This window comes from Bradyrhizobium sp. Arg816 (assembly GCF_029989365.1).
Lineage (GTDB): Bacteria > Pseudomonadota > Alphaproteobacteria > Rhizobiales > Xanthobacteraceae > Bradyrhizobium.
Genome location: NZ_JAPRAQ010000001.1, coordinates 280,509 through 338,179, shown reverse-complemented (window position 1 = coordinate 338,179; position 57,671 = coordinate 280,509). Strand labels below are relative to the sequence as shown.

Annotated in this window: 50 protein-coding genes and 2 pseudogenes (2 of these 52 cut by a window edge); 36 read left to right on the top strand and 16 right to left on the bottom strand. The window is 62.3% G+C overall.

Annotated elements, in window-relative coordinates:
- The 8 genes in view from OWC48_RS01595 to OWC48_RS01560 are tightly spaced (at most 31 nt apart) and all read right to left on the bottom strand, a layout consistent with a single transcriptional unit that may run on beyond the window.
- Window positions 1-1,016, bottom strand: partial view of a low specificity L-threonine aldolase gene (locus OWC48_RS01595; protein WP_282518347.1) — the 5' portion only. It extends 40 nt beyond the left edge of the window; 1,016 of the gene's 1,056 nt are visible here — the first part of the coding sequence; its start codon is at window positions 1,014-1,016; the stop codon falls past the left edge of the window.
- Between the two features lie 17 nt (window positions 1,017-1,033).
- Window positions 1,034-2,671 carry an iron ABC transporter permease gene (locus tag OWC48_RS01590; RefSeq protein WP_282518346.1) on the bottom strand — a complete coding sequence of 546 codons (1,638 nt, stop codon included), beginning with the start codon at window positions 2,669-2,671 and terminating at the stop codon, window positions 1,034-1,036.
- Window positions 2,668-3,729, bottom strand: a complete 1,062-nt coding sequence (locus tag OWC48_RS01585) for an ABC transporter ATP-binding protein (RefSeq protein WP_282518345.1) — start codon at window positions 3,727-3,729, stop codon at window positions 2,668-2,670. The genes OWC48_RS01590 and OWC48_RS01585 overlap by 4 nt, the downstream gene beginning before the upstream one ends.
- 4 nt (window positions 3,730-3,733) lie before the next feature.
- The gene (locus OWC48_RS01580) at window positions 3,734-4,741 is read right to left on the bottom strand and encodes an extracellular solute-binding protein (protein WP_282518344.1); all 1,008 of its coding nucleotides are present in this window, start codon (window positions 4,739-4,741) and stop codon (window positions 3,734-3,736) included.
- A gap of 31 nt (window positions 4,742-4,772) precedes the next feature.
- Window positions 4,773-5,951 (bottom strand): alanine--glyoxylate aminotransferase family protein, encoded by a 1,179-nt coding sequence (locus tag OWC48_RS01575; protein WP_282518343.1) that lies wholly within the window; start codon window positions 5,949-5,951, stop codon window positions 4,773-4,775.
- The gene (locus OWC48_RS01570) at window positions 5,948-6,445 is read right to left on the bottom strand and encodes an alpha-IPM isomerase (protein ID WP_282518342.1); all 498 of its coding nucleotides are present in this window, start codon (window positions 6,443-6,445) and stop codon (window positions 5,948-5,950) included. The genes OWC48_RS01575 and OWC48_RS01570 overlap by 4 nt, the downstream gene beginning before the upstream one ends.
- A complete protein-coding gene (locus tag OWC48_RS01565; protein WP_282518341.1) occupies window positions 6,442-7,704 on the bottom strand; it encodes an aconitase/3-isopropylmalate dehydratase large subunit family protein in 1,263 nt (420 codons plus the stop codon). Before OWC48_RS01565 ends, OWC48_RS01570 begins: the two co-directional genes overlap by 4 nt.
- A gap of 2 nt (window positions 7,705-7,706) precedes the next feature.
- The gene (locus OWC48_RS01560) at window positions 7,707-8,387 is read right to left on the bottom strand and encodes an RraA family protein (protein WP_282518340.1); all 681 of its coding nucleotides are present in this window, start codon (window positions 8,385-8,387) and stop codon (window positions 7,707-7,709) included.
- Between the two features lie 90 nt (window positions 8,388-8,477).
- Here OWC48_RS01560 and OWC48_RS01555 point away from each other — a divergent pair, with 90 nt between their 5' ends.
- On the top strand, window positions 8,478-9,212 hold the full coding sequence (locus OWC48_RS01555) for an IclR family transcriptional regulator (protein WP_282518339.1): 735 nt from the start codon (window positions 8,478-8,480) through the stop codon (window positions 9,210-9,212).
- A 59-nt stretch (window positions 9,213-9,271) separates the two neighbouring features.
- On the opposite strand, the gene OWC48_RS01550 is transcribed toward OWC48_RS01555, so the two are convergent.
- Window positions 9,272-9,445: a hypothetical protein gene (locus OWC48_RS01550; protein WP_282518338.1), complete on the bottom strand. Its 174-nt coding sequence runs from the start codon at window positions 9,443-9,445 to the stop codon at window positions 9,272-9,274.
- 334 nt (window positions 9,446-9,779) lie between these two features.
- Here OWC48_RS01550 and otnK point away from each other — a divergent pair, with 334 nt between their 5' ends.
- From otnK to OWC48_RS01500, 10 genes are all read left to right on the top strand, one after another.
- Entirely contained in the window at window positions 9,780-11,063 is a 1,284-nt protein-coding gene (otnK, locus tag OWC48_RS01545) for a 3-oxo-tetronate kinase (protein ID WP_282518337.1), read from the top strand.
- Window positions 11,060-11,707, top strand: a complete 648-nt coding sequence (locus OWC48_RS01540; RefSeq protein ID WP_282518336.1) for a class II aldolase/adducin family protein — start codon at window positions 11,060-11,062, stop codon at window positions 11,705-11,707. The genes otnK and OWC48_RS01540 overlap by 4 nt, the downstream gene beginning before the upstream one ends.
- Window positions 11,708-11,721: 14 nt before the next feature.
- The gene (locus tag OWC48_RS01535; protein ID WP_282518335.1) at window positions 11,722-12,510 is read left to right on the top strand and encodes a shikimate dehydrogenase; all 789 of its coding nucleotides are present in this window, start codon (window positions 11,722-11,724) and stop codon (window positions 12,508-12,510) included.
- Between the two features lie 98 nt (window positions 12,511-12,608).
- On the top strand, window positions 12,609-13,739 hold the full coding sequence (locus OWC48_RS01530; protein WP_282518334.1) for an ABC transporter ATP-binding protein: 1,131 nt from the start codon (window positions 12,609-12,611) through the stop codon (window positions 13,737-13,739).
- Window positions 13,739-14,617 (top strand): ABC transporter permease, encoded by an 879-nt coding sequence (locus OWC48_RS01525; protein ID WP_282518333.1) that lies wholly within the window; start codon window positions 13,739-13,741, stop codon window positions 14,615-14,617. Before OWC48_RS01530 ends, OWC48_RS01525 begins: the two co-directional genes overlap by 1 nt.
- Window positions 14,614-15,420 (top strand): ABC transporter permease, encoded by an 807-nt coding sequence (locus OWC48_RS01520; RefSeq protein ID WP_282518332.1) that lies wholly within the window; start codon window positions 14,614-14,616, stop codon window positions 15,418-15,420. The genes OWC48_RS01525 and OWC48_RS01520 overlap by 4 nt, the downstream gene beginning before the upstream one ends.
- A 22-nt stretch (window positions 15,421-15,442) precedes the next feature.
- Window positions 15,443-16,510 carry an extracellular solute-binding protein gene (locus tag OWC48_RS01515; RefSeq protein ID WP_282518331.1) on the top strand — a complete coding sequence of 356 codons (1,068 nt, stop codon included), beginning with the start codon at window positions 15,443-15,445 and terminating at the stop codon, window positions 16,508-16,510.
- 50 nt (window positions 16,511-16,560) lie between these two features.
- Window positions 16,561-16,911, top strand: coding sequence for a hypothetical protein (locus OWC48_RS01510; protein WP_282518330.1), 351 nt, complete (start codon window positions 16,561-16,563; stop codon window positions 16,909-16,911).
- Window positions 16,901-19,162, top strand: coding sequence for a N,N-dimethylformamidase beta subunit family domain-containing protein (locus OWC48_RS01505; protein ID WP_282518329.1), 2,262 nt, complete (start codon window positions 16,901-16,903; stop codon window positions 19,160-19,162). Before OWC48_RS01510 ends, OWC48_RS01505 begins: the two co-directional genes overlap by 11 nt.
- A gap of 34 nt (window positions 19,163-19,196) precedes the next feature.
- Window positions 19,197-20,894 (top strand): N,N-dimethylformamidase beta subunit family domain-containing protein, encoded by a 1,698-nt coding sequence (locus OWC48_RS01500; protein WP_282518328.1) that lies wholly within the window; start codon window positions 19,197-19,199, stop codon window positions 20,892-20,894.
- Between the two features lie 117 nt (window positions 20,895-21,011).
- On the opposite strand, the gene OWC48_RS01495 is transcribed toward OWC48_RS01500, so the two are convergent.
- On the bottom strand, window positions 21,012-21,734 hold the full coding sequence (locus tag OWC48_RS01495; RefSeq protein WP_282518327.1) for a GntR family transcriptional regulator: 723 nt from the start codon (window positions 21,732-21,734) through the stop codon (window positions 21,012-21,014).
- A gap of 232 nt (window positions 21,735-21,966) precedes the next feature.
- Here OWC48_RS01495 and OWC48_RS01490 point away from each other — a divergent pair, with 232 nt between their 5' ends.
- Window positions 21,967-23,193, top strand: coding sequence for an aminotransferase class III-fold pyridoxal phosphate-dependent enzyme (locus tag OWC48_RS01490; protein ID WP_282518326.1), 1,227 nt, complete (start codon window positions 21,967-21,969; stop codon window positions 23,191-23,193).
- A gap of 184 nt (window positions 23,194-23,377) precedes the next feature.
- Here OWC48_RS01490 and OWC48_RS01485 read toward each other — a convergent pair whose 3' ends face one another.
- Window positions 23,378-25,018, bottom strand: coding sequence for a XylR N-terminal domain-containing protein (locus OWC48_RS01485; protein WP_282518325.1), 1,641 nt, complete (start codon window positions 25,016-25,018; stop codon window positions 23,378-23,380).
- A 277-nt stretch (window positions 25,019-25,295) separates the two neighbouring features.
- Between OWC48_RS01485 and OWC48_RS01480 the strand changes: the two genes are divergently transcribed.
- The 8 genes and pseudogenes from OWC48_RS01480 to OWC48_RS01445 all read left to right on the top strand — a co-directional run bounded on the left by OWC48_RS01480 (window position 25,296) and on the right by OWC48_RS01445 (window position 32,419).
- On the top strand, window positions 25,296-25,811 hold the full coding sequence (locus tag OWC48_RS01480; RefSeq protein WP_282518324.1) for a 2,4'-dihydroxyacetophenone dioxygenase family protein: 516 nt from the start codon (window positions 25,296-25,298) through the stop codon (window positions 25,809-25,811).
- Window positions 25,812-25,841: 30 nt separating this feature from the next.
- Window positions 25,842-26,627: pseudogene (locus OWC48_RS01475) on the top strand (SDR family NAD(P)-dependent oxidoreductase); the annotation flags it as partial.
- A 103-nt stretch (window positions 26,628-26,730) separates the two neighbouring features.
- Window positions 26,731-28,026, top strand: a complete 1,296-nt coding sequence (locus OWC48_RS01470; protein ID WP_368860652.1) for an ABC transporter substrate-binding protein — start codon at window positions 26,731-26,733, stop codon at window positions 28,024-28,026.
- Window positions 28,027-28,049: 23 nt separating this feature from the next.
- Entirely contained in the window at window positions 28,050-28,778 is a 729-nt protein-coding gene (locus OWC48_RS01465; protein ID WP_282518946.1) for an ABC transporter ATP-binding protein, read from the top strand.
- Entirely contained in the window at window positions 28,775-29,521 is a 747-nt protein-coding gene (locus OWC48_RS01460) for an ABC transporter ATP-binding protein (protein WP_282518321.1), read from the top strand. The genes OWC48_RS01465 and OWC48_RS01460 overlap by 4 nt, the downstream gene beginning before the upstream one ends.
- Window positions 29,508-30,365: a branched-chain amino acid ABC transporter permease gene (locus OWC48_RS01455; RefSeq protein WP_282518320.1), complete on the top strand. Its 858-nt coding sequence runs from the start codon at window positions 29,508-29,510 to the stop codon at window positions 30,363-30,365. The genes OWC48_RS01460 and OWC48_RS01455 overlap by 14 nt, the downstream gene beginning before the upstream one ends.
- 75 nt (window positions 30,366-30,440) lie before the next feature.
- Complete coding sequence (locus OWC48_RS01450; RefSeq protein ID WP_282518945.1) at window positions 30,441-31,406, top strand: branched-chain amino acid ABC transporter permease; 966 nt, start codon at window positions 30,441-30,443, stop codon at window positions 31,404-31,406.
- Complete coding sequence (locus tag OWC48_RS01445) at window positions 31,403-32,419, top strand: zinc-binding dehydrogenase (RefSeq protein WP_282518319.1); 1,017 nt, start codon at window positions 31,403-31,405, stop codon at window positions 32,417-32,419. The genes OWC48_RS01450 and OWC48_RS01445 overlap by 4 nt, the downstream gene beginning before the upstream one ends.
- Window positions 32,420-32,457: 38 nt before the next feature.
- Here OWC48_RS01445 and OWC48_RS01440 read toward each other — a convergent pair whose 3' ends face one another.
- Entirely contained in the window at window positions 32,458-33,045 is a 588-nt protein-coding gene (locus tag OWC48_RS01440; RefSeq protein WP_282518318.1) for an ANTAR domain-containing response regulator, read from the bottom strand.
- Complete coding sequence (locus tag OWC48_RS01435; protein WP_282518317.1) at window positions 33,042-34,217, bottom strand: transporter substrate-binding domain-containing protein; 1,176 nt, start codon at window positions 34,215-34,217, stop codon at window positions 33,042-33,044. The genes OWC48_RS01440 and OWC48_RS01435 overlap by 4 nt, the downstream gene beginning before the upstream one ends.
- A gap of 413 nt (window positions 34,218-34,630) precedes the next feature.
- On the opposite strand from OWC48_RS01435, the gene OWC48_RS01430 reads away from it, so the two are divergent.
- The 9 genes from OWC48_RS01430 to OWC48_RS01390 all read left to right on the top strand — a co-directional run bounded on the left by OWC48_RS01430 (window position 34,631) and on the right by OWC48_RS01390 (window position 44,110).
- Entirely contained in the window at window positions 34,631-36,031 is a 1,401-nt protein-coding gene (locus OWC48_RS01430; protein ID WP_282518316.1) for an amidase, read from the top strand.
- A gap of 17 nt (window positions 36,032-36,048) precedes the next feature.
- The gene (locus tag OWC48_RS01425) at window positions 36,049-37,047 is read left to right on the top strand and encodes an acetamidase/formamidase family protein (RefSeq protein WP_282518315.1); all 999 of its coding nucleotides are present in this window, start codon (window positions 36,049-36,051) and stop codon (window positions 37,045-37,047) included.
- Between the two features lie 34 nt (window positions 37,048-37,081).
- Complete coding sequence (locus tag OWC48_RS01420) at window positions 37,082-38,323, top strand: urea ABC transporter substrate-binding protein (protein WP_071912298.1); 1,242 nt, start codon at window positions 37,082-37,084, stop codon at window positions 38,321-38,323.
- 98 nt (window positions 38,324-38,421) lie between these two features.
- Window positions 38,422-39,288: an ABC transporter permease subunit gene (locus OWC48_RS01415; RefSeq protein ID WP_135214630.1), complete on the top strand. Its 867-nt coding sequence runs from the start codon at window positions 38,422-38,424 to the stop codon at window positions 39,286-39,288.
- A gap of 12 nt (window positions 39,289-39,300) precedes the next feature.
- Entirely contained in the window at window positions 39,301-40,374 is a 1,074-nt protein-coding gene (locus OWC48_RS01410) for a branched-chain amino acid ABC transporter permease (protein ID WP_282518314.1), read from the top strand.
- Between the two features lie 2 nt (window positions 40,375-40,376).
- Complete coding sequence (locus tag OWC48_RS01405) at window positions 40,377-41,096, top strand: ABC transporter ATP-binding protein (protein WP_282518313.1); 720 nt, start codon at window positions 40,377-40,379, stop codon at window positions 41,094-41,096.
- The gene (locus tag OWC48_RS01400) at window positions 41,086-41,811 is read left to right on the top strand and encodes an ABC transporter ATP-binding protein (protein ID WP_282518312.1); all 726 of its coding nucleotides are present in this window, start codon (window positions 41,086-41,088) and stop codon (window positions 41,809-41,811) included. Before OWC48_RS01405 ends, OWC48_RS01400 begins: the two co-directional genes overlap by 11 nt.
- A 47-nt stretch (window positions 41,812-41,858) precedes the next feature.
- A complete protein-coding gene (locus tag OWC48_RS01395) occupies window positions 41,859-42,620 on the top strand; it encodes an SDR family NAD(P)-dependent oxidoreductase (protein WP_028158375.1) in 762 nt (253 codons plus the stop codon).
- An 86-nt stretch (window positions 42,621-42,706) separates the two neighbouring features.
- Window positions 42,707-44,110 (top strand): amidase, encoded by a 1,404-nt coding sequence (locus OWC48_RS01390; RefSeq protein ID WP_282518311.1) that lies wholly within the window; start codon window positions 42,707-42,709, stop codon window positions 44,108-44,110.
- Window positions 44,111-44,260: 150 nt separating this feature from the next.
- On the opposite strand, the gene OWC48_RS01385 is transcribed toward OWC48_RS01390, so the two are convergent.
- Both OWC48_RS01385 and OWC48_RS01380 read right to left on the bottom strand, forming a co-directional pair.
- A complete protein-coding gene (locus tag OWC48_RS01385; RefSeq protein WP_282518944.1) occupies window positions 44,261-44,635 on the bottom strand; it encodes an IclR family transcriptional regulator C-terminal domain-containing protein in 375 nt (124 codons plus the stop codon).
- On the bottom strand, window positions 44,523-47,174 hold the full coding sequence (locus tag OWC48_RS01380) for a hypothetical protein (RefSeq protein WP_282518310.1): 2,652 nt from the start codon (window positions 47,172-47,174) through the stop codon (window positions 44,523-44,525). Before OWC48_RS01380 ends, OWC48_RS01385 begins: the two co-directional genes overlap by 113 nt.
- Before the next feature lie 260 nt (window positions 47,175-47,434).
- On the opposite strand from OWC48_RS01380, the gene OWC48_RS01375 reads away from it, so the two are divergent.
- From OWC48_RS01375 to dusA, 6 genes are all read left to right on the top strand, one after another.
- A complete protein-coding gene (locus tag OWC48_RS01375) occupies window positions 47,435-50,302 on the top strand; it encodes a winged helix-turn-helix domain-containing protein (protein WP_282518309.1) in 2,868 nt (955 codons plus the stop codon).
- Window positions 50,303-50,430: 128 nt separating this feature from the next.
- Window positions 50,431-52,143, top strand: coding sequence for a thiamine pyrophosphate-dependent enzyme (locus tag OWC48_RS01370; protein ID WP_282518308.1), 1,713 nt, complete (start codon window positions 50,431-50,433; stop codon window positions 52,141-52,143).
- 115 nt (window positions 52,144-52,258) lie between these two features.
- Window positions 52,259-52,789, top strand: coding sequence for a hypothetical protein (locus OWC48_RS01365; protein ID WP_282518307.1), 531 nt, complete (start codon window positions 52,259-52,261; stop codon window positions 52,787-52,789).
- Between the two features lie 217 nt (window positions 52,790-53,006).
- A complete protein-coding gene (locus OWC48_RS01360; RefSeq protein WP_282518306.1) occupies window positions 53,007-54,155 on the top strand; it encodes an OpgC domain-containing protein in 1,149 nt (382 codons plus the stop codon).
- Between the two features lie 250 nt (window positions 54,156-54,405).
- On the top strand, window positions 54,406-55,116 hold the full coding sequence (locus OWC48_RS01355) for a hypothetical protein (protein WP_282518305.1): 711 nt from the start codon (window positions 54,406-54,408) through the stop codon (window positions 55,114-55,116).
- 441 nt (window positions 55,117-55,557) lie between these two features.
- Window positions 55,558-56,553, top strand: coding sequence for a tRNA dihydrouridine(20/20a) synthase DusA (gene dusA / locus OWC48_RS01350; RefSeq protein ID WP_282518304.1), 996 nt, complete (start codon window positions 55,558-55,560; stop codon window positions 56,551-56,553).
- A gap of 50 nt (window positions 56,554-56,603) precedes the next feature.
- On the opposite strand, the pseudogene OWC48_RS01345 reads toward dusA, so the two are convergent.
- A pseudogene (locus OWC48_RS01345) lies at window positions 56,604-56,765 on the bottom strand (outer membrane protein); the annotation flags it as partial.
- Window positions 56,766-57,163: 398 nt separating this feature from the next.
- Here OWC48_RS01345 and OWC48_RS01340 point away from each other — a divergent pair.
- Window positions 57,164-57,671 carry the 5' portion of a hypothetical protein gene (locus OWC48_RS01340; RefSeq protein ID WP_282518303.1) on the top strand. 956 nt of this gene lie beyond the right edge of the window, so the window shows 508 of its 1,464 coding nt (coding positions 1-508); it begins with the start codon at window positions 57,164-57,166; its stop codon lies off the right edge, out of view.

Genomic DNA, 57,671 nt, shown 5'->3' with positions numbered 1-57,671 from the left:
TCGTCGGCTTCCTGTTCGGTGCTGTCAAAGCGAGCCACGAACCGGATTACGTCCTGGCCCCGTCGCGCGAATTGCAGCCCGCTCGCTGCAAGACGGTTGATCGCCAAAGCGGGCAGGTTGATGAAAACCAGATTGGCTTCCACTGGCGCAATGAGCTGAACGTCGGGCAGTGCAGCGAGACCCCCTCCCAGACGCGCGGCCACGGCATTGGCCTTCGCCGCGAGCCGCAGATAAAGGCGGTCCTCGACGTAGGCGAGCAGCTGTGCAGACGCAAAGCGCATCTTCGACGAGGTCTGGCCGGCGCGGCGAAGCCGATAGGACAGGGATTCGACGAGATCCTGATCGAACACCACGATCGCATCCGCCGACATCGCCCCGTTCTTGGTCGCCCCGAAGGACAGGAGGTCGACGCCAGCGCGCCATGTCATGTCGGCCGGGCTGCAATCGAGTCGCGCCAGCGCGTTGGCGAACCGGGCGCCATCCATGTGCAGCGACAGATTCCTGTCGCGGGCGATTGCTCCGATTTCGGCGATCTCGGCGAGGGGATAGATTGTTCCATATTCGCTGGCCTGAGTGATCGACACCGCATCGGGCTGGGAGCGGTTGAGGACGCCCCAGGCCGCCCGGCCCAGCGCTTCGCGCAGGCTCGACGGCTGGATCCGAAAGTTTCGGCCGGACATGGCGACGAGCTTCGCGCCGCCTGTGAAGGCTTCGGTCGCGCCGCCTTCCGCGGTGTGGATATGCGCCTCTTCGTGACAATAGATGGCGCCATAGGGCCGCGCGCAGCTCGCGAGTGACAAGGCGTTGGCCGCCGTACCGGTCGAGACCGGGAACACGGTGACCGCGGTCTCGAACAGCTCCGAGAAGCGCGCATTCAACAATCTCGAATAATCGTCGTCCCCATAGGCGGCGGCCGGGCCGCGATTGGCCTCGGCGATCGCTCGCAGAATGTCGGGGCAGACCGGCGCGACATTGTCGCTGCGGAAATTCGGGAGCGTCGGGGCTGCTTCGTTCATACCGTCCTGTCCTGCCGTCATATCACGGTTGATTCCTGCTTGTTGATGCGCCGATTGATCAGGAGCAACGGGATTGCGGTGACGAGGATCAGCACCGCGGCCGCGGCGGCCGCTAGACCCGCGCCGGTGCCCTCGATGGCATGGTACATCACGACGGTCGTGGTGACCCAGCCGCTCGCATAGAGCACAATGGTCGCGCTCAACTCGGATGCCGCGGTGATCCAGACCAGCACCAGCCCGCCGACAAGGCCGCTGGCCATCAACGGCACGGTCAGGGTCGCGAAGGTTTTGCTTGGCGAGACCCCGAGATTGATCGAGGCTTCCTCGAGCGAGGGATCGAGCTGGTGCACGATTGCCGAGGACGATCGGATCGCGAAGGGCAGCTTGCGAACGACATAGGCGATGACCAGGATCAGCCAGCCGCCGGTCAGAATCAAGGGACCGCTGTTGAACGCGATGATGAGCCCGATCGCCAGGATCGTGCCCGAGACCGCAAACGGCACCATGCCGACGAAATCGAGCAATCCCGACAGGCGCGAGCGGTGCCGGGCCACGACATAGCCGATCGGAGCGCCGATCAGCATGGTGGCGACGGCCGCGATGCTGGCGAGCGTCAGCGTGTTGAGCAGCGGCCGATAGGAGCCCGACAACAGGGTGGCGTAATTGCCCAATCCGAACTCCCAGGTCAGGACAGGGCCGCGAAAGCGCAGGAGGGAGATCATCAACACGGCCGCGAACGGCAGCAGCGAGGCGATCACAATGCCCCAACTCACGATCGTGGCCGTGAGCCGCAGTCCCGGCGTCAGAGGCAGCTTCGCGGGAGCGCTGCGGGCATTGGTCGAAAACCGGCGTTTGCCGAGGTAGTGCCGCTGAACGAGCAGCGCGATCGCCGTGCAGGCGATCAGGAGCACGCTGAGTGCGCCCGCCGCGGCCGGATTGGCATCAGATTCGCCGGCGAACAGCTTGAAGATGTCGACGGCCAGGAACGGCCGGTCCTCAGCCAGCACCGCTGGCACGCCGAAATTCTCCAATGCCTCAATGAACACCAATAGTCCGCCGGCAAGGATCGCCGGCATCACGATGGGCAGCAGCACGGTGCGGATCACATAGGGCCGTGAACCGCCGAGATTGCGCGCCGCCTCCTCCATCGAGGCGTCGACGGCCTGGAAGCCGGCCAGCACAGGCATGACGACATACGGATAGAGCGTCAACGTGAACACGATGACGATGCCGGGCAGGCCATAGATCGAGCCGATCGGGATGCCGATCCCGCGCAATGCGGTGGTGACGACGCCGGCATGGCCGAACAGAAGAACAAGAGCGTAGGCGCTGACGAACGAGGGCAGGACCAGCGGCAAGGACGCAAGCGTCAGCAGCAGCGCGCGGCCCGGTATGTCGATCCGGGCAAGACAGAAGGCAAGCGGGATGCCGATCGCGCATGCGAAGACCGTCGCGAGCGCGGCGCAGAGCAGGCTGTTGCCGATGCTGCCGAGATAGTAGCGGCTCTTCACAATCGCCGCATAGTTCCCAAGTGTCAGGCCGCCCGTGCCGTCGATCCGAAAGCTTGCATCCAGGACGAGCGCCAGCGGGTAGAGCAGAAACACCGCGAGCAGCACCAACGCCGCCAGCGTCACGATGGTGGCGAAGCGTTTCATGGCGCTGGATACGCCGTGATCTGGGCAGGGTCGTAGGCAAGGGTGAGCGGCGCGCCGGGCAAGAGATCGAGCGCCTGGCCGCCGAGCGCCGAGATCCGAATTGGAGTGCCGTCCGGCAGGGTTGCGTGGAGGCGTTGTACCGGGCCGAGAAATTCACGCAGTGCCAGACGCGCATGCACAAGCGAGCCACCGGAGCCGTCTCGCAGCTGCAGGGCCTCCGGCCTGACAGACAGCAACACCGGCGTGCCCGGCGCTGCGACCTCGCCTCTGACCGTGAATTCGGTTCCGGCTGCTGCGACAGGAGTGTTGTGGCCGTCGAAAGCTCCCGCGATGCCCGGCACCATATTGGTCGAGCCGAGGAATTCCGCGACGAAGGCAGTCTGCGGCATCCGGTAAATGCGCTCCGGCGTGTCCACTTGCTCGATCGTGCCGTGACGCAAGACGGCGATGCGGTCGGAGATGGCGAGTGCCTCCTCCTGATCATGCGTCACGTAGATCGCAGTCAGGCCGAGCGCCTGCTGCAGCTGTCGGACCTCGACCCGCATTTCGGTGCGCAACTGCGCGTCGAGGTTGGACAGCGGCTCGTCGAACAGGAGCACGGCGGGCTCGATCACGAGCGCGCGGGCGATCGCCACGCGTTGCAGCTGACCGCCGGAGAGCTGGTGTGGTGAGCGCGGACCGTAACCTGCAAGGCGCACCCGCTCGAGCGCCTTGTCGACGCGCGATACGATCTCGGCAGCCGGAATCTTCCTGGCCTTCAGCCCATAGGCCACGTTTTCGGCGACGGTGTGGTTCGGGAAGATCGCGTAGTTCTGAAACACCATGCCGGTGTCGCGGCGATGCGCGGGCAGAGCATCGATGCGCCGGCCGTCGAAGCAAATGGAGCCGGATTCGACATCGACGAAGCCTGCGATCATGCGCAGCAACGTCGTCTTCCCGCAGCCTGACGGCCCAAGCAGCGTGAACAGCTCGCCATGCCTGATGTCGAGCGAGATGTCGTCCACGGCCCGCACCGCGCCGAAGGTGCGGGTCAGGTTTTCAATCCGGATCGCGGTCATCGGATCAGCGCGTGTTCTGGATCGTGGTCTTCAGCCGCGCGAGGGTGTCGCGACGGGCCGCTTCCCATTTGGTGTCGTCATAGGGCAGCACCTTGACCGCCGAGAACGGCAGCATCCCCGGTGCGACTGCCTCGAGCTCGATATCCTGACGGGCAGGGCGCCGGAACGTCGCCTTCAGCAACATCTCCTGGACTTCTTTGCTTGCGAGATAGTCGACCAGCCGTTTGGCAGGCTCGGGGTTCGGTCCGCCTTTCAGGACGGCGGCGCCCTCGATGCCTGCATAGGTGCCCTCGGCCGGATAGGCGACGCTCACTGGCGCACCGTTATGGGCCCACAGGAAGCCGGCATATTCGAGCGTGATGCCAAGCGGATATTCGCCGCTGCCGATCCCGTCGAAGACCTGGGTCGAGCGGTTGAGCACCTTCGCATTCGCAAGCAGCCCGTCCATCTTGGTCCAAGCTGCGTCGTCCGCGCCCCACAGCGAGAGAAGCGTGGTCGCGGCCGCATATGAGAATCCGGAATTGGCAGGGTCGGTAAAGGCGAGCTTGCCTTTCCATTTCGGATCGAGGAGGTCGGCCCAGGATTTGGGCCCGCTGGCCTTGTCGATCGCCTTGGTGTTCTGGCCGATCACAACGACCTGGATGTTGGTGCCCAGCCAAAGGTCGTTTGGATCGCGAAATTGCGCCGGCACGGCTTCGCGGCCCTTCGCCGCGTAAGCCTGAAGGTGCGGGCTCGCCAGCCGCAGCAGCGTCGCACTGACGCCCCAGATCACGTCGCCCTGCGGATTGGCGGCCTCGGACGCGACGCGGCGCACCAGCACACCTGATCCGGTCGAGACCACGTCGACCTTGATTCCGGTCGCCTTGGCGAAGCCTTCGGCTACAAGCTTGTTCACGGTGTCGTCGTTGGCCGAATAGAGCACGACGTTCTGCTGGGCCGAGGCCAGCCCGGCCGCGAATAGCGATGCCGCGAGCGTCACGACTCGGGCGAGGATGGAGGCAGGAGATCTCATCGTGGTTCGCCCTCGTGGGTTCAGCGATTGCTCATGCGGTTGCGGCGAAGTACTCGGTGGCCGCCTTGAGCCCGGCGCCGGGTTCGATCGGCAGGCCGAACTTCGTGAGTGCGTCCTCGAGATGCAGAAGGTCGGTCAGAATGGTTCCCGCGCTCAAAGCACCCATCGTGCCAAACCGGATGACACGGCCGGAGAGACGGTTGCGGGCGCCTGCGATCACCGTGCGGTGATCCTGGTAGAGCTGCCGCACGATCGCTCCGCCTTCGAGCCCGTCGGGGACCTTGAAAACAACGACCGTGTTCGAGCGTGGCCCATCATTGCAAAAATCTGCGAGTCCGATCGCCGCGCCACCGACGCGCAGCGCGCTGGAAAGCTTCTTGTGGCGCGCGAGCACATTGGCGAAGCCTTCCTCGTGCATCATCGTCAAGGCCTCACGCAGGCCATAGATGAGGCTCACCGGTGCCGTGAATGCGGTCTCATTCTGCTCCGCGGATTTCAGCGCGCGACGGAAATCCCAATAGAAGGCCGATCGCTGCTCGTCCTGCCCGATCACGCGCCACGCCTTGGCGCTGACGCTGGCAAGTGCGAGGCCGGGCGGGCACGTCAAGGCCTTTTGCGAGGCCGAGACGACGATGTCGACGCCCCATTCGTCCTGTCGCATCGCGATGCCGCCGAGACCGCTGACGGAATCTGCGATGAGCAGCGTTGGCAGGTCGCGCACCAATGCGCCGAGCGCCGCGAGATCGGCCACGATCCCGGTCGAGCTCTCATTGTGCACGACGACGACGGCTCGATAGGGGTGCTCGCGCAACCGAGCCTCCACCGTGGCGACATCGATCGCATGGCCCCATTCGATCGCGACCGTGTCGACGGTGATGTTCATGGCCTTGGCGATCGTGGTGAAACGCTCACCGAACTGACCATGCTCGACTACGAGGATCCGATGGCCCGGGCCGGCCACGTTGACGAGCGCAGCCTCCATAACGCCGGTTCCGGAGCTCGCAAAGAACAGGATGCGGTTCGTCGTGCCTAAAATCGGACGGATCATCTCCTCCGCCTCGCCGATCGCAGTCCGGCATTCGGGGCCGCGATGGTTGACCATCACCCGAGCCATCGCCTGCCGCACCCGCTCGGGCACTTCGGTTGGACCGGGAAGCCGAAGACGGTATCCCGTCGAGGCAATGGCGCTCGGAGTGTCTGTGATCGTCATAGCTTGAAGTCACCGTTCTGACGCATATAGGGAACGAGGCCGCCCGCGCGCAGGATAGCCAGCATGATCGGCGGCAGCGGCTCCGGGCTGAGCGTCTCGCCGCTGCGTTCGTTGCGGACCGCGCCGGTGCCGTCGGAGATCAGGATGTCGCCCTCGCGAATCCCGCCGGTATTGCAGACGAGCGGCAGCAGGCCGTTGTTGATGGCGTTGCGGTAGTAGGTGCGCGAGAAGCTTCGGGCCAGCACCGCCGGAATGCCGGCGCCGAGCACTGTCGTGACGGCGACTTCCATGGCCGAGCCGCAACCGAAATTCTTGCCCGCCACGAGGATGTCTCCGGGTTGCACAGAAGCTGCAAAGGTCAGATCGACATGCTCGAACAGGAATTGCCTGAGAACGGCGGGGTCGAGGCTCTCCCGCTTGCGGGTCGAGCTGATGATGGAATCGGTGTTGACGTCGTCGCCGACAAGTCGCGCACGTCCTCGCAGGGCTGTCATCGCGACACCTCGCGAGGATCGGTCACGACACCGCGGGTCGCGGCGGCTGCGCAAGCGGCCGGAGAGGCGAGGTAGATCGATGCCTTGGCGTTGCCCATGCGGCCCTTGAAGTTGCGGTTGGCGGTCGAGATCACCGAAACCCCGTCACCGGGGATCACCCCGCAGGTCCCGCAGCAGGAGCCGCAGCCCGGCTGGACCACGGTGGCGCCGAAGCCGACCAGGGCGTCGAGTGTGCCATCGGCCGTCATGGCGTCGCGGACCTCGCGCGATGCCGGCGTGACCACGAGCTGCACGCCGGGTGCAACGCCTCCACCCGCCTCTAGCACCGCGAGAGCCTGATGGAAGTCGCGTAACCTGCCGCCCGTGCAGGTGCCGAGATAGACCATCTGTACCGGCGTGCCGGCCGCATCTTCGAGCGCCACGACCTGATCCACCAGATGCGGCAACGCGATCCGTGGCGTGAGGGCGTCGAGCGCGATCTCCACGGTCCGGCTGTAGTGCGCATCCGGATCCGCTGCGACCGGTTCGAAAGCTTGGCCGGTACGGCCCTGCAGATAGGCGACGGTTTCAGCGTCGGCCGGGAAGATGCCGGTCTTCGCGCCCATCTCGACCGCAAGATTACTCAGGACGAGGCGGTCCTCCAGCGCGAGGGTGGCGACACCCGGTCCTGCGAATTCGAGTGCCTGATAGGCGGCACCGTCAGCGCCGAGCATGCCCGCGAGGGCCAGTGCGATATCCTTCGCATAGACGCCGCTCGGCAGTTGTCCGGTCAGGACGACGCGGATCGAATCCGGCACGCGCAGCCAGATCCGGCCACACAGCATGACCGCGGCGAGATCCGACGAGCCGATCCCGGTCGCAAAGCAATTCAGTGCCCCGTATGTCACGGCATGGCTGTCGGCTCCGACGACCAGACCACCCGGCAGAGCGCGGCCCGTCTCCACGATGAGCTGGTGACCGATTCCTTCGCCAGCTTCATGCAGCGTGACGCCGAACCGCCTGGCGAAGTCCCGCATCACGCGGTGCAGCTCGATCGTCTGCGGGCTTGTCGGCGGCACGTAATGGTCGAGCGCAAAGACCAACCGGGCGGCATCGCGCACGTTCTCTCCGCCCATCGCCTTGAAATAGTCGAGCGCCATCGGGACCGAACCGTCGGTGCCGAGCGCGCAATCGACCTCGCAGACCACGAGGTCCCCGGCGTGCGCATCCTGCCCGGATTTTCGAGCGAGGATCTTCTCGGAGATCGTACGCCCGGCCATCGCTAGACCTCTGGCATCTCGCAGCCGAGACGTCGGAGCGAGGCGTCGACCCAGCTACGATCGAGCGTACCGGCTTCGATCGCCGCCATTTGCTTGGTCTCGGCAGACTGCTTGGCTTCGGCTGCCTCGATCACCGCTCGGCAATCGTCGATGGCGACCGCTAGCACGCCGTCGTCGTCGCCCAGCACCAAATCGCCGGACTGGATGACCATGCCGCCGATCGCGATCGTTCCGTTGATCTCGCCCGGACCGTCCTTGTACGGACCGCGATGGGTGACACCCGCCGCGAAAATGGGAAGGGGGTTTGCCCGGATCGCAGCGGCATCGCGGATCGCGCCATGGATAACGATGCCGGCAACGCCGCGCCGGGCGGCCTGCGCGAGCATCATCTCGCCGAAGATTGCGTTGCTGAGGTCGCCGCCCGCATCGACCACGATGACGTCGCCGGCAACCGCGATGTCGAGCGCTTTGTGGACCATCAGATTGTCGCCGGGGCGCGTCTTCACGGTCAAAGCGGGACCGGCCATGCCGCCAGCCGCATGCATCGGCCGGAGCGTGGCGCCGCCCGCGGCCATGCGCGACATCACATCGCTGATGTTGGCGACCGGAAGGGCGCGAGCCCGTTCGACCCATTCGCCTGCGACAACACGCTTGCGGGAAAGGATCCTGAACCCAACGGCCATATCAACCCCATTGAAAATGGAACGATGTTACGCATAGTGTAACGGTGACGAGCCGTGGTCAACCGAAAATCGGCAGGACAGGGGTTTTCGATGCCCAAGACGCAAGGGGTCGCCGCCGTGCAACGGGCGTTGGCGATCCTGGATACCTTCGCTGGAGCCGGGTCGCGCAGCCTGGCCGACATCGCCAAGATCACGGGCTTGGCGAAACCGACCGTGATGCGCTCGCTGGTGTCGCTGGATGAAGCCGGCTACGTCGTCCGCCTCAGCGACGGCCGCTACGCGCTCGGCGCAAAGACATTCCAGCTCGGCACCACCTATCGGGCCAATTTCAATCTCGAACAGCATGTGCTGCCGGTCCTTCAGCGGCTAAGCCAGGAGACGTTGGAGAGCAGTGCGTTCCACGTGCGTGAACGCGATAGCCGGCTCTGTCTGTTTCGGGTGGATTCGCCGCAGCTCGTGCGCGACGTCGCGCGGCCCACAAATCTCGCGCCACTCGATTTGACCTCGACGGGACAAGTGCTGCGGACGGCGCGCTGGGCAGACCGCACGGATGACGGCGTGCAGGTCTTCGTCAGTTCCGGAATCTACGACGCTGTGACGGCGTCCCTCTCCACCGCCGTTTTCGGCCACGACGGAGCGCTGGTCGGCGCCATGACCGTGAGCGGCCCGATCGAACGCATCCGTCGGGCCGACCTCCAGGCGCTGGCGTCCCGGCTCACCGACGCCTCGTATCGGCTCTCACTTGTGCTCGGCGCGCCATTGCCCCGCGAGGTCGGCGCGCCGCGGGTCATCAGTCTGCCATCGGCCGAAACAGGCTCTCCCTGACGCCGCCCCGTTCGGGGCAGGGCACTAATTCGACCGGCAAGCTCGAGAATAGACGCCGCTCAGGTCTTGTACAGACTGTAGAGACTGGACTCCAAGCTCGCCTCCGCAACTCTGAACCCGGTCAAGATGTCCTCGCGAAACTTGAGCCATTCGGCGCAGATCTTGCAAAACTCGGGGTTCTTCTCCGCTTCTTCGGCGTAGAGCGAGAACGCTGCGCGATATCCGCCTTCCATGATCTCGCGGGAGAACGGATGATAAGCTCGAGTTTGCTAATGCTCACGACGCCGAGCTTGGCCCGAACTACAACAATGAAGATCTCGAAGAGGATTTGCGCCGCCTTACGAGCGACAAAGGCGCGGACATCATTTTCTCGCCAGCAGTTTCTTGGCCGGCGCCGCGCGCGATCCCCATGCGATTGCGTTGGTCGACGGCGATCTCCGCCTGACCCACCGGCAATGGTGAGGCGTAGGCTGCCTGGCCGCATGGGGCGCAATCTCGATCCCTATTGCAATATTTGATATATCATGTATCAATTGTGTGATTGGCGGGAGATCCTTTCGGGGCATCATGAGACCGGTTTTTGGGGTGGTGGCGGACGATCTGACCGGCGGCATGGAGACCGCTGCGATGCTCATCGCTGCCGGTATCGACTGCGCGTTTGTCACCGACCCCGATCTTGTTGCGACTATCGGCGACGTCCCCGCCGTTGTGGTTGCGCAAAAAACACGCGTCATCCCGGCTGACGAAGCCGTTGCCAGGAGCGGGAAGGCGGCGCAGGCTTTGCTCGCGCGTGGCACGGGTCAGATCTTCTTCAAGTATTGTGCGACATTCGATTCCACCGATCGCGGCAATATCGGCCCCGTGGCGGACATGCTGATGCAGCTCACGGGCGCGGACTACACTGCGTTTTGCCCCGCCTCGCCCTCGCTTCGTCGCACCGTCTACAACGGCCATCTCTTTCTCGGGACCGAGCTGATCTCGGACTCGCCGAAGCGCAACGATCCGCTGACGCCGATGACGGATCCCGATCTCGTTCGCGTGTTGCAGAGGCAGACGCCAACCAGGGTCGGTCTTCTTGCACATCCTTTGGTCAGTGCCGGCCCTGCACATTTGGAGCAGGCTATCGCGTCCGCGACCGGGCAGGGTGTTCGCTACTTCATTACGGATGCGATCTATGATCGCGATCTCGATGTGCTCGCCGCGCTGACTTCGGACTGGAAGCTGATGACGGGCAACGCAACGATCGTCCAGCACTACCCCGCGATCTGGAAGGCGCGGGGACTCGTCGCCCCAACGAGCAACCGGGCGCGCGTGCCCGCGGTGGATGGCAGCGGGGTGGTTCTCGCCGGCAGTTGCGCGGAACGCACGCTTGAGCAACTCGCCGAATTCGAAAAACTCCGTCCGGTGCTCCGGATGAATCTCCTGGCGGCCGACGATGTCGAGTCGGCAGTCGGGGCGGCGCTCGACTGGGCGCGACCGCGGCTGAAGGACGGGCCTATCGCGATCTCAACCTCGGAATCTCCCGAAGTCGTCAAAATGGTCCAGGAGCGATATGGGCGCGAAGGTGCTGCGCAACTCGCCGAAGCCATCCTCGGCCGTCTCGCTGTTTCTCTTCGCGGCGCCGGAGTCCGCCGCTTCGTCGTTGCCGGCGGCGAGACCTCGGGTTCGATTGTTGATCACCTCGGCATTCGCAGCCTGCGGGTTGGCCCCTATGGCGGTCCGGGCATCGGCACGGCCACGACCGACGATGCGGATCCGATCGCCCTATGCCTCAAGTCCGGCAAGCTCGGCCCGGTCGACCTGTTCATGACGACGCTGGAATCCATGCTGCATCCGGAGAAGGCAAATTGAACGAGCTCGAAATCAGGCAATCGCTGCTGAACGTCGTCGCGGCGCTTGAAACGAAGGGATTCAATCACGGCAGCAGCGGCAACGTGAGCTGCCGTATCGGGGAGGATATTCTCATCACGCCGAGCGGTGGCAACAGCGGCAACACGACGCCCGATCGCCTGGTGCGGCTGAAGCGCGACGGAACCGTGCTCGGCGGCGGCCTGCCTTCCAGCGAATGGCACATGCACCTCGCCATCCTCAACGCCTATCCGCACGTGAATGCGGTCGTACATACCCATGCCGACTGCTGTGTCGCGCTGGCATGTCTGGCGAAGCCAATTCCGGCGTTCCACTACATGGTCGCCGGTTTTGGCGGGAACGACGTGCCGTGCGTTCCCTACGCCACGTTTGGAACACGAGCGCTCGCCGAGGGCGCGGTCGCCGCGCTTCGGAAGCGCAAGGCCTGCCTGCTGGCCAACCACGGGATGATTGCCGTGGGCGCAAGCCTGCAGGCGGCTTTCGATCTCACCGTAAAGCTTGAGACTCTTGCCAGGCAGTATCTGCTCGCCTGCCAGGCCGGCGCGCCGGCGATCCTTCCCGATGATGAAATGGCGCGAGTGCTCGAACGCTACGCGAGCTACGGCCGAGTTGCTTTACCAGCCTGATCGAAGGAGGGCCCATGGAGATCACCGGCAAGACCAAGATCATGTTCGTGTTGGCGGACCCGATCGATCACGTTCGCGCAAGCGCTATCTTGAATACCTATTTTCAATCCATCGACGACGACGTGGCGGTATCGCCGCTTCATGTGCTGCCGCCCGATCTGGGGGCAGTTCTCGCGAGCGTCAGGCTAATGCGCAATGTCGTCGGCTTTGGTGTCACGATCCCGCACAAGGCATGCGTGATCGAACATCTGGATGAGACGACGCCGGCGGCGGCGCTCATCGGCGCCGTCAATTTCGTCAAGCGAACGGCTGACGGACGCCTCATCGGCGACAATCTGGACGCGCGGGGGTTTGTGGCCAGCCTCGCGCAGCATCAGATTGCGGTTCGCGGCCGGAAAGTGCTCCAGGTCGGAGCAGGCGGTGCGGGGCGCGCAACCGCATTCGGCCTGGCTGAGGCCGGCGCGCGCGAGCTGACCATCATGAATCGGGATGGAGCGAAAGCGCACGCGCTCGCCGAGGCGGTGTCACGGCGCTATCCGGAGACGAAGGTCAATGCCGGGCGCGCGGAAGCGCGCGCGTTCGACCTCATCGTCAATACGACGTCGCTCGGTATGAAGACAAATGATCCTCTGCCGCTCGACATCGAAGGGGTGGGTCCCGAGACCGCTGTCAGCGACATCATCGTCACTCCCGAGGTGACCCGGCTTCTGGAACAGGCCGCTGCTCAAGGCGCGAGGACCATCGGCGGAAAGCCGATGCTCGACGCGCAAATGGCGCTTGTCGCGCGCTTTATTGCGCGATAGCCTGATATATCAAATATTATATCGAGAGCAGCCGTGGATCGAGGTCCCCGGCAAGAGTGCAAGGGGCATTTGCCTCCCGCGTCGTACCAGACGGACAGATGGGAAACGAGATCTTCGTGAAGGCTGCATCGACCACACCAGCAACAGCAGGCGCATCCATCCGTATCAGCCGTCTGGAAAAACGGTTCGGTCCGGTTTTTGCCGTCGACGGCGTGGATCTCGATATTGCCGCCGGCGAATTCATCGCTTTGCTCGGACCTTCCGGCTCTGGCAAGACCACCATCCTGATGAGCGTTGCGGGCTTCGAGTTTCCGACGAGCGGGACCATCCAGGTGGATTCCGAAGACCTCACCTATGTGCCCTCGAACAGGCGCAACCTGGGAATGGTCTTTCAGAACTACACGCTGTTCCCGCACATGTCGATTCTCGACAATGTCGCCTTTCCTCTGAAGATGCGTGGACTGCCGAAGGCCGAGCGTCATGCGCGCGCCGAAGCTGCGCTCGCAACGGTGCGTCTGGGCGGTTACGGCAATCGTCGTCCCAACGAGCTCTCCGGCGGCCAGCAGCAACGCGTGGCGCTCGCGCGTGCCATCGTCTATCAGCCGCGCGTCCTGTTGATGGACGAGCCGCTCAGTGCGCTCGACAAGAATCTGCGCGAGGACATGCAGCTCGAGATCAAGCGCCTGCATGCCGAGCTCGGTATCACCGTCATCTTCGTCACTCACGACCAGAGTGAGGCCCTGACCATGGCCGACCGGATCGCCGTCCTGAAGGATGGCAAGATCAAGCAGATCGGGCCGGCACGCGAACTCTACGAGAGGCCGGCAAATCTCTTCACCGCCAGCTTCATCGGCGAGATGAATTTCGTTGACGTCACCGTCGAAAGCGTCGGCGACGTTGTCTCGGTGGGGCTGCCATGGGGTGAGACGTGGCAACTGCCGGCGACTGCGGCGGTCGATGGAGTGAAGGCCGGCGAAGCCGCGGTGATGGCCGTGAGGCCCGAGCGGCTACGGCTCGGCGCGGGTGCGGCAGGGCAAATCGTCAACGTCACGCTGAGCGACATCGTCTATGCGGGGTCAGCCATGCTCCTGATCGGCCGCCTGCCGGATGGCACCGAGATGCGTGCGCGCATTCCGGGCGAATCGCAGCTCAGCTCCCTGGCTCCTGGAGACGTTGCGTCCTTCACCGTGCCTGCGGCGGCGATCCTGCTCTACCAAGGGAAGCGGTGATGACCAAGGCGGTGCGATCGAAGTTCTGGCACTCCGATGGCCGCAGGCTGAGCGGCCTGTCGACACTGCTGCTGCTGCTACCGTTCTTCGCCGTCATCGCCTTCGTCTTCATCTATCCGATTGCGCAGCTCCTCCTGATCAGCTTCTTGGAGCCGCATCCGACCTTGGACAACTACGCCCGCGTCGTCGACAACCCGGTTCACGCGCGCGTCCTGATGCGCACGCTCTGGACAGCTGCGCTCGTGACAGCCCTGTCCGCGGTTCTCGGCTTCCCGGTGGCCCACTATATGAGCCGGACGAAGGGGGCGCTCGCCGCCCTTGTTGCGGTCTGCGTGATCCTGCCGCTCTGGTCGAGCGTACTGGTGCGCACCGCCGCCTGGTCTTTCCTGCTCCAGCGCAATGGGCTGATCAACTCGGCGCTGATGGCCCTCGGCCTGACCTCGCAGCCATTCAAGCTGCTCTACACCCAGAGCGCGGTGGTCATCGCCATGACTCACGTGTTGCTGCCGTTCATGATCCTACCGATCTACGGCGCCTTGCGCAGCATTCCGAACGACTATGCGCGGGCGGCCGCCGTGCTCGGCGCGACGCGCCTGCGGACCTTTCTCGAAGTCATTCTTCCATTGAGCCTCCCGGGCGTCGTTTCCGGATCGCTGCTGGTGTTTCTCACTGCGCTTGGTTTCTTCATCACGCCCGCGCTTCTCGGCTCACCGCAGGAGATGATGATCTCGACCCTTGTCTCAAAGCAGATCCGCGAGATCCTTGACTGGCCTTTCGCCGCCGCCTTGGTGGGGGTTCTGACGGTCTTCGTGACCTTGCTCGCGATCGTGTTCAGCAAGACGTTGCGTTTCGACCGGCTGATGGGGAGCGCCTCGTGAAACCGCCGACCGACCGAGGGTCCCTCGTGCTGGGCGCCTATGTCTATGCCGTGCTGACGTTCATCATTGTGCCGCTCGTCATCGTCATTCCCATGTCGTTCAGCCAGAGCGACTACCTGGCGTTCCCGCCGACCGGTTTCACCCTGAAATGGTACGCCGAGTATTTCGACAGCAGGCAGTGGCGTGCGGCCACCTGGCTCAGCGTGCAGGTGGCGCTTCTGACGGCAGTCTGTGCTTCGCTGATCGGAACCGCAGCCACCTACGCCATGGTTCGTGGTCGCAGCCGGTTCGTGGCTCTGTTCCAGATCCTCCTGATCGGGCCGATCATCGTGCCGCACATCGCGCTCGCCGTCGGTCTCTACCTGTTTTTCCAGACGATCGGTCTCTCGGGAACCGTTCCCGGCTTCGTGCTCGCACATACGGTTCTGACGCTGCCATTCGTCGTGTTCACGATGGCGGCGGCCCTGGGCAAAGTCGACGCCAATCTCGAAGCGGCGGCGATGAGCTGCGGTGCGACGCGCTTTCAGGCCTTTCGCTTCGTGACGCTGCCGCTGGTCCTGCCGAGCCTTGCGAGCGGCGCGCTGTTTGCCTTCATCATCTCCTTCGACGAACCCGTCGTGTCGTTCTTCCTGTCCGGCATACGCCAGAAGACGCTGCCGCGCCGAATGTTCGAGGACATCGAACAGAATCTGACACCGGTAATTCCTGCGATCGCGACGCTGCTGATCGTCCTGTCCATCGCGATTCTGCTGGGGGGCCATGCGCTCAGGTCCCGCAGCAAGACTCAGTCAAGCGCCGGATGAGAGCTCAAAGAGGAGAACGTCGATGTCGAAGAAGACCTGGAAGCGGACCTCAGCACTTCTTGCGCTGGCTTCCGCTCTTTCCGTAACGTTGCCGGCTGCCGCTCAGAAGCTCGAAGATCAGCTGGTGATCGCCACGACCGGTGGTCTGATGGGCAACACGCTGGCGAAATACTTCTATGAGCCCTTCAACAAGGCCAGGAATGTCGAGGTCGTCCCGGTCGCGATCGAAGTTCCCGACCAGTGGGCGCGCGCCAAGGCCATGCAGCGGACCGGCAAGATGGAGTTCGACATCGTCACTGCGACCGGTCCCGATCTGGTCGGGCGCACCGACATGCTCGAGAAGATCGACTGCGCCAAGCTGCCGAGCGTCCAGAAGTTCGGCGTCTCCGATGCCTGCCAGCCCTACGGTGTCGCTCGCACGACCGGCGGCATGCTGATCACCTACAATACCGAGACGTTCAAGGCGAAGGCACCGAAGACCTGGGCCGACTTCTGGGACGTCAAGCAATTCCCCGGACCCCGTGGCCTGCCTGATACCGGCGACAGCGACTGGTGGGTGCCCGTGGCGGCGCTCCTCGCCGACGGCGTCAAGGCGGACCAGCTCTTTCCGCTCGATCTCAATCGCGCCTACAAGAAGCTGGACGAGATTCGTCCCAATGTCTCCGTCTGGTGGAAAACAGGCGATCAGGTGCAGCAGATCATGCGCAGCCGCGAGGTGGTCATGGCGATGAGCTATTCGGGTCGCGCGCTCGCCGTCGTGAAGGAGGGCGTTCCGGTCGCCATGTCCTGGGATCAGGCCATTCGCGACACCGGCTATATGGCTGTTCTCAAGGGGGCGCCGGACCTCAACGCGGCCATGGCCTATCTCGACTTCTTCTATGCGAGCTCCGACGCCCACGTCCCGTTCATGCGGGCCGTCAACTATGCAACTGCCAGTAAGTCGGCCATCGAGTTGATGAAGCCGGAAGAGCGCAATCTCTATGCGACCTCGCCGGAAAACTACGAAAAGCTGGTGAAACCCGATTTCGCCTGGATCGGCGAGCACCGCAGCGAGCTGCGCGAGCGATGGACGGCCTGGCTGACGCGCTGAGCCGCGGCAGCGTCTCTCGCGGCTTCGCGTTCGCAAGATGAGGACGGACCATGGATCACACCAGTGACCCCAGTGCGATGCGCTACGTCATTGATCCGAGCAGGCTCGATCTCGTGGAGGAATTCCGCGCGAGCCCGCTCGGTGTGCACAGTCCGGAGCTCCGCAAGCTGCTGGCGCGGATGCGGTGGGGCCGGCCGGAAGGGCGACTTGTCCTGATCGTGCTCGAACCGGGCAAGGCCTGGCGGCTGTCGCGTATCCCGAAGCGGCGGGGCGATCCCATGCCTTTCGTCGATGATCGCGTCTTCACCTCTCTTGCTGAAGCGGAGTGGCATGTTTTCAAGCTGCGTTGGCGGGAAATGACCGGCGAGACGCTGCCTGCGGAGGTTTCGGGTGATCTTTAGGACTAACGAGTATCTCGGCTATCCGGACCGCATCAGCGTTCCAGCAGGTGAGACCGTCCGTTTTCAGTTGAGCAGCAAGCGGCCAAACGTGAAAGTCGAGGTGCTGCGGTTCCGCTGCGGCGATGTCGATGTCAACGGTCCGGGCTTCAAATACGAGGTGATGGCGAGCAACGTCGACGGCGAGCACGCCTGTCTCGACCAGCCGATCCGGCCGGGATCCAACGCGATCGTCGAGCACGATGGCGCTCTCGCTCCGACCCAGGGGCACTGGTGCTTCGGCGCCTACGTCTATCCGACGCGCATCGCCGACAACGCCAGGGCCGTGATGGGCAATTGGTGCGAGGCTTCGGCGCGCGGCTACGCTCTCGAGCTCGATGAGGAAGGATGCCCGGTTCTGGTCCTCGGCCAGTCAACCGGAGCATCGGCCCGTTTTGCCCTCGACGTGAAGCTGCGACAGCGCGTCTGGGCGTTCGTATCGGTCGCGCTCGACCTCGTACGGCGATCGGCAACGCTGTCATTGATCGTTCCGGCGGATGGCGTTCAGCCGATCGTCGCCCACGCGAAATCATTCGCTCTGCCGCAGGCGCTTGCGCTCGACTCGGGATTGCCGTTCCTGATCGCGGCCCATCATCTGAACGGAGAGCAGCAATACGCGTCTCATTTCGACGGCAAGATCGAGGCGCCGCGGATCTTTTCGCGTCCGCTGGAGGCGGAGGCGCTACGCGTGTTCGATTGCCAGCCGCGGACCGGTGCGACAGAGGCCGGCCTTGTCGCCTTCTGGGACTTTTCCGATGGAATCTCGACGCTGTCCGTCAAGGACCTGTCGTCCAACGGTCTGCACGGCAGCCTGCGCCAGCTGCCCCGTCGGGGCGTTACCGGCTTTCACTGGTCGGGGAGCGTCCATGACTGGCGGCTCTCGCCGCGCGAATATGCGGCGATCCATTTCCACAGCGATGACATCTACGATTGCGGGTGGCAGACCACATGCACGCTCGATGTACCGGCCGATTGGCGATCGGGCGTCTATGCACTGCGGTTGACGCCTGGCGGCAATGACCCCGAGGCGAACTGCGAAAGCTATGTCACCTTCTTCGTGACGCCCGGCAAGACGTCCAGGCGAGCTGATCTCGTCATCGTCGCATCGGTGGCGACTTACCTGGCTTATGCCAACAGTGCATTGCGGCTCTATCAGGTTCACTTCGAGACGCTGATGGAGCACGTTCTGTGGCTGCCGCAGGACGACGTCTTTATGCAGGAGAACCCGGAGATCGGGCAATCGACCTATGATTGCCATGTCGACGGTTCGGGCCGCGCCTACAGCTCCTGGCTGCGGCCCGTTCTCAACATGCGCCCGCGCGGCTACTGGTTCAATCTGATCAACGACACCCACATCCTCGATTGGCTCGAGGAGAAAGGGATCTCCTACGATCTGATCACGGATGTCGAGCTCGATCGCGAAGGGGCACGGGCGCTCGCGCCCTATCGGGCCATCATGACGCCGACCCATCCCGAATATTACAGTTTCAGCATGATGAACGCGATCATGGCGCACCAGAACGCCGGGGGGCGGCACGTCTCGATGGGAGGCAATGCGTTTTACTGGCGCTGCGGCTTTCATCCGGCCGCGCCCGCGGCGCTTGAGGTCCGCCGCGGCATGGCCGGGACGCGGACCTGGGAGTCGGAGCCGGGCGAGGTTCATCTTGCCGGCACCGGCGAGCCAGGCTCGTTGTGGCGGCATTCCGGCTTTGCACCGCAGAAGCTCGTCGGCGTCGGCTTTTCGGCGATGATCAACGACACCTGCGGCTACTATGTGTGCACGGCCGAGAGTGAGGACGCGCGCGCCGCCTTCATCTTCGAGGGCGTGGACCGCGACGAGAAGCTCGGTGACTTCGGTTTTCGCTACAACGGTGCGGTCGGCAGCGAGATCGACCGCTACGATCTCGAGCTGGGAACGCCGCGGCACGCATTGCGGATTGCGACCTCCGAAGGTCTGGGGGCAGGCGCGCTGCCGACGCCGGAAGAGTTTCGTACCGTGGTTGACGGGCTTGACGGCACCCAGAACGCCTTGGTCCGCGCCGACATGGTGTTCTTCGAAACCGCCAATGGCGGTGCGGTATTCGCCACTGGCTCGATCACCTATGGCATGTCGCTGGGCCACAACAACTACGACAACAACATCAGCGCTATCACCCTGAATGTCGTGAAACGGTTCCTTGATCCGGCGCCGTTCGTCATCCCCGCCCAAGCTTAGCGCACGGACACGGCTTCGAGCAAAAGAGACCCCCATGACTGACAAGCGCCATTTCCAATCTCCGGAATTGGGAGCCATCAACGTCGCGCCGCGAAAGGTGCGCCCGATGCATGCGGACGAGCATTGGGGTAGCCAGCCCTGGTACGAAGCGCCGCGCGAAGACCCCGACGTGCCCGAGGTGTACACCTATACCGACGCGATGTCTTACGATCCGGGAGGGGAGGTTGCCTTCCATTCCAGCGCGACGGCGAAGACCTGGCGGTTGCAGGTCTATCGCGATGGCCTTGAGCCGGAAATGGTGCATGAGGTCGATGCACTGGACGGTGTGTTCGCACCCACGCCACCGGACGCCTACCGCAATGGCTGCAACTGGCCGGTCACGCACCAGTGGAAATTGCCGTCCGATCTGCGTTCCGGATTTTATCGCGTGATTTCGTCCTGCGAGCGGGCGAATGGCAGCCGATTCGTCCAGCACCACTTTTTCGTCGTGCGCCCAACGGAAAGGACACGGCGCGCGAAGATCCTGATGATCCTGCCGACGGGCACCTGGACTGCCTACAACGATTTCGGTGGTGCCAATCACTACTTCGGCGTCGAAGGTCCGAGCCGGGACGAGCCGTCGCCGATGTTGTCGCTCGAGCGACCATGGACCCGCGGCATGGTCTGGCTCCCCGCAGGTGCGCCCCGCATTTGCGCCGATCCTGCGCCCGAGATGGGCGATGCGCCGCGCTATCCGATGAAGGAGTGGGCCTTCGCCAATGGCTTTGGCCAGTATTACGCGGCGGCTGGCTGGGCCCAGTACGATCGTCATTTCGTGTTGTGGGCGGAGAAGGAAGGTTATGCCCTCGACATGATCACCCAGACCGATCTCCACTACCAGCCGGAGTTGCTCGACGCCTATCCTTGCGTGACGATCATCGGCCATGACGAGTACTGGACATGGGAGATGCGTGAAGCGATCGAGCGTTATGTGGAAAGCGGCGGACGGCTCGCGCGTTTCGGCGCCAATTTCCTGTGGCAGATCCGGCTTGAAGAGGATGGCAAGCGGCAGGTCTGCCACAAGTTCAAGGCGATCCACAAGGATCCGATCGTCGGCACCGACAGGGCGCATCTCATGACGTCGGCCTGGGAAGACCGCAACGTGCGTTGGCCTGGCGCCTCGACGGTGGGCGTGAACGGCGCACACGGCCTCTATGCGTCCTGGGGAGGTTTTGCGCCGAACGGCCAGAAGGGCTTTACGGTCTATCGCCCCGAACATTGGGCCTTCGCCGGCACCGGGCTGCACTATGCCGACATCTTCGGCGACAAGCAGCACATCTTTGCCTACGAGGTCGATGGGCTCGACTACACTTTCCGCAACGGCCTTCCGTTTCCCGTTCCCGCCGACGGGCAGCCCGCGACCATCGAGATATTGGCCATGGCGCCTGCCGTCCTCGCCGAGGACGAGCCGCAAGGCGAGGGCTTTCGTTACTACGTGCGCAGCAGCGATCACGAAGGCCTGGTGGAATGCATCACCGGCGCGGTCACGCCGGAGGGACTTGCCCGCTACAAATACGGATCGGGCATGATGGTGCACATGACCCGTGGCAAGGGCGAGGTTCTGACCGCCGCGACCTGCGAATGGGTGATGGGACTGAAGCGCGGCGACCCGTTCACGCAGCGGATCACCCGAAACATTCTCGACCGGTTCACGGCGTCGACGCCTGCTGTGCCGCGAGAGGAGGGGGCATGATCGGGCAAGGCACCGGTGAACGGCAGCCGGCGTCTCGCACAACCGGCATCGCGGAGCTTGAACGCATCGCGCGATCATCGACGCCGTGACGGAGGCGCGAAAGAACCGCCGCTGAGGTCAATCCTCCCCGGGCGTCATGTTGCGGGTGCCGCCATGCTTTTCCAGGAGCCGCACGAGGTTTTGGCCGCCCTCCATCATGTCGGCCTGGATAGCTTCCCGCACCTTATCGGGACGGCGTTGTCGCAAATAATTGAGCACGGACAAGTGCTGATGCTCGTTCGGATAAATCGGTGGCGCGTGCGGATAGTGAAAATTCAGCAAGGGACCGTTGCGCATCCAGATATCGTCGAGAATGGCAAGCACCTCGGGAAGTCCGGATCCATCGTACAGGCCGCGGTGGAATTGCCAGTTGGCGCGCACCGCATCCGACCACCGGTGCTCTTTTTCGGCGCTGATCAACTCGTGATGGATTGCTTCCATCTTGTCGATGCCTGCTTCGGAAATGCGCGTCGTGGCGTGCTCCGCGGCGAGGCCTTCGAGAAACAGCCTCACGGTCCTGAGCTCGATATACTGCTTGGCTGTCATGTGAGCGACCATGATCGAACGGCCAGCCTGCATCTCGAGGGCGCGCCCGCGCACGAGTTGCATCAATGCCTCGCGAATGGGTGTCTCCGACACGTTCATCGTCGCAGCGAGCTCGCGGATCTTGAAGCGGTGGCCCGGCCAGAACCGGCCCTCCATCAGCGCCTGTCGCAGGTTGTTGTAGACAAGGCTTGTCAGGCTATCGCGGGCGACGGGGCCAACGCCGCTCTCGCCAGGCCTCTGTTCGACGTCAGTCATTTCGGTCCCTCGAAGGGGCAGCCCGCGCAGGCCGACCCGCCAACCACTCGAATCCACTTTATATATAATATAGGCTGGCCGCGCTTTCCCACACTATCAGCCGATGCGCTGATCGGGGCAAAAGCGCGCTGTCCTTCGCCCTTAATACGCCGTTTGCACAGCGAGATGCGCGCCACTTGCAATTCGCCTCTTAATATATGATATATCATCTTAGAGTCGAGGAGAGGCCATTATGCCGGAACTGAGCCGAACAAGGGACGCCGCGCTGCGCGAACGTGCGAACAAGGTCGTGCCAAGCGGGATGTGGGGCCATCTCCATGCGGCCAAGCTGCCGGAGGCTTATCCGCAATTCTTCCGCCGGGGCGAGGGCGGGGTGCTCTGGGATGTGGATGGTAACCGGTACGTAGATTTCATGTGCAGCTGGGGACCCAATCTGCTTGGTCACCATCATCCCGAAGTGGAGGAGGCTGCCGAGCGTCAGCGCCGTGATGGGGATTGTCTGAACGGCCCGGCCGAGGTGATGGTCGAGTTGGCCGAGCTCGTCGTGGATATGGTGGGGCACGCCGATTGGACACAATTCCAGAAGAACGGCACCGACGCGACGACGACCTGCGTCACCATCGCGAGGGCAGCAACGGGCCGACGAAAGATCCTGGTCGCCAAGGGCGCCTATCATGGTGCCGTGCCGTGGTGCTCGCCGTCGTTGCTCGGTGTGACTGCAGAGGATCGCGCCCATCTCGCATATTTCACTTTCAATGATGTCGAGAGTCTCGAGGTGGCGGTAAAGGCGGCCGGCGACGATCTCGCCGGCATCCTGATCTCGGCATACCGTCACGATCTCGGGCTCGACCAGGAACTTCCGACCGTGGAGTTCGCGCAGGCGGCACGCCGCATCTGCGACGACAGAGGGGCTGCGCTGATCATTGATGAAGTCCGCGCCGGCTTACGCCTGAACGCTGCCGGGAGCTGGGAAGGGCTTGGTGTGCGCCCCGACCTTTCCGCCTGGAGCAAGGCGATCGCCAACGGCTATGCCCTGGCGGCTGTCACCGGAGCCAATTGGCTCCGCGGTGCCGCGTCCCAGGTCTTTGTCACCGGGTCATTCTGGGCCGGCGCTGTCGCGATGGCTGCCGCCGTGGCGACGTTGAAGATCGTGCGCAGGGACGATGTGCCGAGCCGTCTTGCACGGCTCGGGCAAATGCTGCGTGAGGGCCTTGAGACACGTTCGCGCCAGTTCGGCGTTTCAATTCGCCAATCGGGGCCTGCGCAGATGCCGACTCTCCTGTTCGACCAGGATCCGGCTTACCGGAAGGGTTCGGCCTTCTGCAGCGCGATGTTGGCGCGAGGCGTTTACTTCCATCCCAAGCACAATATGTTTCTCTGCGCCGCGCATACCGAGGCGGACATCGCCGAGGCTCTCGAAGCCGCCGAACATGGCTTTGCTATGGTGGCAGGGCTGTGATTCCCAGCTCTGCTTGCCTTTTCCAGGTTTAGTCAGCCGTGCTGATGCCGGCCCTTGAGCCATCCTCGCCTATTCGGATCGGGTGTTCGATCAGCTCCCGTTGGCTCCGCAATCAATCTGCCTCAAGCCAGATTGGTCGGTGCAGAATTATCGGACCTGCGGCGTGGGTAGGCGACGGATGCGCTCAAGTTGTATTTCGTGCAATCGCATGTGACTTGAACTCCCTCGCTCGATAAACGAATTGAGGGCGAGTGACGCCTATCAGCCGCGCCGCCGCCGACATTCTTCCATTGGAACGCCGCAGCGCCTCGGCATAGATCTGCTGGTTCAATTCATCGATTGTGAGCGATCCGGCTGCCAGCAGATCCATGATACCTGGCACATGGGTATCCGCAGGTCTCGGGGGGGCCGCCACCAGGTCGCACGGGAAATGCTTCGGCTGGATCTCTCGCGGACGACGCATGCCTCCGTCGGTCTCGGTATTGAATGCGGCCACCTGAAGTATCGAGCGCAATTGCGGAAGATTTCCCGGGATATCCATCACGGCGAGCGCGTCCAGCGCTGCGCGCGACAGACGGTGCTGCGGCGAAGATCCGCTTTCCACGATGGCCGCAAGCACCGCGCGCGCAATATCTGGGATGTCGCCACGCCTGTCTTGAAGACTGGCGAGTTCAACCGGCAGGACTGCAAGACCGAACAGAAAATCCTGCCGCAGCGCCGGCATCGCGATCAACTCGCTCATTCGGCGAATTGATGAGCCGGTCAGTTGCAGTCCCTGCGGCAGATCTTGATTCTCGATTCTCTCGGCCAGCAGCAGCTGACACTCTTCTGGCAACGTTTCGATGTTCTCCAGAAGCCAGGTTTCGCGCAACTGCTTTACTTTCCGCAGCCGATCATCGATTTGCTCGCTGGTGATAGAGCCGCAGACGATGCGTCTCAATCGACCGCCGATGCCGTGTCGCCTGTGGTGCAAGTATTTCGCCGCAAGATGCTTTCCGGCGCCGCGCGGACCAAGGATCAGCGCAGGCAGCCCACGGGCTGCAATCACGTCGAGCCGGTTGTGTACGGGTGCCAGCACCACGTCCTCGAGGCTTGCGTCTTCAGCTGGCTTCGCTGCGTTTCGCGGCGGTGCGTGAAACGCCGTCTTCAACAGGCCTGTCTTGTGCGGAAGCTCCGCAAGAGAGGGGACAACCTCTTGGCGGAAGATGCGAACCATCGGATCGTCGGCGCCCCAGGCGTCGGCCGTCCTGCCGGTCACCCGGCAGTGTTTGTGGCCCATCGCCGCGCATTCCGTTTCCTTGTAGACGATCAGCTTGTCGAAGAAATAACTCGCATATCCCGAGGCGTACCCGACCTGCATCCAGCAGACCGGTTCGGACACGTTGCGGTGACGATTGAGCGATTCGGTCGCTTCCATGCCGCCATGCCAGAGAAACTCCGCGGCGAACTTGTTCTGCTTGAAGTCGAAATCGTTGTAGACCGTCTGCACACGGACGACGCCTGTCATGGTGTGCAAGCGGGTGCCCGCGGTGAAGGCATCACCCATATCGAGGTCGGGCCAGGCAGCGCGAATGAACTTCGCATCCTCCGTTCCTGCCAGAAACCCCAACCGGAGCAGAATGACGCGCGCCTCGTGGGGACCGAAGCGGCGGACCAGTTCCTCTTGAAGCTGGACGGCAATCGATGCGCGATTGAGCACGAGCCGCGCGTTGCGCAGGCTGATGTGGCCGTGAGCGGGGTCGTAGACAATCTGTGAGAGCATGTCGCGCAAGGTGGGGCGGCCACCGCGATCAAGCAGGCTGCTCTCTTCGACCTTGGAAATCATTCTGCAGTTACCCCCGACCCACAGTTGCTTTGTGAAGGAAGCTGCCGCTGTTGCATTATTTAATCAACCAGAATTCATGAAATGATCCATTTTTGATCCTCGACCAACGACGCGGGCAGTTTTTTGCGCCATCAAATCATTCGATAATCTTATTTCTTTCAATGGGTTGAACAGGCCTCCGGAGGTTTGTTGCGATGCGGAAGTGATTTCCTCTTTGACCGCCCTCCGATCGGGATGATTTCCTCGATCGAAATGGTTCCTTTGGGAGGAAGTCGGGATGCGGGACGCAACCAAGATCGTGAAACTGCCAGACGAGCCGCAGGCGGAAGCGATCAAGCGCTATGCGAAGGAAGGCGCCTACATTGCTGGCGACGACAAGTCGTCGCCCTGGGTCCCTTTTGGGGACGTCGCAGCGATCAAGCATCTGTGCTTCGACGTACGCAACAATGCGGCAGCCAACATTCTGTGGGTCAAGGGTGGCGGCCGGATCGGCACGCACAAGCATCGCGGCCTCGTCTCCGCCGTCACACTCGAAGGCTCCTGGGGCTACTACGAGTATGACTGGATCGCCCGGCCTGGCGATTTCGTCTACGAGCTTCCGGGCACGGCGCACACGCTGTATTCCGACGACCCCAACGGCATGAAGGCGCTGTTCTGGCTCAGTGGAGCCGTCGAGTTCTTCGACGACAACGGCAAATACGATTTCACCGCCGACGTCTTCTGGTTCATCGATCACTATACGCGCCACTGCGAGGCCAACGGAATTACCATCAACAAAGACATGTTCATCTGAAGTTTCGTTGCGCAATTGAGGAAAGACGTGATGTCCTTGCAGAAAATGTTCGACGTGCGCGGAAAGTCCGTGATCGTCACCGGTGCCGCGTCCGGCATCGGACGAGCCTATGCCGAAGTCATGTCGGAGAACGGCGCCCGCGTGTGTCTGCTTGATCTCGACCGGAAGGGACTCGACAAGACGGTGTCGGAACTGAAGGCGGCAGGCGGTGACGCCTGGGGTCTCACGGTTGACGTGACGGATCGTGCGGCGATGAGCGCTGCATTCGCCGAGGTCGTGAGCCGCCACGGGCGACTTGATGTGGTCTTTGCGAATGCCGGAATCGATGCCGGCCCGGGCTTCCTCGATCCACTCGGTCAACGCAACGCCGAGGGCCAAATCGACAACCTCGATGACCATCACTGGGACAAGGTGATCGCGACCAACCTCACGAGCGTCTTCAACACGATCAAGCTCGCCGCACGCGAGATGAAGCAAACTGGCGGCGGGCGCATCATCGCGACTTCCTCGATCGCGGCCAGCTACAACGAGCCGATTGTGGGGACACCCTACATGCCCGCCAAGGCCGGCGTCAGCCACCTTGCCCGCCAGGCTGCGATGGAGCTTGGACGTTACAACATCCTGGTCAACACCATCGCACCTGGTCCCTTCATCACCAATATCGCGGGCGGACGCATGGCCAATCCCGAAGACAGGAAGGCATTCACCGATTGGTCGGTGCTCGGCCGGGTGGCCGAGACGTCCGATATCAAGGGCGTCGCGCTGCTGCTGGCTTCTCCCGCGTCGTCCTACATGACCGGATCGGAGATCGTGATCGATGGCGGCGTATTGTTGCGACCGATGAAAGAGGCCGTCATGTCAACCCGGATACGACGAAGAAGCGACCGGGTGAATTCAAACATCAATATGGAGGAGACACGTGACCAAAGTTCGTTCCTTGAATTCCAACTTGCCATTCACCCGGCGTACCGTCCTGAAGGGCGCGGGCGCCGCCGCGGCAACCGTTGCCATGCCATGGGTCGCAAATGCACAGGCGAACACCATCAAGATCGGCTTTGTCAGTCCGATGACCGGCCCACTCGGCCTATTCGGTGAAACCGACAACTTCTCGCTTGCCAAGATCAAGGCTCTGCTCGCCAAGGGCCTGCAAGTCGGCGGAAAGACCTATCAGGTCGAGATCCTCGCACGCCACGCGCAATCCAACCCCAACAAGGCTGCCGAGCTCGCAGGAGACCTGATCCTCAACCAGAAGGTCCATTTCATGGTTCCGGCCTCGACGACGGATATCAACAATCCGACCGCCGACCAATGCGAGCTGTATGGCGTGCCGTCGATGTCCTCAAGCTCGCCCTGGCAGGCCTTCGTGATGCCGCGAGGCGGCGCCGGCAAGGCATTCGATTGGACTTATCACATGTTCTGGGGCCTCGAGGACGTGCTTGCGACCTACGTCGCTCTCTGGAAATCGGTCGAAACCAACAAGAAGATAGGCCTGCTCTTTCCGCGCAACGCGGATGGCGAGACGTGGGGCAACAACGACTATGGGCTGCCGCCGGCGGTCAAGAAGGCCGGCTTTGCGGCCACGTCGCCATCCATGTTCCAGCCGCTAACCAACGATTTCTCGGCACAGATCTCAGACTTCAAGAAGAACGAATGCGATCTCGTCGGGGGCATTTCCTACGTCCCCGATCTGAAGACCTTCATCACCCAGTGCAAGCAGCAGAACTACCGGCCGAAGGTGGTGACAGTCGCCGCGGCCCTTCTCTTCCCGTCGGGGATCGAAGCAATGGGCGAGCTCGGCGATGGCATGAGCACCGAGGTATGGTGGACGCCGTCTTTCCCGTTCAAGTCGTCGCTGACGGGCGAGCTTAGTCGCGACATCGCCAATGCTTGGGGGAAGGAAACGGGCAAGCAATGGACTCAGCCGCTGGGCTATTCCCACGCGCTTTGGGAGGTCGTCCTCGACGCGCTCAAGCGGTCGGCCGATCCGCTGGACCGCACGGCCAACCGGGATGCGTTGAAGGCAACGAATCTGGACACGCTTGTGGGCAAGATCTCCTTTGCCAACGGCCCGCATCCGAATATCTGCAAGACGGCCATCTTCGGCGGGCAATGGGTGAAGGGACAGAAGTTTCCGTACGACCTGAAAATCGTGGACACCACGGTGTCGCCGATCATCGAGCCCGAAGCGAAAATGCAGCTCATTCGCTGGTCATGAGCTTGGGCGAGCAGACTTCCTCGATGACGGGTAATCCACTGCTGTCAGTGCAGGGTCTCGGAAAGGCCTTCGGAGCCCTGCGCGTCATTCAGGACATCTCGTTCGATGTCCGCGAAGGCGAGGTGCTTGGCATTCTCGGCCCGAACGGCGCCGGGAAGACCACGCTATTCAATCTCATCAGTGGCGACCTGGCGACAAACACGGGGGAGGTCTGCCTCTCTGGCGAGAGACTGACGAACGAGCCGCCTTACATCCGTTGCCGGAGAGGCATCGGGCGCACCTATCAGATCCCGAAACCCTATGGTGGCATGACGACTTTCGAGAATTTGCTCGTCACGGCCATGTTCGGCGCGAAACTCGACGAAGATGCCGCGCACCGCAGTTGCGCGGCTATCCTCCGCGAGTGCGGCCTCGCCGACAAGGCCAACCGCCGCGCGGGATCGCTGACGCTGCTCGATCGCAAGCGGCTTGAACTGGCGCGCGCTTTGGCCGGAGACCCAAAGCTGTTGCTGCTCGACGAAATCGCCGGCGGCCTGACGGATCAGGAATCCGGGGAGCTGGTTGATCTCATCCGCAGGATCCGCGACCGGGGTATCACCGTTCTGTGGATCGAGCACGTGCTGCACGCCTTGCTGGCGGTGGCCGACCGCATCATCGTCCTCAATTTCGGCCAGAAGATCGCAGACGGCCATCCGCAGGCGGTGATCACCGATCCGGATGTGCGGCGGATCTATATGGGGATCGAAGCATGAAAGCAGAACCGGTGCTCTCGACCCACGCGCTCAGCGCGGGATACGGCGATTTCCAGGCGTTGTTCGGCGTCGATTTCGAAGTGTATGCGGGCGAAGTCGTTGCTTTGATCGGCGCCAACGGCGCGGGGAAGTCGACTCTGCTGCGCTCGATCCTCGGGCTGCTTCCGGTGTTACCCGAGATGGTGCGGTTCAGGGGGAAGCCCGTCGGCGGCAGCAAGCCGCATACTATGGTCCGAAACGGCATTGGCATGGTCCCGGAGGGCCGCCGGCTATTCGCCGGCATGAGCGTCGAGGACAATCTGCGCGTTGCCGTCGACTATGGCCGCAAGCCGGAGCGAGACGACGACGCCGGCTCGATCTGGACGATCGCGCGCATATACGCGCTGTTCCCGATCCTGGGCGAGCGTCGCGATCAGCTCGTTCACAACCTGTCGGGCGGCCAGCAGCAGATGGTCGCGATCGGCCGCGCCCTGCTGACGCAGCCGAGGGTACTGCTATGCGACGAGATCTCGCTGGGACTGGCGCCAAAGGTCGTTCATGAAATCTACGACGCTCTGCCGCTGATCCGTCAGGCCGGGACCGCGCTCGTCCTGGTCGAACAGGACGTCTCGCTGGCAAAGCGCGCCTCCGAACGCCTGTATTGCATGCTGGAAGGACGCATTACTCTGACCGGCGCTTCGGACAGCATTGGCCGGGACACGATTGCCGAGGCTTATTTCGGAGCCATCCATGCAATGGCTTGATGCACTTGTTCAGGGGGTCCTGCTCGGCGGCATGTACGCACAATACGCGCTGGGAATGGCGCTGATGTTCGGCGTCATGCGCATCGTCAATATTGCACACGGCGATCTGATGATCCTGCTGGCGTTAACGGGAATCTCGCTTGCTACCGCGTTCTCGTTGGGAACGATGTCGCTCATTGCCGTCCTGGTGCCGCTCGCCGCGCTCCTGGGCTGGACGTTGCAGCGCGGCATCCTCAACAAGGCGGTCGGCGAGGATCCGCTGCCCTCCCTGATCGCCACATTCGGTCTGTCCATCGCGGTTCAGAATCTGATGCTCCAGATCTGGTCGGCGGATACGAGGTCGCTGCGTGGCGGCGGCCTGGAAAGCGCATCGATCGACGTTGGCGGGGTTTACGTCGGGGTGCTTCCCGTCATCGTACTGGTCACGGCGATTGCCCTGACGGCCGGTCTCGATTTCATTGTCCGTGCAACGCGTTTCGGCCGCGGATTGCGGGCAGCCGCCGCGGATACCGAAGCTGCGGCCGTAACTGGCGTCGATCCCAAGTCCATCTACGCCGTGTCCACTGCAATTGCAGTAGCTATCCTCGGTATCGCCGCGGTCTTCCAGTCGCTCCGCGCCACGGTATCCCCTGCCGATGGTCCGGCACAACTGATCTACGCCTTCGAGGCTGTCATCATCGGCGGCATGGGTTCGCTCTGGGGTGCCTTTGTGGGATCGATGGTGCTGGGCGTCGCGCAGGCGATCGGATTTCGCATCGACCCCGGTTGGGGAATCCTGTTTGGGCATCTCGTTTTCCTCGCAGCTCTGGCAATCAGGCCCGAGGGCGTGATGAAGCGGGGGTAAGGTGTGGTGATAAACGAGATGACAATCCCTCCGGTCGTGGATGTGCAACGCCACACTCTATCGAGCCGCATCGCGATGTCCTTGTCCGTCATCGTCCTGACGGCGCTCGTCGCGATGCCGTGGTGGGCGGATAGCGGATGGATTCGCTGGGCGGTCGAACTCAGTTGCTACATCGCGATCGCGCAGATGTGGAATCTGCTTGCCGGCTATGCGGGGCTCGTGTCGGTGGGCCAGCAAGCCTTCATTGGAGCCGCGGGATATGCGCTGTTCATCCTCTGCCAGAAATTCGGCGTCAATCCGTTCCTTGCGGTTCCCTTGGCCTTGATCGTTCCGGCGCTCCTGTCGGTGCCGACCTATCTGCTCCTTTACCGTCTCGACGGACCCTATTTCGCCATCGGCACGTGGGTGGTGGCCGAAGCCGTCCGGCTCTTGACGACGAACCTCGACTACGTGAACGCGGGTGCGGGCCTTACGCTTCGCGTGATGGCGCAATACCGGCTGCACGAACGAGAAATCGCCATGACCATGCTGAGCGGGATCCTTCTGCTCGTCACCGTCGGCGGCTCTTACTGGCTGTTGCGCTCGCGCCATGGTCTCGCCTTGACCGCCATGCGGGACAATCCTGTCTCTGCCGGCAGCCAGGGTGTGAATGTTTCCCGGCTCCGCTTTTTCGTGTTCGTCGCCGCCGCAGTCGGTACAGGATTTGCCGGGGCCATTTACTACATGGCGCAGCTGCGCATCACGCCGGCGTCGGGCTACGACCCCAAATGGGCCTCGATAAGCATCTTCATCGTGATGATTGGCGGTATCGGCTCCATCGAGGGTGCGATCATCGGCGGATTGATTTATTTTTTCCCGGACCGCTTTTTCAGCCAGTACGGCGCGAGCTACATGGTCGTGCTCGGCTGCCTGACCCTGTTCATGGCGATCTACGCCCGCGGTGGTATTTGGGGTCTCGTCGCGAGCCGCTTCGATGCGCCTTGGTTTCCGGTCGGACGAAGGCTGGCCCTCCCGGCCGCAGGGGAGCGTAAACCATCATGAAGGCCGCCATTTTCGAGCAACTCGGCAAGCCATTGCGGATCGGCTCCGTTGCCGACCCGAGGCCGGGTCACGGCCAGATTCTGTTGAAGGTCTGTCGCTGCGGCATCTGCGGCAGCGATCTGCACATGACGGAAGATCCCACATTCGGGTTGAGGGCTGGAGCGATTATCGGCCACGAGTTTGCGGGCGAGGTGCTGGAGATCGGCGCCGGCGTGACGAGCCTGAAGGTCGGCGACCATGTCTCCGCTGCGCCGCTAAAGGGCTGCGGTGGCTGCCCCTCCTGCGTGGCAGGCGAGCCCGCATGGTGTGAGAATGGCATGCAGTTGATCGGCGGTGGCTATGCCGAATATGCGGCGCTCGACGCCATCCAGTGCCGCAAATTGCCGTGGGGTATTTCCTCGGCGGATAGCGCCCTGGCTGAACCCCTCGCCGTGGCGTTACACGGCGTCATTCGATCGGCCTTGAAGACCGGCGAAAGGGTCCTAATCCTGGGCGCCGGGCCGATCGGCCTTGCGGTTGCATTCTGGGCGCGACGGCTCGGCGCGCGCCAAGTCGTAGTTGTCGACCTGAGCGACCATCAGCGCGAACGGGCCATGTCGATCGGCGCGACCGGCTATCTCGTCTCTGGCGAAGACATGGACGCGCACATAGCTGAAGCGTGCAGCGGAGCGCCAGACATCGTTTTCGAATGCGTCGGCAAACCTGGTCTCATCGATCACTGCATCGGCCTCGTGCGCCCGCGTGGCCGCGTCCTGGTGCTGGGCCTGTGTACGATGCCGGATCGGATGGACAGCTTTCGCGCTGTCTCCAAGGAAGTGCAGGTCATCATGTCGGTATTCTTCGACATGCATGAATTCGCACAAGCGATCGAGACGCTCGATGGCGGGCGCTACAGACCGCAGAATCTAGTATCCGATATCGTAAGTTTGGACGCTTTGCCCGACACATTCGAATCCCTTAGGAGGCGGACGACCCAATGCAAGGTGCTCGTCGCCCCATTCGACAAATGCTAGGTCTAGTCCACCGGCCCTCACGCTCGTAAGGAAGTGAGCTAGCCGGTTGCGCGTGGGGGAATGCCTTTTGCCGCGATCTCCGCCGATAGCTCTTCGATCGTCTTGCGTTGTTCCATGGCGGCTCTGCGGATCAACGCGAAAGCGGCGGGCTCGGCGAGCGCGTGCGAGTGCATCACCTGAAGAACGGCGGCAAGCACGATGCGGCGGGATCGCAGACGCTGCTCCAGCTTGAGGATCTGCTGCTTCAAGTCGTTGGTGCGTTCGCTTCGCTCGAATGCCATGACGACTGCCGCATAGATGCCGGCCGAGCGCAGCGGCTTGACCAGGAACGACGCCGGATCGAGGTCGAAGACCAGCTTCAAGCGGCTCGGCGTCTCCGTGCCGAGCAGGGCAATAATTGGACAGCGTCCCACGAACCGGCGTTGCATCGGGGCTTCCAGTGGAAGCAGTTCATCGTCGATCAATGTCACGTCGGGCGCGAAGTCAATTGCCTGGCCGGGCGCCCATGCAGTGCTGTCGATCCCGAGACGTTCGAACTGGCGTCGCACGATCGATGCGTCACGTTCGTCCTTGATGGCGACGAGTGCTTTGCGTCCGCGCAGCGAGAATGAAGACAGCTTGCTCATTTCACCACCCGCAAATGCGGCGCATTCGGCGATGTGCCGCCCCTTGAGGTCTCCCTGAAGGGGCTGGCGGCGACGTCGAGCTGCGTCAGGTAAGGATCAGGCTTAACGGGCGCGTCGGCTTCCCAGAAAATGTCAAACTGTCCCCGCGCATTGGAGACTGCCAGCCGCGGCGTAAGGACGCAATGATTGTTGCTGCCGTCGATCCAGACCGGTCCTTGCGGCGAATTGTAGCGATAACCGGCCGCGGCGCGCCTGACCTCGCCGATATCAGTCGTGCCGGCCCGCTGCAGCGCGCGGGCCAGCAGATAGACGGCGACATAGGCGGACTGCCCGTCGACCGAGGGGCTGCTGTCGTCGCCATAGCGCGCTTTCCAACGTGCGACGAATGAACGGTTCTCAGACAGTTGTATGCTTTCGAAATAGGCCGATGATGTAATGCAGCCCGCCGAGGCCGGTCCGACGATCGCGAGTTCCGGTTCGCACAAGCTGCAGCTCAACATCGGAATGTCGAGGTTCGCAGCTTCGGCGGCGGCGCGGAAGGCGCGGATGAAGTCGTAACTCGAGCTTCCGACCAACGTGTTGAACACGATCGGCGGCTTGCGGCGGATGATCTCGTCGACGATATGCCCGACGGCGCTTTCGCCGAGTTCGAGCAGCCGTTCGGCCAGGATGTGGCCTTCTGACGCGCTCACCAATTCGCGGGTGACGCGATTGGTCTCCCATGTCCAGACGTAGTTGGAGCCGACGCAGAAAATCTCGCGCGATAGATTGTCGAGCGCGTAACGGACGAGCGGCAAGACGTTGTGATTGGGCGATGCTCCGACATAGATGACGTTGTCGGAGCACTCGAAGCCCTCGTAGCGCGCGGGATACCAAAGCAGGCGATCGGTACGCTCCACGATCGGTAAGACCTGCTTGCGCGATGCCGAGGTATAGCAGCCGATGATGTGCTCGACGCCGACATTGCGGATGAGATCGTCGCAGACCGTGTGGTATTCGGAGATGATGCCGCGAGGATCGCGGATATGAGCGGCGATCGAGAAGTCGAACTCGGCTTGGTTGTTGATCTCGTCGACCGCCATCATGGCGCTCTTGAGGATCTCGCGGCCCATGGCCTGATAAGGCCCGGACTGCGAACAGATGATACCAACGGGAACGGACGGCTTTGTCATCTATGGCTTTCGGCGACGCGAGGCGTCAGGAAACCATCATGACTGATGTTGGTGCAAGAGGGGATGCTGATTTGCTGCGCATGCACATTGCGAAATTTGTGCAACTGGCCTCGTTGACAAGGTGCTACGCACATCCTTAGAATTTTGTACTACGGGCTTCCACTCGAACCCTGCGTGCGTTGATCTGGCCGATGACGTCCTGGTCTCTGCACAAGTGCATCGTTCGATTCCGGATCCGATGCGATAGATCATAGACGCGGCATTTGAGCCATTCGTCACCTCATTCGCGAGGGACGGGTGGCTTTTTTCGTTTTGCCGCTAAGAAAATTGGCGATGCATCCGCGTCGCCAAGCCGGTGGCGCGCGCGACGATTGCCATGCCTGCGCTTGCGTCGGCCAAAACGTGGGGAGACGATGGCGATGACAGATCTTCATTATCTCGGGCTCGTCGAGGTCGGACAGCAGATTCAAGCCAAAAAGCTGTCGCCGGTCGAAGTTACCAAGGCGATGCTCGGGCGGATCGAACAGCTCGACGTAAAACTCAAGAGCTACGCCTATCTGATGGCGGACTCGGCCCTGGCACAAGCGGTCGTGGCCGAGAAGGAAATCGCATCGAGCAAGGTCAAGGGACCGCTGCATGGCGTTCCAGTGGCGGTCAAGGACCTCTGCTGGGCCAAGGGCGCACCAGCGGCGCACGGCATGACGATTCATCGCGATTTCCGCCCAGCCGAAGATGCGACCGTCGTCGCGCGGTTGAAGGATGCCGGCGCCATCATCCTCGGCAAGCTGCAGCAAACCGAGGGCGCCTACGCCGATCATCACCCGAAGATCGACCCGCCGAAGAACCCGTGGAACGCGGATCTCTGGCCCGGCGCATCATCGAGCGGTTCCGGCGTCGCGACCGCGGCAGGCCTCTGCTTCGGCTCGCTCGGCACCGATACGGGCGGATCGATCCGCTTTCCGTCCGCGGCTAACGGCGTCACCGGGCTCAAGCCGACGTGGGGACGCGTCAGCCGCTACGGCGCATTCGAGCTTGCGGCGACGCTGGATCACATCGGCCCGATGGCGCGGAGCGCGGTCGATTGCGGCGCCATCCTCGGCGTGATCGCGGGTCAGGACCCCAAGGACACGACGTCGGTTCCGCTGCCCGTGCCTGACTATCTCGCCAGTTTGTCCGGCGACCTTCGCGGAGTAACGATCGGTGTCGACCGGCGCTGGACCAGCGAAGGCACCGACGACGACGCGGCCAAGGTGTTGACTGAGGGGCTGCGTGTAGCGGCCGATCTCGGCGCGAAGATCAAGGAGATCAACTTCCCCGACCCCAAGGCGGTCATCGACGACTGGTTCCCGCTCTGCGGCATCGAGGTCGCCGTCGCGCATGAGGACACTTATCCCGCGCGCAAGGACGAGTACGGCCCGGCACTCGCGGGCCTGCTGGATCTCGGCCGGCAGCAGTCCGGCATGGACTATCAGAAGATCGTGCTTCGCCGCGAGGCGTTTCGCGGCGCAGTGCGTATGCTGTTCGAGTCGGTCGATCTCCTCGCAGTGCCGGCCCAGGCATTCGCCGCGCCCACGCTCGCCAAGATGGCGTCCCTCGGCGAGGACGCCTCGCTGATCGGAGGCTTGCTTCGCTTCACATGCCCGTTCGACATGACGGGAAGCCCGACCGTGACGCTACCCGGCGGCTTCGCCGCGAATGGCGGTCCGGTTGGCTTCCAGTTCGTCGGCCGTCATTTTGACGAGGCCCGCCTCGTTCGCGCGGGCGATGCGTTCCAGCGCGTTACCGACTGGCACAAGCGTCATCCCGGGATTTGAGTTGAGGAGCCAATCGCATGTCCGTTGAAGACTGGTTGAAAAATTCCATCATGGCCAAGCGTGCGGTCGCCAAAGGCGCGACCGGCGCGACGCACAGCCTGACGATCGAGCAGCAGGGCGGCTTCCACTACGTCTACGGTCCCTATGCCAAGCCGACCCTGTCGATCGACCCGGGCGGAGTGGTCGTCGTCGAGACGGAAGACGCCTTTGGCGGCGTGCTCACCAAGGAGACCGATAGCCCCACCGCCAAATTGAACTTCCCCTATCTCAATCCGCAATGCGGGCCGATCGCGGTGAAGGGCGCCAAGAAGGGCGATTGCCTGGCGATCTACATCCGCGACGTCGAGACACGGGGCGAACAGCCTGCCGGCACGACCTGCATCATTCCGGAGTTCGGCGGACTGGTCGGGACAGGCTCGACGGCGCTGCTCAATCCGCCGTTGCCGGAACGCGTGAAGAAGCTGCATGTCGACAGGAACGGCGTGCGCTGGAACGACAAGCTGACGCTGCCCTACGAGCCGTTCATCGGTACCATCGGCGTCTCGCCGGAGATCGAGGCGATCTCCTCGCTGCAGCCGGACTACCACGGCGGCAACATGGATCTGCCCGACGTCGCCCCCGGCTCGATCATCTATTTCCCGGTGCATACCGACGGCGGGATGCTCTACGTCGGCGACTGTCACGCGACGCAAGGCGACGGCGAACTCTCCGGCGTGGCGCTGGAGCAGCGCGCGACCGTCACGCTGCAGGTCGACCTGATCAAGAACTGGAGCTTCGCCTGGCCGCGGCTCGAGACAAAGGACTTCATCATGACGATCGGCAGCGCCCGCCCGCTCGAAGACGCGGCCCGTATCGCCTATCGCGAACTCGTGCGGTGGATGGCGGCCGATTACGGCTTCGACGAGATCGACGCCTACATGCTGCTCAGCCAGGCCGGCCGCATGCGCCTCGGCAACATGGTCGACCCAAAATACACGATGGGCGCATCGATCCTGAAGAATTACCTCAAGCCATGACATCCAGCCGCTTTCAGAAACAGGGGATATCACGATGAATTCGGGACGTAAGCTCGGAATGGTCTTGCTCGGCGCTATGCTCGGTACAGCGGCGGGGGTGAGTGTTGCTCGGGCGGCGGAACCGCCATTGAAGGTGGGCCTGCTCGAGGACGTGTCAGGCGACCTCGCCTTCATGGGCATGCCGAAGCTGCACGGCTCGCAGCTCGCCGTCGAGGAGATCAACAAGAGCGGCGGCATCCTGGGGCGACAGATCGAGCTGATTCACCTTGATCCGCAGGGCGATAACGCGCGCTATCAGGAGTTCGGCCGTCGACTGCTCAACCGCGACAAGGTCGACGTGCTGATCGGCGGCATCACCTCGGCTTCTCGCGAGGCGCTGCGTCCGATCGTCGATCGCACCTCGACGCCGTACTTCTACACCAACCAGTATGAAGGCGGCGTCTGCGACGCCAGCATGATCAGCATGGGCGCGGTGCCGGAGCAGCAATTCTCGACGCTGATTCCATGGATGGTCGAGAAATTCGGCAAGAAGGTCTATGTCATCGCCGCCGATTACAATTTCGGTCAGATTTCGGCCGAGTGGAACCGCAAGATCATGAAGGATCTCGGCGGCGAGGTCGTCGGCGAGGAGTTCATTCCGCTCGGCGTGTCGCAGTTCGCGCAGACCATCCAGAATATCCAGAAGGCGAAGCCGGACTGGTTGCTCACGATCAACGTCGGCGCTGCCCAGGATTCATTCTTCGAGCAGGCGGCTGCGGCCAACCTCAACCTGCCGATGGGATCGTCGATCAAGGTCATGCTCGGCTTCGAGCACAAACGGTTCAAGCCGCCGGCGCTCAACAACATGCATGCGACTGCGAATTGGTTCGAGGAGATCGACACGCCAGAGGCTACCGAGTTCAAGAAGCGCTGGCACGCGAAATTCCCTGACGAGCTCTACATCAACGACATGGGCTACAATGCCTATAATGCGCTCTACATGTACAAGGCGCTGGTCGAGAAGGCGAAGTCGATCAAGCTCGACGACATGCGCAAGGTTATCGCGACCGGCGATGCTTGCATCGACGCTCCCGAAGGCAAGGTGTGCATCGATCCGAAGAGCCAGCACACCTCGCACCGCATGCGCCTGATCTCGGTCGGGCCGAAGCATGAGGTGAAGGTCGAGAAGGACTATGGGACGATCCAGCCGTACTGGCTTGGCGAAATCGGCTGCGATCTCACCAAGAAGAACGACAAGGACCAATACACGCCGAGCCATCTTCCGAAGAAATCGTGACGCCTGACGGGCACGGACTTTGCTCGTATTGAGAGTTGCGCTCTTGGACAAGGCCGGCGCCGCAACGATGCGGCGCCGGGATCGACAAAGGGACAGAGATGTCGGCTGAAGTATTCTCGGTATTCTATCAGTTCGCCGACGTGTTCGCGTTCCTCATTCTCTCGGCCGCAGGTCTCGCCATCGTGTTCGGCATGATGGGCGTCATCAACATGGCGCATGGCGAGTTCATCATGTGCGGCGCCTATGTCACCGTCGGCCTGGTGAATCTGGGCGTTCCGCTGGCGATTGCCCAGATCCTGGCCGCGCTGACGGCGGGACTCATCGGTGTCGCCGTCGAGTTCCTGATCGTGCGGCGCTTCTACAAACGGCCGCTGGATTCCCTGCTCGCCACCTGGGGGCTCAGCCTCATCGTGACGCAATCGATGCTCCTCATTGTCGGCTCAGCCGTACGGGGCATCGGAACGCCCGAAGGAAGCTTCGCGATCGGCGGCTATACGTTTTCGACCTATCGTCTGGTGCTGTTCGGTTGCGCGGTGGCCGTGCTGGGCGGTCTCTACATCGTTTTCATGAAGACGCGCTTTGGTGTGATCGCCCGGGCGACGATGCAGAACGCTGCGATGGCGAAGGCGCTGGGCGCGCGAACGGGCCGAATCTATTCGATCAGCTTCGGGATCGGCACCGGCCTTGCCGGACTTTGCGGGGCGCTCTACGCGCCAACGATGACGCTGATCCCGACCATGGGCGCGACCTTCGTGGTCGAAAGTTTCGTTACGGTCGTAATCGGAGGAGCGAACGTGCTGCTTGGAACGGCGCCGGCCGCGGTGTTCCTGGCGATCATTCGGATGGCGCTGAATGCAAGCTACGGTCAGATCATCGGACAGATTGGCATGCTGGTCGCCGTCATTCTGATCATTCGTGTGCTGCCCGAGGGGCTTTCCAGCGTTCTTGTTCGTCGTGGGCGCTAAAGGGAATTTGTGATGTTCAAGCTGCTGGAAGGTCCGCAGACGCTCGGACGTGGCAAGATCTTCTGGTCCTGCTTCCTTGCAGTGCTCGCGGGCGCACTGACATATCCGCTGTTCGCCGACTCCTATGATGTGGGGAATTTCGCCTATTTCCTGATCTGGATATTCATGGCGCTCGGCCTCTGCCTGATGTGGGGCTATGGCGGGATGCTGTCGTTCGGCCAGACCTTGTTCTTCGGCATCGCCGGTTACGGTTATGGCGTGCTCGCGATCAACATGGGCGGCGGCACCGCAACGATCGCCGCGCTTGCGCTGTCCGTTGTCCTTGCGATGGTGGCGGCGGGCATCCTCGGTTATTTCATGATCTGGGGTGGCATAAACGGCATCTTCTTCGGGATCGTGACGCTGTCTGCGACGCTGGTGCTTGCCTTCTTCCTCGGCCAGACGGCGGGACCGGAATGGCACATCGGCCCGGCGCGGCTGAATGGCTTCAACGGCATGAAGGGCATGGACCCGCTCGCCGTCGGCGACTTTTATATCGAGGGATCGGCGCTCTACTACGTCATGATCGCGCTGATCGTGATCGTCTATCTCGCGTTGCGCATGCTCGTGAATTCAGGCATCGGCAACGTCATCGTGGCGACGCGCGAGAACCCGCAGCGCGCCGAGATGCTGGGTTATGACGTCCGGAAGTACCAGCTCCTGACCTTCGTGATCGGCAGCGGCCTCGCAGGGCTGAGTGGTGCGCTGTACACGTCTTGGGGCCAATTCATCACGCCGTCCAGCATCGGCCTGCCTGCGGCGGCGATGCCCATCGTATGGGTGGCTTTCTCCGGACGAAGCGATCTGACCGCGACTCTGGTCGGATCGTTCCTGCTGCTGTTCGGCTTTCAGACCATCACGGTCTACAGCCAGCAGGCAGCACTCGTGCTGATGGGGGCGCTGCTTCTTGCCACAGTGATGCTGGCGCCGCAGGGTTTTGTGCTCGGCATCGGCAAGCTGGCTGCCGATTGGTGGAGCGGGCGACGGCCACGCGATGACGGCGCCGTTATGGCGGAGGCTGGTCGCTTGCAGTCGGAAGAGTCCTGATCATGGCGCTGGTCGAAGTCAAGGGCGTATCCAAGCGTTTTGGCGGATTGACCGCAGTCTCCGACGTCGACCTCACGGTCAACGCCGGCGAGGTCCACTGCCTGATCGGACCCAATGGCGCCGGCAAGAGCACATTGTTCAAGCTGATCGTGGGTCTCTACCCGCCGAGCCAGGGCAGCATCCTGTTCGATACCGTCGACATCACGGCTGAACGTCCATACGCGCGCGTTCAGCGAGGCATGAGCATCAAGATGCAGGCTCCGAGCGTGTTCAAGGAGCTGCCGGTTCGGCAGAACATCCAGATCGCGCTCCAGGAACGACTGTCCGGCGCGGAACGCATCGCCGAGGAAGATCGCCTGCTGACTCTGCTCAACCTGGGGCCGGACAGCGATAAGCTCGCGGGCGCGCTGTCGCATGGTCAGCAGCAATGGCTCGAGATCGGGATGGCGCTGGCGCTGAAGCCGCAGCTCCTGCTGCTGGACGAGCCGACTGCCGGCATGTCGCCGGAGGAAACCTTCAAGACCGGCGAGTTGATCAAGTCGTTCAATGCAGAGGGCATGACGGTTCTTGTCGTCGAGCATGATATGGCCTTCGTGCGCCAGGTCGCCCAGCGCGTCACGGTTCTGCATCTCGGCAAGATTTTCGCACGCGGCGATCTCGAAAGCATTTTGCAGGACGCGAAAGTCGCGGAAATTTATCTCGGTAAGACGCATGCTCACTGAACCCAATCCCACTGACCGGATTCTGGACGTATCGGAATTATGGGCGGGATACGGTGCGACGCCGATTCTGCAGGGCGTCACCATGTCGGTCTCCCGCGGCGAGATTGTCGGCGTGATCGGCCGTAACGGTGTCGGCAAGTCGACTCTGATGCGGTGCCTGATCGGTTTGCTGCAAACCTGGCGTGGCACGATCAGCTTCATGGGGCAGGACGTAACAAAGCTCGAAGCCGACGCGCGGGCGAGGGCGGGCTTCGGCTACATCCCGCAGGGACGCGATGTCTTCCCACAGATGACCGTTGAGGAAAACCTGCAGGTCGGCGAGTTGATCGGCGGTCCCGGCGGCAAGAAGCTGCCTGAACTCGTCTATGAGTATTTTCCGCGACTGAAGGAACGCCGGCGGCAGGCCGCAGGCACGATGTCGGGCGGCGAGCAGCAACAGCTCGCCATAGGCCGCGCGCTGATCGGCAATCCGTCCTTGATGATCCTGGACGAGCCGTCCGAGGGTATCCAGCCCTCGATCGTCCAGCACATCTGCGAGGCGCTGAGATCGTTCCGGAACGAGCTCGGGACCACCATCATCTTCGTCGAGCAGAACCTCGACACGATCCTGGCCATCGCTGAGCGTTGTTACATCATGGAGAAGGGCAAGATCGCGCAGTCGCTGGCGGGTGGCGAGGTTAACGAGGACAATGTCCGCGAGCAGCTCCTGCTCTGAATGGCCGCATGGCATGTTTTCAAGTCGTCAATAGGGAGGGAATGGACATGGATCTGGGACTCAAGGGAGCAAAGGTTCTCGTCACCGGCAGCACCAAGGGGATCGGCAGGGCGATCGCCGACACATTCGCGGCGGAAGGCGCGGATGTCGGCATCTGCGCGCGCAACCAGGCCGACGTCGACAGCGCAGTCGCCGCGATCAAGGCGAAGGGCGTCGCTGCCTTTGGCAGTTCGGTCGATGTCTCGAACGGCCCGGCGCTCAAGGCCTGGGTCGAGGACATGGCCTCGAAGCTTGGCGGCATCGACGTCGTGGTCGCCAATGTCAGTGCGCTGTCGATCGGACAGGACGAGGAGAGCTGGGAGAAGGAATTCTCCACTGACATGATGGGCACCGTGCGGCTCGTCAACGCGGCGATGCCGTATCTCGAGAAGAGCAAGGCCGCGGCGATCGTGACCATCTCCAGCGTTTCAGGGCGGGAGGTTGACTTCGCGAGCGGCCCCTACGGCACGTTCAAGGCAGCGATCATCCACTATACGCAAGGTCTCGCCTTCCAGCTTGCCAGCAAAGGCATCCGTGCCAATTCGGTGTCGCCGGGCAACACCTATTTCGAGGGCGGTGTCTGGAATCAGATCAAGGACGGCAATCCCGAGCTGTACAAGACCGCGCTTGCGCTGAATCCGACCGGCCGCATGGGCACGCCGCAGGAAATGGCGAACGGTGCGGTGTTCCTTGCCAGCAAGGCCGCGAGCTTCATTACCGGGACCAACCTCGTGGTCGATGGTGCCCTCACGCGCGGGGTGCAGTTCTAGGCGCTTATTGAGCAGCGCAATCACGAGACCGGGCCGTCTGCGGCGCCGGTGGGCGAAGCCGTTTCCGATAACAGCAGGGCTGTCAGATGTCAGCAGATCCAATTCACTACAAGTCGATCATCGAAATCTCCGAGCTGTTCCGCCGCGGCGAGCTTCTACCTTCGAAAGTGACCGAGGTGATGCTGGGCCGGATCGCGAAGCTCGATCAGAAGTTTCACGGCTACGCGCTTGTCCTCGCCGAGCGGGCCATGGCGCAGGCGAAGCGCTGTGACGCCGAGCTTGCCAAGGGCATCTGGCGCGGGCCGCTGCACGGCGTGCCGATCGGATTGAAGGATCTCTGCTACACTACTTTCGCGCCGACCGCTGGAGGTACCACGATCCACGCTGGGTTCGTCCCCTCCTTCAACGCGACGATCGTGGACCGGCTCGAACACGCCGGCGCCGTCACGCTCGGCAAGCTAAAAATGACCGAGGGCGCCTATACGAGCCATCATCCCGACGACCAGGCGCCGCTCAATCCCTGGGGGGCGGACTACTGGGTCGGCTCCTCCTCAAGCGGATCGGGCGTGGCGCCTTCGGCGGGACTTTGCTTTGGCTCGATCGGCAGCGACACCGGCGGCTCGATCCGGTTTCCGTCGGCGACGTGCGGGCTGACCGGGATCAAGCCGACCTGGGGACGTGTGAGCCGCCACGGCGTCTTCCCGCTGGCTGACTCTCTCGACCATGTCGGGCCGATGTGTCGGAGCGCGGCCGATGCCGCGGCCATGCTCGGCGTCATCGCGGGCGCAGATGTCAATGATCCGACCGCCCTTCAGGCGCCGGTGCCGAACTATCTGGCCGGGATCGGTGACGGCGTCCGGGGCTTACGGATTGGCGTGGACCGCAGCTACACCCAGAACGGAATCGATCCGCAGGTGGTCGCCGCCTTGCTGGAAGCGGAGCGTACGCTTGCGGACCTCGGCGCCGATATTCGTGAGGTCAAGTTCCCGGCTTACGAGAAGCTCGTGAGCATGTGGATTCCGATGTGCTCCATCGAGACCGCAGAGGCGCATCTCGAGACCTATCCGTCGCGGAAGTCGGAATACGGTCCTGATCTGGCGCAGCTGATCGAGCAGGGCAGATCGATCAGCGGCGTCGAGATCGCTCAGATCCATCATGAGCGGTTGAAGTTCTGCGGCAGCCTCGCGGCGCTGTTTGGCGATATTGACCTGCTCCTGATTCCCACCATGCCCGTGCCGATCCCAACGCTGACCAGGATGGGCGAATACGGCGCCGATCCGAATGTGCTGCTCAGCATCCTGCGCTTCACCGCGGTGTTCGACTTCTCGGGCAGCCCGACCATCACGCTGCCGAACGGTATCGCGTCGGACGGGTTGCCGCTCAGCATGCAGCTCGTCGGCCCGCATCTGTCCGAGGGCGTCCTTGCCCGCGCTGGATATGCTTTCCAATCAGTGACCGATTGGCACACGCGACGCGCCCTCGGCGAATGAAGATCTTCGGAATTCTAGGATGCCTATCCGAAAATCAATCAAGGGTCGAGTTCAGAGCGGGGAGAGACTGAGCACGTCGAAACGAAAATTCGTCAGCGGAACTGATGAGCAAGCGCAATGGAAGTGGACTGATAAAAGGCGCCAAGGGAGTCAGTTGGGTTGCCAGCCGGCGGTCGCCGAGAGAGCTCGCGCGTGCGCGATCAGCGCCGTTGCTGTCGGGCCTTTCAGATCATCGTCGAGAATGCCGATGGGTCCCATCATCGTGATGGCCGCGATCATGAGCCCGGCCTGGTCGAAGATCGGCGCGGATAGGGAGGTGAAGTTCGGCAGAAGGGCATCACGACAGCGGCTGATGCCGTCGCGCCGGATCGTGTCCATCATCTCCTCCACCTCGGCCTTGGTGGTTGGCGCATCATCCACCCGAGTCTCGCGCGAACGTTCCTCCTTGAGCTCCTGATCCAGCATCCCGCCCGTCAGCGAGCGCGGCAGATGTGCAAGAAAGTTTCGCCCGAGCGCTGACCGCAGCAGGCTCAGGACGCTTCCGACACGCAGCTCGTGCCCGTTGCAGGCCCGCCGCGAGCCGATCGACGTAAGGGATCATATCCGCTTTGACGTGTCCGCCCTCGCGGGACACTCGGAGAAGTTCGGAAACGACCGGACCCTCGTCCACGATGGTCTGATAAAGGCCGGCCGCCGAACACGCGGCAAGCACCCGGCGGAAGCGGCTCACAGCTTCCACGGCCTTGCCCGCACCGAGCTGAACTGCCGACTGGCGGATCGCAATGCTGATCAGGAACTGACGGTGCTCCATGGCTTCGGCTTCGTGCTGCAATTGTTGCAGGATTGAAATGGCCTCGTCGGGATGCGCTTGCTGGCCCAGCAGATGAGCGCGGGTCAATCTGTGGTACCATCCAATCTCCGACCAGGCGCTAGGCCTCGGTGCGGGGTATTTCCATGCCAGGCGTTCGAGGCGATCGACGCATGCGGCGGCTTCATCCAGCCGGCCATCGTTCAAATAGAGCCGCGCCTGCTCCGCGATCACGCCGGCCGAGAGCCTGCCCCAATCCCGCGCGACGCCGAGATTTTCAGCTCGCTCCAAGAGGGTGCGGGCCCGCTCGAAGTTCATCCGCGCCGCAGCGACCCGGGAAATCACGAAATAAGTGCTCCACACGCAGTCGAGCATCGTCCCCGAATTGATCAGCGGGACGCGATCGATGACCCAGGCCTCCGCTTCATCGAGCAGGCCTTGCTCGTACTTGATTCGCGCGATCAGGCTTGCAGGCAACGCCGCGGCAACTGAATTCGGCCCGACATCCTGCTCGGCGATCCGAAAGCCCTCGCGATAGTGCTCATCTGCCGCCGCGAGACGTATCTGCCGCTCTTCTGCGAGCCCGTTCAGGCAGTGCCGATACACCGAGGCAAATACGTTCCTGCGATCCTCCTCGACCGAATAGGGAATCCACGGCGTCGCGTGGAATTGCTTGAGGTTGCCCGCCTTCATATGACTGAAGCGAACGACGTTCGAGGCGACGTTCGCGGTCCAGGGATCGGATGAACGGTTCACGCAATCCTGCGCCAGGGGCAGCGGGCTCTCGCTGTCATCCTTCAGCGCGATGGCGACCGAGCGGATCGCCTGGCATTCGCACAGGAGGTTCGCATCGGGCAGAGGCGTTGCAGCGATATCACCTTCGATGTCGGTTGCGAGCTTCAGGGCCTCGTCAAAACGAAGCGCGAGCGCTAATCCCCAGGCGATCGCCAACCGGACCTCGCACTGGCCTCGCATGAGCTCGTCAGGAAACTGGCGCTGCCATTCCAGCAAGGTGAAGAGATCGCCTCTCTTGATCAAAGCCATGGCGCAATTGTTGATCCAGCCGATTGCACGGTCAGAAGCGCCGGCCGCAATCGCGTGCTGGACCGCCTCGGTCCACAATTCGTGGGAGGCATACCAAAGAGCCGCGCGCCCGTGCAGTTGGGGAACTTCAATGCCGCGGTCCGCCTCTAGCCGCTGTCGCAGATATTCGGCAAGCAGCGTGTGATAGCGAAACCAGACACCGTCATTGTCGAGCGGCGTGAGCAGCATTTGGCGCTGGGCAAGCGATGCCAGGATTGCGCGGCTCGAGCCCAAACCCGTCACGGCTTCGCATAGAGGACCGGAGAGACGATCGAGAATGGCCGTTCGCAGCATGAAGTCGACCAGCTCGACCGGAAGTCCATCTAGCATCTCGGTCAAGTAGGCGGCGATTGGACGCTGCGAACCCGAGAGATTGTGGACATACTCCTTCAGGCCGGATCCGGATTGCGAAGGCATGGAGGAGATAATTCGAAGCGCCGCGGGCCACCCTTCGGTCTTGCGCTGCAGGAGTTGAATGTCGAGGATTTCCAGAACTCCGGGCTTGGTACCGTCCAGAAATGCCTTTGTCTCCTGCATGTCGAACCGCAGCGCCTCGGCGTCGATCTCGATCAGCTGGTTCTGGGCGCGCAAGGTTGCGAGCGGCAGCGCAGGTTCGGTACGCGTCGTCAGCACCACGTGACAGTGGGACGGCGCGTGCTTCAAAAAATACGAAACGGTCTGATGGATGCGGGAAGCGCTGACCCAGTGATAGTCCTCGAGAAATAAGTAAACGTCATCCTCGATCTCGGCTAGGTCGTTGATCAGGCTCGACAGGATCGCCGTTGGATCGATCAGATTGTTCTCGAGAATCAGCCCGATCGCGCCGGTGCCGACGTCCGGGCAGGCGTGGTGCAGGGCCTGCGAAACGTAAAACAGAAACCGCGTGGCCTCGTCGTCGTCCGGATCAATCGTCAGCCACGCAACGGCATTGCCGTCTTGCTCGAGCGTCTCGGCCCAGGTGGCCGCCAGTGAGCTCTTGCCGAAGCCAGCCGGAGCCTTGATGACGCCAAGTCGCTTGGCCAGAAGCTCGGACAAGATGGTGAGGAGCCGGGGGCGCGCGACCAGCCCACCGAATCGTGCCGGCAAGATCTTGGTCGCGAGAAATGGCAGCCGCCCCCCGCCGGGCAAGGGGCCCGTTCCATGAGCCGGATGGCTGGAGTGCGGCTGGATCAAGGGCTCCCCCTAACCACGTCGGTCCTCCCCCCATTCGGGGGATGCAAACAATGGCGAAAGTGTACGATCTCTGTCAGCGAGAGGGAAGCGCCGGGCATTGTCGGTTGTATGCAGTCCGCATTGCCGGTCGCCGCGTGCTGATCCCTGAAAGTTCGCGCGTGAAGCCGAAAGCAAGCTGATGTCTATCAAGAACGCACGCTTGGGTTTCGCGCGGACCACTGAACATCCAGGAAAAGCACCCCAAGCCCGTGCCAAGAGCCATGGCTGACGACGAGCCTCGTGGGAATCTGCTGTTTGGCCCCTTCGAGCTTTCGAGCAAAGAGAGGGCGCTTCGGCGCGACGGCGTGGCGCAGTCCCTCGGCAGCAGGGCCCTCGACATCCTGATCTACCTTGCCGAGCGCCCCGGCAAGGTGATCGCAAAGCAGGAGTTGATCGATCACGTCTGGCCGGACGTGACGGTCGAAGAGGGGAGCATCCGGGTCCACGTAGCCGCGATTCGCAAGGCGCTTGGCGACGGCCAATTCGGCAACCGCTACATCGCAAACATCAAGGGACGGGGCTACTCGTTCGTCGGCGCATTGGCCTCCCTTGGGGGTGCCACGGAAAGCAGGACCGCCAGGTCCGGGCGGCAAGGCAGGCTTCCGGTGCGACCGATCATGATGATCGGACGCGAGACGCTCGTCACCGAGGTCGGCGACAGGCTTCGGAATGACCGGTTCGTGACACTGCTCGGCCCCGGCGGCATCGGCAAGACAACCATCGCTCTGGCCGTCGGCCGCGTCGTCGCCCAGGCGATCGGCAGAGAGATCTATTTTGTCGATCTGGAAAGCCTCACCGATCCTCACCATGTCGCTGCGGCCGTTGCGACCTCCTTGGGGCTTTCACTCAAATCGAAAGATCCTGGCCCGGAGCTGGTCGACCTCATCCGGTCGCGGAAGCTCCTCATCATACTCGACAGCTGCGAGCATGTGATCGAGGCGGTCGCCTCGCTTGCCGAACAACTCTATCAGCAAACGGAACGGATTCATGTTCTGACCACGAGCCGGGAATTGTTGAAAGTCGAGGGTGAACATTGCTGCCGGGTTCCTCCTCTCGATTTTCCACCAGACGACTCGGAGCAGACTGCAAATGCAGTGCTGCGATATCCGGCAGTGCAGCTGTTCGTACGGCGCGTGGCCATGCGGGCAGGTCGCGTCGTTCTCACCGACAAGGAGGCGCCATTCGTCTCGGACATATGCCGAAAGCTGGATGGGATTCCGCTGGCGATCGAGCTGGCCGCGGGGCAGGTCGCCGCCCTTGGCCTCGAGAACACGGTTGATCTCCTGGTGTCCCGGCTGGAATTGCTGCGACTGAGCCATCGAACGGCAGTCGCCAGGCATCGGACGCTCAAGGCGACACTGGATTGGAGCTACGATCTGCTGTCCGACGCGGAGAGGATCGTCTTTCGACGCATCGCTCCTTTCGTCGGACATTTCACCCTCGATGGCGCGCGGTCTGTCGCCGGTGAACCCGGTGTGGGAGTCGAGGATATTTTCGACGCCGTTGCCGGGCTGGTCGAGAAGTCATTGATAGCAACTCGGATCGATGTCGCGCAGGCGCAGTATCGCCTGCCGAACACGACCCGGGCATACGCACTGGAAAAACTGGAAGAACACGACGAAGTCGATATGGTCTTCGGTCGGCATGCGGAATACCTCGCCGGACATCTCGAAACACTGAGGGAGGCTCTATCGAGCCTGCCAGGCGTTGAAAGAGCCGCGGCCTATTCCGACCAATTGAGCAACGTCCGTGCGGCCCTCGAATGGAGCTTTGGACCGCGCGGCGATGCCGAGACGGCAACGAGACTGGCCGCCGCTTCCACACAGGTGTTTCTGGAGTTGTCGTTGCTGATCGAGTGCCAGGCATGGGCCGAGCGCGCAATGGCAGACCTGGGAAGCCCGCATCAATACTCCCGCTTCGCCATGGAGATCTCCGCATCAATCCCGCTGGCTTTGATGCATACCGAAAGCAGCGATCAACGCGTGCGGATTGCTTTCGCGAACGCGCTGGATATTGCAGTCGAGCAGGGCGATCTAGCTCAGGAGCTGAGGGTTCTAAGCGGTCTTTTCATGTATTCGCACTGGACCATGGACATCCGAGGTGCGAGCGAGATCGCCACCCGGAGCAAGAAACTGGCGTCGACAACGGGAACTCACGACGACATGGCGCTGGCGGAAGCAATGCTGGCGGCCTCCGAACATCTGTCGGGAAATCATCTCGCCACACAGCTACATTGCGAAGCCGGTCTCCGGCACCTGGCGTCCAGACCGCGTTCTCGATCGGAACCATATCTCTTTCATTATACGAGCTTCCTGCTCGTCGGCATGACACGTTCGCTCCTGTACAGGGGCTTGCTCGACCAATCGCTGGACTACGCAAGGCGCGCCAGAGAGGAGGCCAAGAGGTCAGGCAACCCCGCCACGTTGTGCCGATCCCTGGCTTTGGTTCTTCCTGTGTTTCTGGCCATGGCGGACCTGAGTCAATCAGATCAGTACATCGGTGAGCTGAGTGAGCTCTCCGTCGCGCATTCCCTGATGCCATATCGCGCCATAGCGGCTGGCCTGAAGGGCCAATGGCTGCTTCTTCAGGACATGCGCATCGAAGCGATCCAATTGTTGAAGAGTGCTCTGGATGAGCTTCACGTCCAGAATCAAGAGATGCTGAACATGGATTTTACCTGCGATCTGGCCGAGGCGCTTGCGGATCTTGGTGAGCATGAGCAGGCACTGACCCTCACGGCGAACGCAATCGAGCAACAGCGGCGCGCCGGAAAATTGTTGCACATGCCCGCCCTGTTCAGGATGAAAGGGCGCATCCTGGCGTCTCGATCTGCGGAGGATCATTTCGACGCCAAAGAAAGCCTGCTGTCGGCAATCGACTGGGCCAAACGCCAATCCGCCACCCTGTTCGAATTGACGGCCGCGACGGACCTGGCCGGGCTGTTGCTGAAACAGGACCGCTTGCCGGAAGCTTATGAATATCTCAGCGCGAGTCTTGATCGCGTGCCGGCCGGAATTTCATTTCCTGCCCGCAACCGCGCGGTTCAAATGCTCGGTCAACTCCGATCCGGAGCCGAGGACGTCGGCTGAAAGGTGCGCCATCCGAAGCCGTGCGCCGTCTGCGCAGGCGGGTTCAAGTCCTCGCATTTTGATCCAAGCCCTGACAGCACAGTGGGCGCACGCTGTGGCAGGAACGGTCATAGCCAAGGTTGAATGTCATGGGCAAGCTGGTCGCGGATATCATTGTTGAGACCTTGCAAAGCGCAGGCGTCAAGCACTGTTACGGCGTCGTCGGCGACACCCTCAATCTGATCGCCCGCTCGCTCGAAAAAAGCGAGATCGAGTGGATCTCGATGAGACACGAGGAGGCGGGAGCATTCGCCGCGCAGGCGGAGGCGCAACTCGCCGATCGCCTGACGGCAGTCGCCGGCAGCTGCGGGCCTGGAAGCCTGCACTTCATCAACGGGATCTTCGAGGCCAATCGTAACCGTGCGCCCGTCATCCTGATCGCAAGTCAGATCATTCGCGACGAACTGGGCTTCGATTTCATCCAGGAGGTCGACTTCAAGCAGGTCTACAGGGATTGCAGCGTCTTCTGCGACATGATCCATACCCCGGAACAGGCGCGCCGGAAGACGGTGATCGCCTGCCAAACGGCCTTGGCGAAACGTGGCGTTGCCGTACTGATCGTGCCGGCGGATATCTCCGCCTCGAGCGTTGACGACAAAATCCCCTATGCGGTGCACGTAGCCAGGCCCGTCACCAGGCCGAACGATACGGATCTTGATGAGATCGCAGACATCCTCAACGCGAGCGAAAACGTCGTGCTGTACGGTGGTTCAGGCTGCCAGGGGGCACATCAGGAGATTCTCGCGGTCGCCGACCGGCTGAAGGCGCCGATCGCGCATACGTCGCGAGCCAAGGATTTTCTCGAGTTTGACAATCCCTACAACATCGGAATGACCGGGATGCTCGGCAACGAGGCCGGGTACCACGCCTTGCTGGACTGCGATGCGCTGCTGATGCTGGGCGCAGATTTTGCCTGGCGGCAATTCTATCCGGACAAGGCCAGGATCGTGCAGGTCGATATCGACCCGACCCATCTCGGACGACGTCATCCGATCACGAAGGGCGTCGTCGGCGATGTGAAGGCGACGATGGAGGCTTTGCTGCCGAAGCTGGTCGAGCGCTCCGACGCCTCGTTCCGAAGCGCGTATCTGAAGCGCTACGCGAAATATAGGGAGGCTGAGCGGGCCAAGGTTGCTGCCGGTCACGATGGCAGTATTCCCGGAAGCTATCTGACGCAGGTGATCAGTCGCCATGCGGCAAAGGATGCGCTGTTCACGGCCGACGACGGCACCCCGGCCGCCTGGGCCTATCGCCATATCGAGGGAAACGGCCAGCGCCGCATTTTCGCGAGCCTGCTTCATGGAACGATGGCCAACGGCATGCCGTCGTCCATTGGGCTCCAGAAGGCGGAACCCGGCCGGCAGGTCGTGTGCATGGCCGGCGACGGCGGAATCTCGATGCTGTTCGGAGACCTGATGACGATCGTCGCGCAGGAGTTGCCGATCAAGATTGCGGTCTATGACAACGGCAAGCTTGGTTTTGTCGAGATCGAGCAGAAGGCCGAGGGTATGCTCGACACTTTCACGAAGTTGAAGAACCCGAATTTCGCAGGGGTTGCGCGCGCCCTGGGTCTCTGGGGCCAGACCGTTTCGAACGCGAGCGAGCTGGAGACCGCGGCCAAGGACTGGCTCGCGCAGCCGGGACCTGCGCTCCTGCACGTGCTTGTCAACCCGATGCAGCTCGTCATGCCGCCATTCATGCAAGTCGAGCCTGCAATCGGGATGGCGCTCTATTCCGCTCGCGCCGTCCTGCACGGTCGCGGAGGCGACGTCTGGGAAATGGTGAAGGAAAACTTCCTCTAGTCGAGGTCGTTCCCCCAGCGGTGGCATGGCATGCCGCACTGCGTGAGAGTGGCTAGGCATTGCTGTGATGAGTCGATCGAGATTGCCGAGATTGCCGGAGCCATCGGCTTTGCCCATGGCTAGGTATTTTGCTGTTGTCGGCGGCGCACTCGCTGCTCTTCTGCTGATCATTGACTGGTCTTTGCCGAAGCAGCCGGACAGAATTGCCGATCGGGCGAACGGCATCGAGCGAGCCACCATCCGGATCGCATCCGCGCGCAAATGGCCGGAGAAGGTTGTCCTGGATACCAGCCAGCCGACACTCTCGCCGCCATCCATCGATATGGCGCTGGTCGAACATCTGTCCGATGAAGGAACGAGGCGACCGGCCGTCGACGCGGAGGCCGGCGCGGTCGCGAAGTCGACACCGGATGCGCGGCCGATCGCCGCGGAGCATCCGTCCGTGAGATCCAAGCGTGAGAAATCCAGAGTAGTTCCCTCGCTTCGTGTCGCGAGAGTCCGCAGGCCCAATGAGCTCCAGGGACCGGTCGAGGCGTGCTGCTGGTTTGAGCCGATGGACAGGCAGGCGCGATCGAGACCAGCTTCGCGGAAGCGCGTCGCGCATCGTGACGCCTGGGAGGGGTGGCATTTTCCGGAAGCAGATTGAAGATTGAGGCCGTTGCGCAGGTCTCGTCTCCCGTCCTTCCGCTGAACTCACGTCCCGCATGCGCACGATTGTACAATACGAGCAGTCATCGGCAGCTATGCTCGGAGCGGTCACGTCGAAATGCCGGGGCCGGCTCTAGACGCCGTAAACGGAGACGCTGCGCGAGCAGGCGGCCGGCGAAGGAGAACCCGCGCGCTTGAGCTTGGGTGCATTGACGATGAAGATCCTCGCTACGCTGCCGACGAAAGGCCGCGATCTGCGGCTGGACCTGTTCCGAGGTGTGGCAAATTGGGGAATCTTCCTCGACCTTATCCCCAATAACATCGTGAACTGGGTGACGACGCGGAACTACGGCTTCAGCGATGCTGCGGATCCCTTCATCTTCATTTCCGGCTACACTGTCGCCTTCGTCTTTGCCCGGATGATGCTCGAACGGGGATTTGTCGTCGGCGCGACGAGACTTCTGAAGCGGGTCTGGCAGATCTATGTCGCGCACGTCTTCCTGTTCGTGCTCTATCTCGCCGAAATCGAATATGTCGCACAGAGGTCTGGCAACTCCGGCTTCACCGACGACTTCAACATAAGGGGCTTCCTCGGAAATTCCGCGCAGTTCCTGTTCGAGGGGCTGATCCTTCGCTTCAAGCCGGTGAACATGGATGTGCTGCCGCTTTACATAGTGCTGATGGGCGTCTTCCCGCCGATACTCTGGCTGATGCTGCGCAGACCCAATTTAACGCTGGCTGCTTCGGCGTTGCTCTATCTGCTGGCCAGGCACTTCGGATGGAACCTCTCGGCCTATCCAACTGGCGTCTGGTACTTCAATCCATTCGCCTGGCAGTTTCTGTTCACGTTCGGAGCCTGGTTTGCGCTTTGCGGATCGACACAGGCGATGCCGTTCATCCGGTCGCGTACCGCATTGGCGCTCGGCATCGCCTATCTTCTGTTCGCTCTGGTGATGACAATGTCGGCCCGGTTCGACGAGCTGCGGTCACTGATCCCGGCGGAGGTCTACGGCGCCTTCAATCCAAACGACAAGACCAATCTCGCACCCTATCGCCTTCTGCACTTCGTCGTGTTCGCGTTCTTCGTCGTTCGCCTGTTGCCCCGCGACTGGCCGGGTCTGGAACGGACGATTTTTCGACCGGCAATCAAATGCGGTCAACAATCGCTCGAGGTGTTTTGCGCCGGGATATTCCTGTCCTTTGCCGCACATGTCGTGCTGGTCGAGATTTCCGGCGCGATCTGGATGCAGATCGTGGTTAGCATTGTCGGCATCTTGATGATGACCGTGCTGGCCTACTACCGGTCTTGGTCGAAGAGCACCGACAAGGCGCCGGCCAAGGCGGCCGTCGCGGCGGCAGGTTGAGCGTCGCGGGAGGCTGAAACACGAGTTGCGATGAAGCGATCACGATTTTATGTGTCGATCCAGGCCGTGCTTCTCTCGCCATTTCGGGCCCGGGCCCCGCATATAGTGAGCTTCGGGGCGGTATCGCATGCGCGGTCCGTCATTCCCCAGAATGAACCGGAATATGACCAGAGCAGCCTTTCGGGCCAGGCTCTTCGGATCTCTTGCCAGAGCCGCGTAGGCCGCATCAGAAAACGTCGTTGGAGTCTTCATGTACGAGTTCGTGGCTGATCAGGTTCTCGGGATCAACGGCCTGATCAACCTCTCGAACATCGTGTTCCTCGTCGCCTTCTCGGCGCAAGGCGTCCTTACGCTGCGTGTCCTGGCCATCGTTGGTGAGGGATTGACCTTGCCATATTACTATTTCCAGGACGACACGCTGTGGCCGCCGATCTTTTGGGGAGCGGCGTTCATGATCGTCAACGCGATTCGGATCGTGGCGACGCTCCTGGAGCGGCGGCCGGTCGTGCTGGGCGACAGGGAAGAACGGCTCTATCAGGTCGCATTCAGCTCGGTCGACAAGCGGGAATTCTTGGGGCTGGTCAGCCTTGCCCGATGGGTCGACTGCTCGGCCGAAGAAGTCATTCTCACAAGGGGGCAGCTCTTGTCCGAGGCTCTTGTTGTCATGGCCGGAGAAATCGAGGCCATTCTCTGCAACGGCACCAGAATAGCGCTTCGGCCCGGTCAACTCATCGGCGACGTGAGCGCCTACAGCGGCTTGGCCAGTCCGGTGGACGTTGTGGCACGCGGCGCCGGAACGCTTGCAAGCTGGGATCTGCACCACGTCAGAGAATTCACGGCGAACAAACCGGAGCTTCGCGCCAACCTTCTTCGAATTGTGAGCGCGGATCTTGCAGTAAAATTGCACGACGTCTCTATCGTCGGCTCGGGGCTCGCTGTGAAAAGCTTCGTGTCGAAGTGATCCGCGAGAGGGATAACAGGCCGCAGCTTGTGCCGAGCATTCTTCGTAAAGTTGTCTTATGCGGGCTCATACACGGCGGACGATGCGACGCTATCATGATCATAGGGCGCGAATTGCCCGTGACGCCGAGCATGAGGCACAGATCGCTAGCCTCAAGCTTCTGCTTGATTAGCCCAAGAAGTCCATTGTGCCATAGGTGCCAATTATACTCACATCGCGAAGTGAGCATAATTGAGCGGCTATGATCTCGGTACTTTGCATGTGCATGCCTCGCTCTCGTGTGTCTGGCGTGTGCACTGAGAATCCGAAGAGGCGATTTCCGCTTCCAAATCATGCCTATATGGGCCTAGAAAAGCCAAGCTGCGGTAGCTTCGTCACACCAGATTTCTCAATCGGTCCAATCACACGAAGGATCAACTGAAGGTTAAATAGATCAACGAAATGAATGGCTTAAGGTGGAAATTTTCTACGGCCCCCATGATGGATTGGACCGATCGGCATTGCCGGGTGTTCCACCGTCACCTGACGCGGCGGGCGCTGCTCTATACGGAGATGCTGACGACCGGCGCCATCATTCATGGTGACCGGCAGCGGCTGCTCGGGTTCGATGCGGTCGAGCACAAGGTGGCGCTTCAGCTCGGCGGTTCGGATCCGCGCGAACTCGCGCTGGCCGCGCGGATCGGCGAGGAGTTCGGTTATGACGAGATCAACCTCAATGTCGGCTGCCCGTCGGATCGCGTGAAGGATGGACGCTTCGGCGCGTGTCTCATGGCGGAGCCGGAGCTGGTGGCGAGGTGCGTCGATGCGATGAAGTGCGCGGTCGCCGTTCCGGTCACGGTGAAATGCCGCATCGGCATCGACGACCAGGATCCGGAAGCCGCGCTCGATACGCTTGCGCGCGGAGTGGTTGCGTCCGGCTGCGACGCGCTGATCGTGCATGCCAGAAAAGCCTGGCTGAACGGTCTGTCGCCGAAAGAGAACCGCGACATTCCGCCGCTCGACTATGATCGCGTCTATCGCCTCAAGCGCGCGATGCCTGACCTGCCTGTCATCATCAACGGCGGCATCCCAGGCATCGACGAGGCGAAAGCGCATCTCGAGCACGTCGACGGCGTGATGCTCGGCCGCGCCGCCTATCAGGAGCCATGGCGGCTGCTCTCCGTCGATCAAGACATCTTCGGCGAAGCGGCGCCGCATGCGACGATGCAGGACGCGCTCGAAGCGATGATGCCCTATATCGAGCAGCAGCTTGCGCGGGGCACGCGGCTGCATGCGATCACGCGGCATTTCGTCGGGGCGTTCCACGCCGTGCCCGGCGCGCGCGCCTTCCGCCGCCATCTTGCCGAGCAAGGGGTGAAGCCGGGCGCCGGTGTGGACGTGCTGCGGGATGCCATCGCGCGTGTCGGTGCGCGCGCTCCGGCGGAGGCCGCGGCCTAGCCCAGGCAGGTGAAGAGCCGGATCGTGAAATCCGGCTCTTTCGGCCTGCCTCAGCGGAACAGATCGAAATGATAGTTCACGCCGACGCGGAAGGTGTGGAATTTCGCGGCGTTCCAGTCCGGCAGATCGTCGTGCTTGAACTCGGTATAGAGATATTCGGCCTTGGCCGACCATTTCGGCAGGAACGCTCATTCGACGCCGCGGCCCGCCGACTAGGCGGTTTGTAAATAGAGGAAATGCCGCATCGATGGATTGTTGGCGGGGGCTCGGGTCAGGCGGTTGGCTGGCAGCCGCGCCGATGTTGCGCAGCGCGCTGGTGGCCTTACAAGGCGCCAGATCGGCCGCTGTCCGTCAGGATGACGAGGCGAGATGCCTCTGGCGTCGCGCATACACGACATCGCAATGATGGGTGGATCGAGAGGGTTTGCGACAATAAAGCATTAGACAGGACGCGTTCTACAATCTAAAATTGTTTATTACTCTGCTATTTACTCGCCCGACGATCCTTCGGCCCTCGCATCATTTCATGCGGTGACGTTCGCGGTTGTTTTCGCGTCGGAGACGTTGGACTCGGACCCGTCATGCGGGTCGATTTGATGAGGGACCAGCGATGCCAATTTTCATGGCCATAGTGATCCTGGTGAGCTTCTCGATATTTTTTGTTCCGCGCAATGCGTCGGCGCAGGATGTGACGCCGCAGGTGCTGCCAGACCGCATTGATGATGTCCCGGATGCGCCCGGCAATCCGTTTCCGCGGTTTGACAATTTCAGCTGGCGGGCCTTCGTCGCGTTGAACTGGCCGGCTCTGGACGGCGCCCCAAACCGCGGGCAGCCCGATCGGACCAAGAAGCCGGGCGACGCGGGCCCCCGCGTCTGGGAGACCTACAAGGCGCGCTACGAGGTCTTTGCGCCGGGCGCGCCGAGACCGGCATCATGGACCAGCTACGACGGCACGAACCCGTGCGGAGGCGCTGTCACCAACCAGACCAAGACGCTTAGCGCATTCAGTCATTTCGCGGATTTCAATCAGGCCGCCTTCACGCTGGCCCGCCTTGCCAATCCGCTGATTGACCAGAGCCGGATGTACACCCGCTACGAGGTTCGCTTTAATCGCGAGC

Bases quoted from the DNA above. Each gene is read 5' to 3' on its own strand.
- dusA (WP_282518304.1), top strand. From the start codon at position 55,558: ATGAATGGCTTAAGGTGGAAATTTTCTACGGCCCCCATGATGGATTGG.
- OWC48_RS01375 (WP_282518309.1), top strand. From the start codon at position 47,435: ATGGCTGACGACGAGCCTCGTGGGAATCTGCTGTTTGGCCCCTTCGAG.
- OWC48_RS01360 (WP_282518306.1), top strand. From the start codon at position 53,007: ATGAAGATCCTCGCTACGCTGCCGACGAAAGGCCGCGATCTGCGGCTG.
- OWC48_RS01435 (WP_282518317.1), bottom strand. From the start codon at position 34,217: ATGACAAAGCCGTCCGTTCCCGTTGGTATCATCTGTTCGCAGTCCGGG.
- OWC48_RS01395 (WP_028158375.1), top strand. From the start codon at position 41,859: ATGGATCTGGGACTCAAGGGAGCAAAGGTTCTCGTCACCGGCAGCACC.
- OWC48_RS01510 (WP_282518330.1), top strand. From the start codon at position 16,561: ATGGATCACACCAGTGACCCCAGTGCGATGCGCTACGTCATTGATCCG.
- OWC48_RS01460 (WP_282518321.1), top strand. From the start codon at position 28,775: ATGAAAGCAGAACCGGTGCTCTCGACCCACGCGCTCAGCGCGGGATAC.
- OWC48_RS01390 (WP_282518311.1), top strand. From the start codon at position 42,707: ATGTCAGCAGATCCAATTCACTACAAGTCGATCATCGAAATCTCCGAG.
- OWC48_RS01515 (WP_282518331.1), top strand. From the start codon at position 15,443: ATGTCGAAGAAGACCTGGAAGCGGACCTCAGCACTTCTTGCGCTGGCT.
- OWC48_RS01575 (WP_282518343.1), bottom strand. From the start codon at position 5,951: ATGACGATCACAGACACTCCGAGCGCCATTGCCTCGACGGGATACCGT.
- OWC48_RS01365 (WP_282518307.1), top strand. From the start codon at position 52,259: ATGGCTAGGTATTTTGCTGTTGTCGGCGGCGCACTCGCTGCTCTTCTG.
- OWC48_RS01445 (WP_282518319.1), top strand. From the start codon at position 31,403: ATGAAGGCCGCCATTTTCGAGCAACTCGGCAAGCCATTGCGGATCGGC.
- OWC48_RS01410 (WP_282518314.1), top strand. From the start codon at position 39,301: ATGTTCAAGCTGCTGGAAGGTCCGCAGACGCTCGGACGTGGCAAGATC.
- OWC48_RS01480 (WP_282518324.1), top strand. From the start codon at position 25,296: ATGCGGGACGCAACCAAGATCGTGAAACTGCCAGACGAGCCGCAGGCG.
- OWC48_RS01580 (WP_282518344.1), bottom strand. From the start codon at position 4,741: ATGAGATCTCCTGCCTCCATCCTCGCCCGAGTCGTGACGCTCGCGGCA.
- OWC48_RS01465 (WP_282518946.1), top strand. From the start codon at position 28,050: ATGACGGGTAATCCACTGCTGTCAGTGCAGGGTCTCGGAAAGGCCTTC.
- OWC48_RS01495 (WP_282518327.1), bottom strand. From the start codon at position 21,734: ATGACTGACGTCGAACAGAGGCCTGGCGAGAGCGGCGTTGGCCCCGTC.
- OWC48_RS01565 (WP_282518341.1), bottom strand. From the start codon at position 7,704: ATGGCCGGGCGTACGATCTCCGAGAAGATCCTCGCTCGAAAATCCGGG.
- OWC48_RS01525 (WP_282518333.1), top strand. From the start codon at position 13,739: ATGACCAAGGCGGTGCGATCGAAGTTCTGGCACTCCGATGGCCGCAGG.
- OWC48_RS01420 (WP_071912298.1), top strand. From the start codon at position 37,082: ATGAATTCGGGACGTAAGCTCGGAATGGTCTTGCTCGGCGCTATGCTC.
- OWC48_RS01535 (WP_282518335.1), top strand. From the start codon at position 11,722: ATGGAGATCACCGGCAAGACCAAGATCATGTTCGTGTTGGCGGACCCG.
- OWC48_RS01405 (WP_282518313.1), top strand. From the start codon at position 40,377: ATGGCGCTGGTCGAAGTCAAGGGCGTATCCAAGCGTTTTGGCGGATTG.
- otnK (WP_282518337.1), top strand. From the start codon at position 9,780: ATGAGACCGGTTTTTGGGGTGGTGGCGGACGATCTGACCGGCGGCATG.
- OWC48_RS01370 (WP_282518308.1), top strand. From the start codon at position 50,431: ATGGGCAAGCTGGTCGCGGATATCATTGTTGAGACCTTGCAAAGCGCA.
- OWC48_RS01430 (WP_282518316.1), top strand. From the start codon at position 34,631: ATGGCGATGACAGATCTTCATTATCTCGGGCTCGTCGAGGTCGGACAG.
- OWC48_RS01550 (WP_282518338.1), bottom strand. From the start codon at position 9,445: ATGGAAGGCGGATATCGCGCAGCGTTCTCGCTCTACGCCGAAGAAGCG.
- OWC48_RS01555 (WP_282518339.1), top strand. From the start codon at position 8,478: ATGCCCAAGACGCAAGGGGTCGCCGCCGTGCAACGGGCGTTGGCGATC.
- OWC48_RS01400 (WP_282518312.1), top strand. From the start codon at position 41,086: ATGCTCACTGAACCCAATCCCACTGACCGGATTCTGGACGTATCGGAA.
- OWC48_RS01440 (WP_282518318.1), bottom strand. From the start codon at position 33,045: ATGAGCAAGCTGTCTTCATTCTCGCTGCGCGGACGCAAAGCACTCGTC.
- OWC48_RS01450 (WP_282518945.1), top strand. From the start codon at position 30,441: ATGTCCTTGTCCGTCATCGTCCTGACGGCGCTCGTCGCGATGCCGTGG.
- OWC48_RS01585 (WP_282518345.1), bottom strand. From the start codon at position 3,729: ATGACCGCGATCCGGATTGAAAACCTGACCCGCACCTTCGGCGCGGTG.
- OWC48_RS01455 (WP_282518320.1), top strand. From the start codon at position 29,508: ATGCAATGGCTTGATGCACTTGTTCAGGGGGTCCTGCTCGGCGGCATG.
- OWC48_RS01355 (WP_282518305.1), top strand. From the start codon at position 54,406: ATGTACGAGTTCGTGGCTGATCAGGTTCTCGGGATCAACGGCCTGATC.
- OWC48_RS01500 (WP_282518328.1), top strand. From the start codon at position 19,197: ATGACTGACAAGCGCCATTTCCAATCTCCGGAATTGGGAGCCATCAAC.
- OWC48_RS01530 (WP_282518334.1), top strand. From the start codon at position 12,609: ATGGGAAACGAGATCTTCGTGAAGGCTGCATCGACCACACCAGCAACA.
- OWC48_RS01415 (WP_135214630.1), top strand. From the start codon at position 38,422: ATGTCGGCTGAAGTATTCTCGGTATTCTATCAGTTCGCCGACGTGTTC.
- OWC48_RS01425 (WP_282518315.1), top strand. From the start codon at position 36,049: ATGTCCGTTGAAGACTGGTTGAAAAATTCCATCATGGCCAAGCGTGCG.
- OWC48_RS01490 (WP_282518326.1), top strand. From the start codon at position 21,967: ATGCCGGAACTGAGCCGAACAAGGGACGCCGCGCTGCGCGAACGTGCG.
- OWC48_RS01560 (WP_282518340.1), bottom strand. From the start codon at position 8,387: ATGGCCGTTGGGTTCAGGATCCTTTCCCGCAAGCGTGTTGTCGCAGGC.
- OWC48_RS01590 (WP_282518346.1), bottom strand. From the start codon at position 2,671: ATGAAACGCTTCGCCACCATCGTGACGCTGGCGGCGTTGGTGCTGCTC.
- OWC48_RS01570 (WP_282518342.1), bottom strand. From the start codon at position 6,445: ATGACAGCCCTGCGAGGACGTGCGCGACTTGTCGGCGACGACGTCAAC.
- OWC48_RS01485 (WP_282518325.1), bottom strand. From the start codon at position 25,018: ATGATTTCCAAGGTCGAAGAGAGCAGCCTGCTTGATCGCGGTGGCCGC.